Annotated in this window: 49 protein-coding genes and 1 pseudogene (2 of these 50 cut by a window edge); 20 read left to right on the top strand and 30 right to left on the bottom strand. The window is 60.1% G+C overall.

What is annotated here, in order from left to right:
• The 3 genes from nadE to ACFWXH_RS25485 form a co-directional block, all read left to right on the top strand.
• A protein-coding gene (gene nadE, locus ACFWXH_RS25475) for an NAD(+) synthase (RefSeq protein WP_379124093.1) crosses the window boundary here: on the top strand, nucleotides 1–506 show its 3' portion. 466 nt of this gene lie to the left of the window's left edge; the window shows 506 of its 972 coding nt (coding positions 467–972); its start codon lies off the left edge, out of view; its stop codon occupies nucleotides 504–506.
• Nucleotides 507–743: 237 nt separating this feature from the next.
• Nucleotides 744–1361 (top strand): glutathione S-transferase family protein, encoded by a 618-nt coding sequence (locus ACFWXH_RS25480; protein WP_379124094.1) that lies wholly within the window; start codon nucleotides 744–746, stop codon nucleotides 1359–1361.
• A gap of 640 nt (nucleotides 1362–2001) precedes the next feature.
• A complete protein-coding gene (locus ACFWXH_RS25485) occupies nucleotides 2002–3192 on the top strand; it encodes an MFS transporter (protein ID WP_379124095.1) in 1191 nt (396 codons plus the stop codon).
• A 23-nt stretch (nucleotides 3193–3215) separates the two neighbouring features.
• Here the strand turns inward: ACFWXH_RS25485 and ACFWXH_RS25490 are convergent, their stop codons facing one another.
• The 6 genes from ACFWXH_RS25490 to ACFWXH_RS25515 form a co-directional block, all read right to left on the bottom strand.
• Nucleotides 3216–5006, bottom strand: coding sequence for a beta-ketoacyl synthase N-terminal-like domain-containing protein (locus ACFWXH_RS25490; RefSeq protein ID WP_379124096.1), 1791 nt, complete (start codon nucleotides 5004–5006; stop codon nucleotides 3216–3218).
• On the bottom strand, nucleotides 4987–6030 hold the full coding sequence (locus tag ACFWXH_RS25495; protein ID WP_379124097.1) for a MupA/Atu3671 family FMN-dependent luciferase-like monooxygenase: 1044 nt from the start codon (nucleotides 6028–6030) through the stop codon (nucleotides 4987–4989). Before ACFWXH_RS25495 ends, ACFWXH_RS25490 begins: the two co-directional genes overlap by 20 nt.
• A 120-nt stretch (nucleotides 6031–6150) precedes the next feature.
• A complete protein-coding gene (locus ACFWXH_RS25500) occupies nucleotides 6151–7086 on the bottom strand; it encodes a sugar ABC transporter substrate-binding protein (RefSeq protein WP_379124098.1) in 936 nt (311 codons plus the stop codon).
• Complete coding sequence (locus tag ACFWXH_RS25505; RefSeq protein WP_379124099.1) at nucleotides 7083–8078, bottom strand: ABC transporter permease; 996 nt, start codon at nucleotides 8076–8078, stop codon at nucleotides 7083–7085. Before ACFWXH_RS25505 ends, ACFWXH_RS25500 begins: the two co-directional genes overlap by 4 nt.
• Complete coding sequence (locus ACFWXH_RS25510) at nucleotides 8078–9076, bottom strand: ABC transporter permease (RefSeq protein ID WP_379124100.1); 999 nt, start codon at nucleotides 9074–9076, stop codon at nucleotides 8078–8080. The genes ACFWXH_RS25505 and ACFWXH_RS25510 overlap by 1 nt, the downstream gene beginning before the upstream one ends.
• Complete coding sequence (locus ACFWXH_RS25515; protein ID WP_379124101.1) at nucleotides 9073–10575, bottom strand: sugar ABC transporter ATP-binding protein; 1503 nt, start codon at nucleotides 10573–10575, stop codon at nucleotides 9073–9075. The genes ACFWXH_RS25510 and ACFWXH_RS25515 overlap by 4 nt, the downstream gene beginning before the upstream one ends.
• 297 nt (nucleotides 10576–10872) lie before the next feature.
• Here ACFWXH_RS25515 and ACFWXH_RS25520 point away from each other — a divergent pair, with 297 nt between their 5' ends.
• Nucleotides 10873–11547, top strand: coding sequence for a GntR family transcriptional regulator (locus ACFWXH_RS25520; RefSeq protein WP_379124102.1), 675 nt, complete (start codon nucleotides 10873–10875; stop codon nucleotides 11545–11547).
• 34 nt (nucleotides 11548–11581) lie between these two features.
• Entirely contained in the window at nucleotides 11582–11911 is a 330-nt protein-coding gene (locus ACFWXH_RS25525; protein ID WP_379124103.1) for an L-rhamnose mutarotase, read from the top strand.
• Between the two features lie 85 nt (nucleotides 11912–11996).
• Here the strand turns inward: ACFWXH_RS25525 and ACFWXH_RS25530 are convergent, their stop codons facing one another.
• A complete protein-coding gene (locus ACFWXH_RS25530) occupies nucleotides 11997–13139 on the bottom strand; it encodes a Gfo/Idh/MocA family protein (protein WP_379124104.1) in 1143 nt (380 codons plus the stop codon).
• A gap of 18 nt (nucleotides 13140–13157) precedes the next feature.
• Complete coding sequence (locus ACFWXH_RS25535) at nucleotides 13158–14210, bottom strand: TIM barrel protein (protein ID WP_379124105.1); 1053 nt, start codon at nucleotides 14208–14210, stop codon at nucleotides 13158–13160.
• Nucleotides 14211–14546: 336 nt separating this feature from the next.
• Here ACFWXH_RS25535 and ACFWXH_RS25540 point away from each other — a divergent pair, with 336 nt between their 5' ends.
• Nucleotides 14547–16058 carry a UxaA family hydrolase gene (locus tag ACFWXH_RS25540; RefSeq protein ID WP_379124106.1) on the top strand — a complete coding sequence of 504 codons (1512 nt, stop codon included), beginning with the start codon at nucleotides 14547–14549 and terminating at the stop codon, nucleotides 16056–16058.
• Nucleotides 16059–16090: 32 nt separating this feature from the next.
• Here the strand turns inward: ACFWXH_RS25540 and ACFWXH_RS25545 are convergent, their stop codons facing one another.
• The gene (locus ACFWXH_RS25545) at nucleotides 16091–17056 is read right to left on the bottom strand and encodes an aldo/keto reductase (protein ID WP_379124417.1); all 966 of its coding nucleotides are present in this window, start codon (nucleotides 17054–17056) and stop codon (nucleotides 16091–16093) included.
• A 227-nt stretch (nucleotides 17057–17283) separates the two neighbouring features.
• Between ACFWXH_RS25545 and ACFWXH_RS25550 the strand changes: the two genes are divergently transcribed.
• The 3 genes from ACFWXH_RS25550 (at nucleotide 17284) to ACFWXH_RS25560 (ending at nucleotide 19960) form a co-directional block, all read left to right on the top strand.
• Nucleotides 17284–18030 carry an SDR family NAD(P)-dependent oxidoreductase gene (locus tag ACFWXH_RS25550; RefSeq protein WP_379124107.1) on the top strand — a complete coding sequence of 249 codons (747 nt, stop codon included), beginning with the start codon at nucleotides 17284–17286 and terminating at the stop codon, nucleotides 18028–18030.
• A gap of 175 nt (nucleotides 18031–18205) precedes the next feature.
• Nucleotides 18206–19090: a glycosyltransferase gene (locus ACFWXH_RS25555; protein ID WP_379124108.1), complete on the top strand. Its 885-nt coding sequence runs from the start codon at nucleotides 18206–18208 to the stop codon at nucleotides 19088–19090.
• A 30-nt stretch (nucleotides 19091–19120) separates the two neighbouring features.
• Complete coding sequence (locus ACFWXH_RS25560) at nucleotides 19121–19960, top strand: fumarylacetoacetate hydrolase family protein (protein WP_379124109.1); 840 nt, start codon at nucleotides 19121–19123, stop codon at nucleotides 19958–19960.
• A 34-nt stretch (nucleotides 19961–19994) separates the two neighbouring features.
• Here the strand turns inward: ACFWXH_RS25560 and ACFWXH_RS25565 are convergent, their stop codons facing one another.
• Together ACFWXH_RS25565 and ACFWXH_RS25570 are read right to left on the bottom strand one after the other, a co-directional pair.
• Nucleotides 19995–20249 (bottom strand): phosphopantetheine-binding protein, encoded by a 255-nt coding sequence (locus ACFWXH_RS25565; RefSeq protein ID WP_379124110.1) that lies wholly within the window; start codon nucleotides 20247–20249, stop codon nucleotides 19995–19997.
• Between the two features lie 18 nt (nucleotides 20250–20267).
• Entirely contained in the window at nucleotides 20268–21788 is a 1521-nt protein-coding gene (locus tag ACFWXH_RS25570; protein WP_379124111.1) for an FAD/NAD(P)-binding protein, read from the bottom strand.
• A gap of 167 nt (nucleotides 21789–21955) precedes the next feature.
• Here ACFWXH_RS25570 and ACFWXH_RS25575 point away from each other — a divergent pair, with 167 nt between their 5' ends.
• Nucleotides 21956–25993 (top strand): amino acid adenylation domain-containing protein, encoded by a 4038-nt coding sequence (locus ACFWXH_RS25575; protein ID WP_379124112.1) that lies wholly within the window; start codon nucleotides 21956–21958, stop codon nucleotides 25991–25993.
• A 66-nt stretch (nucleotides 25994–26059) separates the two neighbouring features.
• On the opposite strand, the gene ACFWXH_RS25580 is transcribed toward ACFWXH_RS25575, so the two are convergent.
• A complete protein-coding gene (locus tag ACFWXH_RS25580; protein WP_379124113.1) occupies nucleotides 26060–26617 on the bottom strand; it encodes a 4'-phosphopantetheinyl transferase family protein in 558 nt (185 codons plus the stop codon).
• Nucleotides 26618–26889: 272 nt separating this feature from the next.
• On the opposite strand from ACFWXH_RS25580, the gene fabD reads away from it, so the two are divergent.
• From fabD to ACFWXH_RS25610, 6 genes are all read left to right on the top strand, one after another.
• Complete coding sequence (fabD, locus tag ACFWXH_RS25585) at nucleotides 26890–27777, top strand: ACP S-malonyltransferase (protein ID WP_379124114.1); 888 nt, start codon at nucleotides 26890–26892, stop codon at nucleotides 27775–27777.
• A gap of 36 nt (nucleotides 27778–27813) precedes the next feature.
• On the top strand, nucleotides 27814–28638 hold the full coding sequence (locus tag ACFWXH_RS25590; protein ID WP_379124115.1) for an amidohydrolase family protein: 825 nt from the start codon (nucleotides 27814–27816) through the stop codon (nucleotides 28636–28638).
• A gap of 195 nt (nucleotides 28639–28833) precedes the next feature.
• A complete protein-coding gene (locus ACFWXH_RS25595; protein WP_379124116.1) occupies nucleotides 28834–30951 on the top strand; it encodes an AMP-binding protein in 2118 nt (705 codons plus the stop codon).
• Nucleotides 30952–30954: 3 nt separating this feature from the next.
• Nucleotides 30955–32829: a beta-ketoacyl synthase N-terminal-like domain-containing protein gene (locus tag ACFWXH_RS25600; protein ID WP_379124117.1), complete on the top strand. Its 1875-nt coding sequence runs from the start codon at nucleotides 30955–30957 to the stop codon at nucleotides 32827–32829.
• A 39-nt stretch (nucleotides 32830–32868) separates the two neighbouring features.
• Complete coding sequence (locus ACFWXH_RS25605; RefSeq protein WP_379124118.1) at nucleotides 32869–36795, top strand: SDR family NAD(P)-dependent oxidoreductase; 3927 nt, start codon at nucleotides 32869–32871, stop codon at nucleotides 36793–36795.
• A 17-nt stretch (nucleotides 36796–36812) separates the two neighbouring features.
• Nucleotides 36813–37031 carry an acyl carrier protein gene (locus ACFWXH_RS25610; protein WP_379124119.1) on the top strand — a complete coding sequence of 73 codons (219 nt, stop codon included), beginning with the start codon at nucleotides 36813–36815 and terminating at the stop codon, nucleotides 37029–37031.
• A gap of 287 nt (nucleotides 37032–37318) precedes the next feature.
• Here the strand turns inward: ACFWXH_RS25610 and ACFWXH_RS25615 are convergent, their stop codons facing one another.
• From ACFWXH_RS25615 to ACFWXH_RS25625, 3 genes and pseudogenes are all read right to left on the bottom strand, one after another.
• Entirely contained in the window at nucleotides 37319–38068 is a 750-nt protein-coding gene (locus ACFWXH_RS25615) for a HEAT repeat domain-containing protein (protein WP_379124120.1), read from the bottom strand.
• A gap of 30 nt (nucleotides 38069–38098) precedes the next feature.
• Nucleotides 38099–38509 (bottom strand): helix-turn-helix domain-containing protein, encoded by a 411-nt coding sequence (locus ACFWXH_RS25620; protein WP_379124121.1) that lies wholly within the window; start codon nucleotides 38507–38509, stop codon nucleotides 38099–38101.
• A gap of 283 nt (nucleotides 38510–38792) precedes the next feature.
• Nucleotides 38793–39050: pseudogene (locus tag ACFWXH_RS25625) on the bottom strand (SDR family NAD(P)-dependent oxidoreductase); the annotation flags it as partial.
• Nucleotides 39051–40206: 1156 nt separating this feature from the next.
• Here ACFWXH_RS25625 and ACFWXH_RS25630 point away from each other — a divergent pair.
• Nucleotides 40207–41259, top strand: a complete 1053-nt coding sequence (locus ACFWXH_RS25630) for an alpha/beta hydrolase family protein (protein ID WP_379124122.1) — start codon at nucleotides 40207–40209, stop codon at nucleotides 41257–41259.
• On the opposite strand, the gene ACFWXH_RS25635 is transcribed toward ACFWXH_RS25630, so the two are convergent.
• Together ACFWXH_RS25635 and ACFWXH_RS25640 are read right to left on the bottom strand one after the other, a co-directional pair.
• Nucleotides 41201–42289 carry a helix-turn-helix domain-containing protein gene (locus ACFWXH_RS25635; RefSeq protein WP_379124123.1) on the bottom strand — a complete coding sequence of 363 codons (1089 nt, stop codon included), beginning with the start codon at nucleotides 42287–42289 and terminating at the stop codon, nucleotides 41201–41203. The two genes, ACFWXH_RS25630 and ACFWXH_RS25635, sit on opposite strands and share 59 nt — an antisense overlap.
• A 196-nt stretch (nucleotides 42290–42485) precedes the next feature.
• Complete coding sequence (locus ACFWXH_RS25640) at nucleotides 42486–42671, bottom strand: hypothetical protein (RefSeq protein WP_379124124.1); 186 nt, start codon at nucleotides 42669–42671, stop codon at nucleotides 42486–42488.
• Here ACFWXH_RS25640 and ACFWXH_RS25645 point away from each other — a divergent pair.
• Together ACFWXH_RS25645 and ACFWXH_RS25650 are read left to right on the top strand one after the other, a co-directional pair.
• Nucleotides 42666–42956, top strand: coding sequence for a hypothetical protein (locus ACFWXH_RS25645; protein ID WP_379124125.1), 291 nt, complete (start codon nucleotides 42666–42668; stop codon nucleotides 42954–42956). The genes ACFWXH_RS25640 and ACFWXH_RS25645 overlap by 6 nt on opposite strands.
• Before the next feature lie 571 nt (nucleotides 42957–43527).
• Nucleotides 43528–43791, top strand: a complete 264-nt coding sequence (locus tag ACFWXH_RS25650) for a hypothetical protein (RefSeq protein WP_379124126.1) — start codon at nucleotides 43528–43530, stop codon at nucleotides 43789–43791.
• A 45-nt stretch (nucleotides 43792–43836) separates the two neighbouring features.
• Here the strand turns inward: ACFWXH_RS25650 and ACFWXH_RS25655 are convergent, their stop codons facing one another.
• The 10 genes from ACFWXH_RS25655 to ACFWXH_RS25700 form a co-directional block, all read right to left on the bottom strand.
• Complete coding sequence (locus ACFWXH_RS25655; protein ID WP_379124127.1) at nucleotides 43837–44304, bottom strand: GNAT family N-acetyltransferase; 468 nt, start codon at nucleotides 44302–44304, stop codon at nucleotides 43837–43839.
• 61 nt (nucleotides 44305–44365) lie between these two features.
• A complete protein-coding gene (locus ACFWXH_RS25660) occupies nucleotides 44366–45433 on the bottom strand; it encodes an ABC transporter ATP-binding protein (protein WP_379124128.1) in 1068 nt (355 codons plus the stop codon).
• A 67-nt stretch (nucleotides 45434–45500) separates the two neighbouring features.
• Nucleotides 45501–46811, bottom strand: coding sequence for a D-tagatose-bisphosphate aldolase, class II, non-catalytic subunit (locus ACFWXH_RS25665; RefSeq protein ID WP_379124129.1), 1311 nt, complete (start codon nucleotides 46809–46811; stop codon nucleotides 45501–45503).
• Nucleotides 46808–47761, bottom strand: a complete 954-nt coding sequence (locus ACFWXH_RS25670) for an SIS domain-containing protein (RefSeq protein ID WP_379124130.1) — start codon at nucleotides 47759–47761, stop codon at nucleotides 46808–46810. Before ACFWXH_RS25670 ends, ACFWXH_RS25665 begins: the two co-directional genes overlap by 4 nt.
• A gap of 14 nt (nucleotides 47762–47775) precedes the next feature.
• Entirely contained in the window at nucleotides 47776–48609 is an 834-nt protein-coding gene (locus ACFWXH_RS25675) for a carbohydrate ABC transporter permease (protein WP_379124418.1), read from the bottom strand.
• A gap of 23 nt (nucleotides 48610–48632) precedes the next feature.
• Nucleotides 48633–49553 (bottom strand): carbohydrate ABC transporter permease, encoded by a 921-nt coding sequence (locus tag ACFWXH_RS25680; RefSeq protein WP_379124131.1) that lies wholly within the window; start codon nucleotides 49551–49553, stop codon nucleotides 48633–48635.
• Entirely contained in the window at nucleotides 49550–50806 is a 1257-nt protein-coding gene (locus tag ACFWXH_RS25685) for an ABC transporter substrate-binding protein (protein WP_379124419.1), read from the bottom strand. The genes ACFWXH_RS25680 and ACFWXH_RS25685 overlap by 4 nt, the downstream gene beginning before the upstream one ends.
• A gap of 31 nt (nucleotides 50807–50837) precedes the next feature.
• Nucleotides 50838–51806, bottom strand: a complete 969-nt coding sequence (locus ACFWXH_RS25690; protein ID WP_379124132.1) for an N-acetylglucosamine kinase — start codon at nucleotides 51804–51806, stop codon at nucleotides 50838–50840.
• The gene (locus ACFWXH_RS25695) at nucleotides 51803–52600 is read right to left on the bottom strand and encodes a DeoR/GlpR family DNA-binding transcription regulator (protein WP_379124133.1); all 798 of its coding nucleotides are present in this window, start codon (nucleotides 52598–52600) and stop codon (nucleotides 51803–51805) included. The genes ACFWXH_RS25690 and ACFWXH_RS25695 overlap by 4 nt, the downstream gene beginning before the upstream one ends.
• A 193-nt stretch (nucleotides 52601–52793) precedes the next feature.
• Nucleotides 52794–54104 carry an alpha-glucosidase/alpha-galactosidase gene (locus ACFWXH_RS25700; protein ID WP_379124134.1) on the bottom strand — a complete coding sequence of 437 codons (1311 nt, stop codon included), beginning with the start codon at nucleotides 54102–54104 and terminating at the stop codon, nucleotides 52794–52796.
• 119 nt (nucleotides 54105–54223) lie between these two features.
• On the opposite strand from ACFWXH_RS25700, the gene ACFWXH_RS25705 reads away from it, so the two are divergent.
• Entirely contained in the window at nucleotides 54224–55111 is an 888-nt protein-coding gene (locus tag ACFWXH_RS25705; protein ID WP_379124420.1) for a helix-turn-helix domain-containing protein, read from the top strand.
• Between the two features lie 129 nt (nucleotides 55112–55240).
• On the opposite strand, the gene ACFWXH_RS25710 is transcribed toward ACFWXH_RS25705, so the two are convergent.
• The 3 genes in view from ACFWXH_RS25710 to ACFWXH_RS25720 are tightly spaced (at most 53 nt apart) and all read right to left on the bottom strand, a layout consistent with a single transcriptional unit that may run on beyond the window.
• Nucleotides 55241–56152, bottom strand: a complete 912-nt coding sequence (locus tag ACFWXH_RS25710) for an SMP-30/gluconolactonase/LRE family protein (protein WP_379124135.1) — start codon at nucleotides 56150–56152, stop codon at nucleotides 55241–55243.
• A gap of 11 nt (nucleotides 56153–56163) precedes the next feature.
• Nucleotides 56164–57315 (bottom strand): mandelate racemase/muconate lactonizing enzyme family protein, encoded by a 1152-nt coding sequence (locus ACFWXH_RS25715; protein ID WP_379124136.1) that lies wholly within the window; start codon nucleotides 57313–57315, stop codon nucleotides 56164–56166.
• 53 nt (nucleotides 57316–57368) lie between these two features.
• A protein-coding gene (locus ACFWXH_RS25720) for an SDR family NAD(P)-dependent oxidoreductase (protein ID WP_379124137.1) crosses the window boundary here: on the bottom strand, nucleotides 57369–57470 show its 3' end. The gene runs 657 nt beyond the window's last position; only the last 102 of its 759 coding nucleotides appear in the window; its start codon lies off the right edge, out of view; it ends in the stop codon at nucleotides 57369–57371.

Consider the following 57470-nt stretch of genomic DNA (forward strand, 5'->3'; position numbering starts at 1 on the left):
GGAAGCTGCGGCTGCCGCTCGAGACCTATCTCGGCATCGTCGCCGCCACCAACATGAAGCAGCGTACCCGCAAGCAATTGGAATACTATCATGCCGACAGGTTGAACTATGCCGTGCTCGGCACGCCGAACCGGCTGGAATACGACCAGGGCTTCTTCGTCAAGAACGGCGATGGAGCCGCCGACATCAAGCCGATCGCGCATCTCTACAAGACGCAGGTTTACAGGCTCGCCGAATATCTGGGCGTGCCAGCCGAGATATGCGCACGGCCGCCGACGACGGACACCTATTCGTTGCCGCAGACACAGGAAGAATTCTACTTTGTGCTGCCATACGACCAGATGGACCTTTGCCTCTACGCGCTGGACCATGAAGTGGCGGCCTCGGACACTGCTGACGCAGTTGGCTTGACCACCGATCAGGTCGAATTCGTCTGGAGAGACATCGCTGCCAAGCGCAAGGCAGCGCGTTACCTGCACATGCCGCCGCAATTGATTGCCGAGTAGCCGCTCTCGGCCGTCAGGCTCGCAGCGAGCGAGAATGCTTGTCGATATAGGCGCTGGCGCAAATTTCGCTCGCTAGCCGATAGTATATGCAGCGCCAATATCCTCTTTGACGCAATACTATTTCAGCAGCACGGAAATGCACGACCGGACGCGACAGCTTCTCTGTTGGCGAACGGAGAAGGTGCGACACATGCATCGTGCCATACGCCTCGCTCAAACGTTCAAATCGGATCGACAATGGACCTTCTTTATCAAACCCACTCCCCCTATGCGCGCAAGGTTCTGGTGTTCGCGCATGAAGCCGGGCTCGCCGGGCAATTGCGTGTCATTCACCATGAAACCAGCCCAACCAATCGCAACGACCAAGTCTTTGCGGTCAACCCGCTGGGCAAAGTGCCGGTTCTAGTCCTATCGGATGGCGAGACGATCTTCGATTCCGTCGTGATCTGCGACTATCTTGAAACGCTCAACAGGCAGACCTCCCTGATCCCGGCTACGGGGCCCCGGCGCTGGGCAGCCCTGCGGATGCAGGCCGTTGCTCAAGGCATGTGCGAAGCCGGCATCGCTTTGCGCTGGGAGACTTCGCGCCGTCCGGAGCATCTGCGCTATCTCGCGCTCGCGGAAGGGATGAAGACGAAGCTGGTCGAATCCTACGATTATCTCGAACAGTCCACTGAGTTCGATGAACCGCTGCATGTCGGCCACATCGCTGTCGCCAGCGCCCTCGACTGGCTGGCATTCCGCAATCTGCCTGCCTTCGAACAGGGAAGGCCGCGACTGTCGAAGTGGTTCCGCGCCTTTCTGCAGCGCCCATCGATGCGAGCCACGGTTTACGATGGCGAAACGCACGATTGAATGGCACTCGAGGGGCCCGGCTTGCCGAGGCACGAAACGGAACCAGCAACAAAAAATCGGCCAAGGCCGGGTTGATGGAATTGAAGCCGCCCCGGAGAGGATAAAGCCTGCAATTCCGCCGCTCAAAATGAAAAAGGCCCGGATGAACCGGGCCTTTGTCTTGGTTGCGGGAGGGCGCAACCGCGGGAACTTGCGGTCCGTTAACCGGCGCGTTGTGTGCGAATCTGATGTGGCTGAAATCGCCATTCAAGCGAGTTCTCTGTTGGATAGGTTCCGACATCTTTGGTCGCTTTGTAACGCGGAGGCCTAGAAATCGCGCTTGGCAGCACGGGCCCAGAACGGACAGTCCGGTTCGCAGTGACCACAGGGGAGGTCTACTATCGACTGCAATTGGAAGCGGCCAATGAATGGTAATGCATCCGATTTAAGGACTGGCTCGTTCGAAGCCTCATCTGCCCGGCTCATGCCGGATCCAGTACCTCACCGAAGTGACCCATCGTCGGATTTCGGTCACGTCAGCGGGCAGATGGGAGGGACTTGCGATGCGCGAGCGAAGCCAGCTGCCGACGATTTCGATCATCAATGTCGCCAATAGGACAAATTGCATTGCGTTTGTTATATTAGTGTAACAAGCTAGCGTATGCCCTTCAGAGTAATTTCACCAGGGGTAAGAACCCTCGCACTCTGCATCATGATCAACGCCTGCACGAGTTCGGCGCTGGCTACAGTCATGCCTGTTTTCCTGACCTTGGAGCTCCATGCCAGCTACTTCGAGGCAAGTCTTCTGCTGGTCGCAGGAACGTTAGCGTCCTCCGCAGCGACCTATGGTGTCGGCAGGATCGGCGATGCTGCGCGGCTGCGCTATCCGATCGTCATCGGATCCGCCCTTTGCGGGCTGGCCGGTGCACTGATCCTGGCGTTCATAACGAGTTATCTTGGCTTCCTGGTTATCTTTGCATCGCTGCTTGCCATCGCGGGTAGCCTGTTTTCGCAGCTTATGGCGTTAGCCATTGTCCATGCCAGATCGTCCACCGCGATCATCCGTGCGGTCGCCAGCGGCGGCTGGGTGATCGGCCCGCCGCTCGGCGGATTGATTGCTGCATGGCAATCTCCGACGGCGCTCTTTCTTACCATTGCCGGGGCTTATGCGTTGCTGTCGTTGATCATCGGAGCCATGGCGCTACGCTCGTCGCAGCTGGAAGCTACGGCGGGTGAACACAAGCTCGCACCGGAAGCGCCTGACAAAAAACCCGCTTCGATCCTCGTGATCATTTCCGCGCTTGCGTCCATTCACTTTCTGCTGGCGGTCTGCGCACTTGGCATTCCTTGGCGTATCGTCCAGGTCGGTGGCAGCGAATACCATGTCGGCTTGGCCTTCGCGATCGCAGCGGCCGTGGAGATCCCGTTGATCGTTTGCTCGAACGTGATTGTTTCGCGAGCCGGACAGGCCACGATGCTGGCGGTGTCGAGCACTATGCTGCTAGGCTTCTTCGTGGCCGTTTCCTTAATCGACAGCGTGTCAACGATCGTGTTGCTCAGCGTCATCCACGGGATCGTGGCAGGCGTCATGATGGGACTGAGCCTGATCATATTGCAGGAGCGCCTGCCTGATCGGCCCGCCCACGCAAGCGCTATTTATTCGAACACGATCAGGCTTTCCCATGTCGCTGCCCTGCTTGCTGCCGGCGGCATTGCGCAGCAGATTTCGGTCGTGGCCATCTTCCAGATCGCGGGGGCACTTGCTCTCTGCGTCAGCCTTGGGTTGGTCCTTTGGCAGCCTTTGGGGAGACCGGCCTTGCGCTTGCGGGGGTCGCGCGTAGAAACACCCTGACGGGAAATCCTGGGCACGTTTGGTTAGGCCGAGGCGTCTCGGCATTCACCCATGAGATCAGCAGGGGCGATCGCCGGCAGTGGAAAGCGGCGGCGGCGAAGCGGCACCGGTGCGAGTTCTATGCGGTTTCCTTGCGATATGAGCCGCTCCCAAGCGACGTCGGTCCCTTCAAGCCAATGGAACATCGCCCTGCGGATGTCCTCGTCCAGAATCGTTGGATCGACATCGTTTCGCGCCCGCTCAAAGTCATGTAAGGCAGTTCCCAGCCAGCCGACGAGCGCCGCCTTTGACAGACATGGAAAGGCCGCTCGCCGTGCCTTGTGGGACCGTCCCGCCGCGAGGGTAAAGCAGATATCGTCAAGCGAAGCCGAAGGGGCCTGCCGTAGCCATTGCAGCAAGTTGCCGACCGATGCGGCAAGTTCAGCCTCGTCGTCGCCTGAGAGCAGGAGAGGCAACGCATGTTCGTTTCGGTCCTCAAGTGAACGGGCAGGCTCGCCGAGCACAATATGCGCGTTGCAACCTCCCAACCCATAGGCGTGAACGCCGGCCAGGAAGGGCCTGTCCAGGGAAAGATCGCTCACAGACGTGTTGTCGCTGAGCACACGCAGGTACTCCGGGCGCAGAGCAGCATCTTCGATCAAGTGGCGATGCGAGCGCGTTGCCGGCATGATACCGTACCGCATCGCCGTGACGACCTTGATGATCTGCGACATGCCGCCGGCCGCCTCGAGGAACCCAATATTGCCCTTGACGGAACCGATCGTGACCCCGGCACTGAAGACGTCTTGGAACGCCAAAAGTTCGCTGAGGTCGCCACCGCCGCCATTACCATGCGCCTCGACATAACAGGCCGCGTGCGGATCGAGGCCGTGCCGCCGCCACGTCCTGGCGATCAACTCGGCCTGCGCGAGCGCACTCGGACGCGTGAGTCCGCCGGACGACGCACCCTGGTGATTGACGCCACTGCCGTGCACCACAGCATGGATCGTATCGCGGTCCTCGAGCGCTTGCCGCAGCGGCTTGAGGATCAGTGCCGCAGCGCCCTCGCCCAGCACCTGTCCACGCGAATCCCTGTCGAAGGGCGCGCTTTCTCCCGTAACGCTGAGTAATCCCAGCTCCTGCAGCCTGACCAGTCGGCTGGGCTCCAGCAACAGGCTCACACCGCCGACGATCGCTTGCTCGCACTCGCCGCTCCTGATGGCCTCGATGGCACGGTGGACGGCGACCAACGCGCTGGAGCAGGCCGTATCCACTACCTCGCTCGGACCCTTGAGGTCTAAGACATAGGAGATCCGGTTGGGCACCATCGTGTGCGCCGCGCCGGTGGCGAGATATAGACGGGTGATTTCGTCCCAGTCTCCCGCGCGCGCGTAGAACTGGAAATCCGGATTGTAGACCGCGATGAACACCCCCGTTGTCTTACGCCTGAAGTGCTCCAGCCGGTAGCCGGCATTTTCGATAGCCAGCCATGCCTCTTCCAACATCAGACGCTGGTGGGGATCGATTGCCTCGGCCTCACGTGGCGAGATACGGAAGAGTGCGTTGTCGAAGTCGAAAATATCGACCAGCGCGCCAACCTTCGGCACGGCGATACGGTCGTCCGAACACCAGTGCCAACGCTCCCGTGGCGGCGGCGAGAACAAATCTTGCCCCTTGATCAGCGTGCGGTGATAGGCATCGGGCCCAGTGCTACCTGGAAAGCGGCACGACATGCCGACGATCGCAATAGGGGCTGGACGCGTCGGAGCTTCCTCTCGCGCGCCAGCACTGTTTGTCGGCTCGAGCCTCATGACGCTAGGCTTCGACAGCTTCAAGGCTATGCTTCAGTTCGGCAAGGAAAGGAAGGTTCGCGCGCATGTCGGCCACCGACGGGCCGTAGTCCAGCAGGCAGGCAATCTCGCCCACGCCGGCTTCCCTCGCGGCCAACGCGAACTTACGCGTCTCGGCCACTGTGCCGAATAACGCCGCCGTGCTGAAATAGCGTTCAAAGGAATACTCCGCCATCTGGTCGACCTCTTCGGCCGAAAGCTGGCGGCCGACATCGACTGCACCGCCCTGCAAATGGCTCATCAGGCTGGTCTTGATGTAGTCGAGGAAAGGTCCCCGGACCGCCCGATGCACCGTATCGATATCCTCGTGCACGAATGTGTGCAGCATCAAGGTGACCGTGCCTGTATCGGGATCGAGACCGGCGCGCTCGCGTCCTTCCCGGTACAGTGCCGTCTTTTGCGCCAATTGCTCGAGCGAAATGCCCGCAAGCATGGTCAGCACGTTCATACCGAGCTCGCCGGCGCGCCGGAAAGTCTCCGGTTGCTTCGTCGCCGTCAGCCAAAGGTTTGGTTCTTTCTGTATAGGACGTGGATAGGTAGTGATCGGCGTCGGCTTGCCGGCGCCGTTCGGATAGCTAACCGGCTGCCCTCGCCAAAGCGCGCGAATTTCGTCGATGCGCTCGAACCAGATGTCGCGCAGGTTGGCGTAAGCCGATGGCGCGAGCACGAAGTCGTTGACGTTCCAGCCGCTGGCCAGAGCAAGATCAACGCGGCCGTTGGAGAGATTGTCTACCACCGACCAGGATTCCACGACACTTGCCGGATGATGGAGCGACGCCACGGCGCTGCCAGCCCGCAATCGGATGTTGCTGGTGATCGAAGCCAGATAGGCGGCGACAACCGCTGGATTGGGGTAGATGCCGCCCATGGTGTGAAAGTGGCGCTCCGGAATCCACACCGCCTCGAAGCCATGGCGATCGCCGTACCGCGCCATTTCAGAGATCACCGCATAGGCGCCCCCCGCCTCTTGCGGATAGGAGTTCGAAAAGAAGATCAGGCTGAACTTCATGGTCGATCCTCGTCGATCTCGCGGCAGAATCCGGCGCTCCCAGCGAGGACATAGCCAGTCATCAGTCGCCGCAAAGCGACAGCGGGCGGCCGGCCCGGGCAAACCGGGCCGGCCTTGCGATCAGAATGCCGGTTCGACAGAACCCACGTTGTCCTTGGTGACGACGGTCAGCGGGATCGGCAGCCGGTCCTTGACCTCCTTGCCGTCAATGATCTCGGCGATGGTGTTGATCGCGAGGCGGCCATCCTCGACGGGCGACTGCACGATGGTCGCGTACATCTCGCCGCTTTTGATGGATTCGAAAGCATCCTTCTGGCCGTTGATGCCGACGATCGGCGGCGTCGGCTTGGACGGATTGGCTTCCTTCCAGGCGTCGATGAAACCGCGCGCCATTGTGTCGTCATTGGCATAGACACCGTTGATCTGGTCGCCAAAGCGGGTGATCAGATCTCGACTGACAACCAGCGCCTTCTGCTGATCGAAGTCGGCATTGACGGTGTCCAGCACATTGATCTCGGATTTGGCTTCCTTGAGGCGATCGGTAAAGCCGTTCACACGGCCTATGGTCGTGCCGTTGCCTGCCTGGCCAGCGATGACGACCACGGAACCTTTGCCGTTCAGCGCCTTGCTTAGGGAATCTGCCGCCATCTTGCCCTCGTCATAGACGTCCGGGCCGGTGAACGATTTGATGAAAGGCTTGGCATCGTCGCTCATTGGCGAGTTGATAAGGATCGCAGGGATCTTCGCCTGCTGCGCCCGTGCAAGACCCGGAATATAAGCCTGCGGGTCGAGCGGCCATAGGATGATGCCATCGACCTTGCGTGCCACGCAGGTGTTGAGCTGCTCGGTACCCTTCTGAACGTCGAAGTCCTGGCTGAGGCTCAGCACCTCGACGCCCAGCTCCTTGGCGCGCGCCTCAAGCGCCTTGTTGGCCGGCGTCGCATAGGCATGCGAATCCGCTGCCGTTACGTAGCAGACGGTCTTGGCGCTCGCCAATCCGGTCGATGCCAGAAACGCCACCACGGCAATTTGGAACACGCTCTTGTTGCCAATCATATTTTTCCTCCCTCAATGACTGGTTGGTCGCGAATGAGCGCAGGGCGTGTGCCCGGAGCCCTCCCCTTGGAAATTACGGTCCGATCGAGCACGACGAGCAGGATCAGGATCAGCCCGGACACGACCTGCTGGACATATGCGGGTATGGACTGGAACTCCATCGCAATGGTCATCGACCCGATGGTCAGCACACCACCCAGCGTGCCGAGAGCTGATCCTCTGCCGCCTTCCAGACGGGTTCCACCGACGACGACGGCGGCGATGACGGCAACCGTCAGTTCCGAGCCGAAGACGGGCGAACCGGTGTTGGTGATCAGGCTTTGGAGCACGCCAGCGAGACCCGCCAGCGTGCCGGCGAAGACGAAGCCTAGAAAGACCATACGATCCGAGGCAATACCACTTTCCTTGGCGGCAGCCGGATTGGACCCCACGGCGAAGACATTGCGGCCGGGTATCGTGCGCGTCAGCCAAATATGGAGGAGCACGATCAGGGTGATGAACAAGGCACTGCGGATGGTGAAAATCTCGAGGTAGATTTCGGCCAGCGCCAGTGACAGCATGATGTCGGTACCCGTCACCGGCTGGCTGTTGGTGATCCAGTGCGCCAGCGAACGGAAGATCAGCATAGTGGCCAGCGTCAGGACCAGCGAGTTGACTTTCAAACCGACGATCAGGGCGCCGTTGATTGCACCGGCCACCACACCCACTAGAACCCCGACGAGCGCCGCGGGTAGAATGCCGATCTCGCGTTGCAGCATAACCGAGATGATACCGGCCAGCGCGAACACGGCGCCGCCCGACAGATCGATCTGGCCGGCGATCAGGAGAACCGTCAGACCAATCGCGATCAAGCCGATGGTGGCGGCCCGGTCGAGTCCCAGGCCGAGCGTCGAGGCCGAAAGATAGCCGGGCACGACCAAGGCCGAGACTAAGAGCGTCAGACCGAAGATGACGAGCACACGATAACGGGAGGCAAGGGTAAGAAAGCGCATCAGGCCACTCCTCGCTTGCGTAGTGCAGCATCCATGCCGACGGCGCCAACGATCAAGGTGCCCAAGACGAAGCCCTGGATCGGCGTACGGACGCCTTCCAGCACCATGACGTTGGTCAAAAGCTGCACGAAGACCAGGCCGGCAAGCGCTCGCGGCACCGAGCCAAATCCGCCGATGATCGAAACACCACCGACGACCACAGCTGTGATGGCGCTGAATTCATAGCCCGCGCCGATCAGTGGCCGCGCGCTCTGCAAGGTAAGGCCAAGCAGGCCGCCGCTGATGCCGGAGGCGAGCGCCGTGATGACGAAGGCGCCGGTCTTGACCGCCTTGACCGGCACGGCACTTGCCTCGGCGGCATTGTAGTTTCCGCCGGTCGCAAGCGTCCAGCGCCCCCAGAAGGATCTGGATAGAACAAAGTGGCCGATCAGCGCGATGACCAGAAAGATCACCACCACGACCGGAATCCCGAGTAGCCGCCCCTTGGCGAATTCCGCCGAGGCGGCGTTTGAACCGTACACGATGACGCCTCCGACCGCCGCTTGAACAATGCCGAGGCCGATGGTTCCGACGCCAAGCGTGGCAATAATCGGATTGATGCCGACATAGCCGACGAGAACGCCGTTGAGCAGGCCGATCAATCCCGCCAGCATCATCGCCAGGGCGAAAGCGGGCACCGGACCGATCATCGGCTGCAGCCCCAGCGAAAGAATTGCGCCGCAGGCAATCGTGGCAGGCACCGAGAGATCGGCCAAGCCGCCAACGACGAGGACGAATGTCATGCCGACCACGACGATGCCGACGATCGACATCGAGGTCAGAACATTGAGAAGATTGCCGGTGGTGAAGAAGGCCGGGCTAGCAAAGGATCCGTAGAGTCCGACCGCGAGGATGGCCAGTGCAAGTCCCGCCTTCGACAGCATGTGGACAAGCCGGCTGCCCCGCGTAAAGCGATCGTTGCGGTTCACACCGCTCATCTCCATGGCTGCGTCCGTCACGCCGCTTCCTCCCCCGTCGCAAGCGCCATGATGCGCTCCTCGCTGAGCTCGGCACGGATCAGCGGCTGCGATGCGCGACCGTCCCGCATCACCACAACGCGGTCGCACACGCCAAGGATTTCGGGCAGCTCCGACGAAATCATCACCACCGCCATGCCATTGGCAACGAGTTGACCGATGATGTGATGGATCTCGGCCTTGGCCCCGACATCTACCCCGCGCGTCGGCTCGTCGAGGATCAAAACGGCAGGCTTGGCCGCAAGCCATTTGGCGATGACCGCCTTTTGCTGGTTGCCGCCCGACAGAAGATTGATGCGCCGTTCGCCGTCCGGCGGCGAGATGGAGAACTGTTTGACGTAAGCGGCCGACAAAGAACGATCGGCATTGGCCCTAATGCGACCGAAGCTGGTTAGCCGACGCAGGATAGGCAAACTGATGTTTTCGCGCACCGACATGCCAGGCACGATGCCGTCACCCTTGCGATCTTCGGGGACATAGGCGATCCCAGCGCGCACCGCGGCCGACGGCGAGTTGATAACGACCTTGCGCCCGTTGATGCTCACATTCCCTTCAACGATGCGCGAGAGACCGAAGATGGCGCGCGCCACCTCGGAACGCCCCGCGCCGACGAGACCGGTCAGGCCGAGGATCTCACCCGCCCGCACATCGAAGCTGACATCCTGGAAACTCGCGCCGTCGCTTATGCGCTCGACGCGCAGCACCGAGGCGCCAACCTCGACGGCACTCTTTGGGAAGACATTGCTCACCTCGCGGCCGACCATCAGCCTGATCATTTCGCCGGCGGTGATGCCCTCGATGGGCCGTGTCTCGATCATGGAGCCGTCGCGCAGCACGGTGACTTCGTCGGCGATCTCCAGCACCTCCTTCAGCCGGTGGCTGATGTAGATGATGGCGATTCCGTCGTCGCGCATCTTGCGCAGGATCCGAAACAACGCCGCGGTCTCATGTTCGCTGAGCGACGACGTCGGCTCATCTAACACGATGATGCGCGGCTGGGCTGCGTAGGCCTTGGCGATCTCGACGAGCTGTTGCTGGCTAATCGACAGGTTGCCGAGCCGCTCGTGTGGATTGATCGCGGCGCCGAGCTCGTTAAGCACGGCAGCGGCTTTTCTGATCATTTCACCTTTGCGCAGATAACTCCATTTGCCCGGCATACGCCCGAGATAGACGTTCTCGGCGACGGTCAGATCGGGGACGAGATTGATCTCCTGATGCACCATGCGGATGCCGAGTGCTTGAGCGTCGGCCGGTCTACGCATGCGCACTTCGGTGCCGGCGATCTTTATGGTACCGCTGGTTGGCGCATGGGAGCCGTTGAGCACTTTCATCAGGGTGGATTTGCCGGCGCCATTCTCACCAACCACAGCGTGGACGCTTCCGAATTTGACGGCAAAATTGACGTTGGAAAGCGCCTTCACGCCCGGGAACGTCTTGCTGATGCCCCGCATATCCAGGGCGCAATCCGACACCGCAGTCATTTCCGGCTTGGTCCTCCCTGGCAAGATAACCCTGTGCGCCAAGCACAGGGACGAATTGTCGAAGTGCGGAATCAGCTCCTCAACCGACCGCGAGGGCATTCGCTCGAATGACCCTGGCACCGCCTTCGCCGCAACGTTGTTATCGCGACGGCCGGCACTATTGCACTAATATAACAGTTCTGGCAAGGACGTTTTCGGCGACTTTTTAACGATGGTTACGGTCACATCTGCAGGTGCATTCCGATTGACATTCTAATATAACGTCATCAATTGGCGTGGACGAAGAATGGAATTTTCATGGACCTCGACCCCTCGGCCCTGAATCGCGCGCTGCCATTGCGCGACCAGATATACCACATGATCCGCAATATGATCGTCGTGGGCCGACTGAAGCCGGGCGAAATCATCAACGAGATTGCCATAGCCGAGGCGCTTGGTGTTTCACGCACGCCGGTGCGCGAGGCGGTCAAACGCATCAGCGATGAAGGCCTGGTCAAGATCCTGGCGCAGACCGGTACCTATGTCGCGCCGATCAGCCAAGCCGATCTGGAAGAGGCTTACGTTATCCGCCGGGCGCTGGAAATGGAAAGTGCCAGGCGCGCCGCCGTCAAGATGACACCCCAGGCAGTCGAGCTCCTGGAAGACAACATGGCAGCGCATAAGCTCGCGATTTCCCGCGGGCGCTATGCCGTGGCGATTCAGCTCGACGACATCTTCCATCGCACCATAGCCGAGATCTGCGGGCTGCCGATGATCTGGCGTGCGGTCGACATCTCCAAGGCACAGATGGACCGCGGCCGCTACCTTGCAATCCCCAAGCCGGGCTATGGCGAACAGACCATCGAACAGCATGAAGCCATTCTCAGCGCCCTGAAGCGCCATGACGCCGAGGCCGCCGCGCAGGCGATGGAGAGCCATCTGGAGACGTCGTTCCGCAACACGCTCGAAGTTGCTGCCGAACTCCTCGACTGAGGACATGGCAGCACAAAACTAGGCGAGACCTCTCATGAAAAGAATGGGGCTTTGCATTGGCCTGAAGGCCGAGGCTATCGAAGTGTACAAACGGGTCCATGCCGACGTCTGGCGAGACGTGCTTGACGTCATCAGTCGCGCCAAGATCCGGAACTATTCCATTTTCCTGCGAGAGCCGGAGAACCTGCTTTTCGCCTATTGGGAATATCACGGCGACGATTTCGCAGCGGATGCAGCGCGCATGGGTGAGTCGCCGGCAATGCGCAAGTGGTGGGAACTGTGCGAACCGATGCAGCAGCCACTGCCGACCCGCACCCACGGAGAATGGTGGGCGGCGATGGAGGAGGTCTTCCACTTGGATTGATGCTTGACCGGCCGACGGCAGGCCGTTCACTGCGCCCGCGACACGGACCCCGAGCGGAACGTCGTTGTCGGGATCAGTCGACAGCTCATCCCTTGACTGCCTCCCAGCGTCCCGATTTCGCCGATGCCAGCACCGCATCGGTGACATAGTCCGTCTGGAGCGCATCGCGGAACGTAGGAGCAGCCGGCTGCTCGCCCGCGAGACTGCTCAGGAAGTCGGCGACCTGATGTATGAAGCTGTGTTCGTACCCGATCTGAAGGCCAGGAACCCACCAGCGGTCCATGTAGGGGTGATCTCCGTCCGTGATATGAATCGAGCGCCATCCACGAAGCTGCCCATCTTCTCCATGATCGAAATAAGCCAAGCGGTGCAGATCGTGCAGGTCCCAGGCAACAGAACCCCTCTCGCCATTGATCTCCAGTGTATAGAGTGCCTTATGGCCGCGAGCGTAGCGGGTTGCCTCGAAGGTAGCGAGCGATCCGTTTTCGAAACGTGCCAGGAAGGCGCTGGCATCGTCGATCTTAACCTCTTCGACTTTGCCGCTGTGAGCATGCTGACGTTGTTTGATGAAAGTTTCAGTCGCAGCCGTCACGCTATCGATCGCACCATTGAGCCATAGCGCGGTGTCGATGCAATGCGCTAGCAAGTCGCCGGTGACGCCGCTGCCAGCAATGTTTGCGTCGAGCCGCCATGTTCCCGTTCCACCCTGCGGCACGTCAGCGGAGATGGTCCAGTCCTGCAGGAATTTCGCGCGATAGTGGAAAATGCGACCTAGCCTGCCTACATCGAGCATCTGTTTGATCAGCGTAATTGCCGGCACCCGGCGATAATTGTACCAGACCATGTTTGGCACATTGGCTGCTTCAACTGCCGCTACCATCCTCTCGGCTTCAGACGCGCTGCGTCCGAGCGGCTTCTCGCACATGACCATCTTGCCGGCCTGGGCTGCCGCAATGGCAATCTCTGCGTGAGTGTCATTAGGGCTGGCGATATCGATAAGGTCGATATCTTTGCGCTCGAGCAGCCTACGCCAATCGCTCTCGGAACTGTCATATCCCCAGTTGCTTGCAAAATCGGCAGCCCGCTTGGCGCTGCGTGTAGCGACAGCCTTCAGCACCGGCTCGTATTCATTATCGAAGAACCGACTGACTTGACGGAAGGCATTGGAGTGAGTGCGGCCCATGAAGCCGCCCCCAACCAGGCCGATATTGAGTTTTTTCTTGGCCATGTGAATTGCCTCCGAGCCTCACTCGCGCCAGCCGTGAGCTTCACGCACCTTGATCATCGCGCCCAGGACGTCATTCCAAGTCTGCTGTCTGGTCATCACTTCGTTGGGAAACATGCAGCCGTCCCAGGCGATGTGGCGCATCTTTCTGGTCAGCCTGTCGTCCTCGTCGCGCAGCCAGTAACCGGCATGTCTGGGGATATCGAGCTTGCCATTGGCGTCGTTGACCTGGACATGGCGGCCAGTCTTCTCATGATCGCCTGAACCGAAAACGGTGCCGTCATTCTGGGCGACGTGAAAGTCGTAGGTCCAGGGGCGAAGGGCGGCGGCGACCCTCCTGTAGGCCCCGTCGAGCACCGAACGGTCTTCCCAGTCGTAACCTTCGGGGAGCAGTCGATCCTGCTCGGCGTTATGGCCGAGGGTGAAAAGCATCGAATGCGCCATATCCGCCTGATAGCCGACCACACCGGGCATGCCGACCGCTTCAAGAAGCTCAACGTTCCGGCGCCATGACTGCATACCACCCCAGCAGATCTCCCCCTCGGCAACGAGGAACTCGCCATGGTCCTGGGCGGCCCTTCCTGCCTCCCGGAAAGTCTCTGCGATGAGCCTGGTGTTACCCTGCGGGTTCTTGTTCCAATCCGCGACACTGCTGGAGGAATCGATACGAATGCCTCCGGTCGGTCTGATGCCCAGGGCGCGCATCTGCTCACCGATGGCTGCCGCCTTACGCACCTGCGAAACGAAGCGCTTGCGATCCTCTGCGGAGCCCATTGCCGATCCACCGCCGGCACCAGCCCAGATCGGCGCCACAAACGAGCCGACCTTGAGGCCATAGCCTGCAATATAGTCGACCATGCGCTTGACCTGATCTTTGTCGCTCTCAATCGAGAAGTGAGGCTCGGCGAGCCACAGGTCTATGCCGTCAAACCTCTGCCCATCGACTTCGGCCTTGGAGGTCAGCTCCAGCAACGTGTCGAGGGCGATGATGGGCTCTCCCGCTTCTCCCCCCTTGCCAACCACGCCAGGCCACGCCGCGTTGTGAAGCTTTGGAAAGTTGTTTCGTCCAACCACGTCGCATCTCCTCTGCGCCAGTCGGTTTGCGGAACTATTCCGCCTCGTATGACCTGCCAACGCTGCACCAACGATCCCGCGAAGCGGTCTGAGGACCTTTCGGTTTGGGATGCCACTATTCTGATGGGGGTGCCGTTTTCCTCCCGCCGGTCCTGCAACCAGCTTCGCAGCAGGGTATGTTATACTAGTGTATCAAGTCAACAGTCGCTTCGCCGACCCCTCGTCGGAGCTTTCGAGGGCTATACGCTTGACCATTGACATTCTATTATATTAGTATTCCGCTTTATCGATCTCTCGCCGCGGGGACTGGCGAGCGCTTTCTTCAGAGACATGGAAATGGCACGCTTCATCAGGCTCTCGCCCGCCGACAACATCGCTCTAGCAGTGGACCCAGTGGCAACCGGCGAGACAGCCGGCGACGTTTTGGCCAGGACGCGCATCCCGCGCGGCCACAAGATGGCCATACGCGACATCGCTACTGACGAGCCGATCGTGAAGTACGGCCAGACAATCGGCTTCGCTCGCGGGTCGATCACCGCCGGAGAATGGGTGCACGAGCACAACGTTTACCTGCGTGATTTCGAGCGCGACTACGGATACGGCGCCAATGCCAGGCAGACGGAGATATTGCCCGAGCACCAGCGGGCGACGTTCAAGGGTTACCGCCGGCCGAACGGTAAAGTCGGCACGCGCAACTACATCGCCACGCTGACCTCGGTAAACTGCTCGGCCAGCGTCGCGCGCTTCATCGCCGAGGAAGTCAACCGCTCCGGCATCCTGCGCGACTACCCCAATATCGACGGCATCATCTCGTTGGTCCACGGCACCGGCTGCGGCATCGACACCAAGGGGCCCGCCTACGATCTCTTGAAGCGCACACAATGGGGGTTCGCCACCAATCCCAATGTCGGCGGCGTGCTGATGGTTGGGCTTGGCTGCGAAGCCTTTCAGATTCCGCGCTGGATGCAATCCTACAACATCGAGGAGAGCACGACCTTCCGCACCATGACGATCCAGGAGACCGGCGGTACGCGCAAGACCGTCGACGCCGGGGTCCGGGCAATCATCGAGATGCTGCCGATGGTCAACGCCGCCGAGCGCACGTCGCAACCGGCCTCGGAATTGGTGCTGGCACTGCAATGCGGAGGCTCGGACGGCTATTCCGGGATCAGCGCCAATCCCGCGCTGGGCGCCGCGGTCGACCTGCTCGTTGCCCAAGGCGGAACCGCCGTGCTTTCGGAGACGCCCGAGATCTACGGTGCTGAGCATCTTCTGACCCGGCGCGCCGAAAGTCACGCTGTCGGCGAAAAGTTGATCGAACGCATCCGCTGGTGGGAGGACTACACCGCCAGGCACGACATGGAGATGAACAACAATCCCTCGCCCGGCAACAAGTTGGGCGGATTGACGACCATCCTTGAGAAGTCGCTCGGCGCATCGGCCAAGGGCGGCACCACCAATTTACGCGCCGTGCTGGAGTATGCTGAGCCGATCACTGAGCGCGGCCTCGTCTTCATGGATACGCCCGGCTACGATCCGGTCTCGGCAACCGGTCAGGTGGCGGGTGGTGCCAACATATTGTGCTTCACGACCGGACGCGGCTCGGCCTTCGGCTGCAAGCCGACCCCTTCCATCAAGCTCGCTTCGAACTCGTTCATCTTCGAACAAATGCACGAGGACATGGACATCAACTGCGGCGACATCCTGGACGGCGTGACGTTGGAGCAAAAAGGCCGGGAGATCTTCGAGGAAATCTTGCGGGTGGCCTCCGGTGGGCGGACCAAGTCGGAAGCGCTCGGGTATGGCGACAACGAGTTCGTGCCCTGGAGCCTTGGCGCTACGATGTAACGCCAAAGGCTTAGCCGTCACTGCAATCCGCTTCAGGAAATCAGCCCCTTGGTCTGAAGCACGCGCCACAATTCGTCTGGTAGGGCCTGCTCGAACCAGCTGACGTTTTGGCGCACTCGGTCTGGATGCTTGGCACCGATCAGCACCGAGGTCACCGCGGGGTGACGAAAGGGGAACTGGATGGCGGCCGCGGCCAGCGGCACATTGAACGTGGCGCACACGGCCGCCAATTCGTCCACCTTACGAGCGACCTCGGGCGGAACGTCCTGGTAGTTGAATTTGCGATTGCCGCTGTTAGCTGCGGCCAGAATGCCAGAATTGAACACGCCGCCAATGACCACCGACATGCCCTCTGCAAGCGCCCTGTCCAGCAGCGTGTCGGCGTTCTGCTCCAGCAGCGTGTGACGACCAGCAAGCAAGGTGCAATCGAGACGCACCTCGTTCATGGCGTAGAGAACCACTTCGGCCTCGTTCACGCCGAGCCCAAAGCCGCCGATGATGCCGGCCTCGCGCAAGTCGGAAAGCGCCCTAAAGCCCCCGCCTTTGGTCAAGGCAGACCAATGAAAGTCAGCAGCGTTCGCGTGGGTAAGCCGGCCGATGTCGTGGACGAACAGGATGTCGATACGTGTCCGCCCCATCCGCTGCTGGCTGTCGTCGAAGCTGCGCATGATGGCGTCGTAGGAATAGTCGAAGACTTCGCGAAACGGCAGCGCGTTGTGCCATCCGGCATCGAGTGGATTCTTGGTGGCCTCAGGCGGCAGGGACCGGCCGGGCCGCGCATGCGCCATCAACCGTCCGACCTTGGTGCTGACGATCGCGGGAGCCTGCGGCGTGCATTCGCGAAGGAAATAACCGAGCATATGCTCTGCCCGGCCAAGGCCGTACATAGGGGCGGCATCGAAATACGCGATACCGGCATCCAGTGCCGCCTGAAGCGTCGCCATCGACGTCTCGGCATCGACCGATGCATAGAGTCCGCCAAGCGAGGCGCACCCCATTCCCAGCGCCGTCACTTCAAGCCCCGTCGCGCCCACGGCGCGCCGCTCACTAACCTTCACACGATCCTCCTCAACCTGTTTGGAAAATTCCAAGGATGATACTTGCGGGCTTTATTACACTAATATAACAGTATCGATCAAGTCAGATCGGAACTGATGGCGATATTGCAACACGGCGTTCGTCTCCAGGAATTCCGCGAAAAGTCTGCACCGGAGGAAACACTCGCATGAACAAGATTGATCTCGAAGGCCAGCACGCGGTGGTGACCGGCGGTGCCCAGGGACTCGGCCTCGCGATGGCCAAGCGCTTTGTCGCCTCGGGTGCCACGGTGACGCTCTGGGATGTGGATGAAGTGCGTCTTGGAGCGGCTGCGAACGAACTGGGCAAGGCTGCCACCACCGTAGTGGTCGACATTTCAGACTGGGCTGCGGTGGATGCGGCGCGCGCCAGGACCGAGGAGATCGGCGACAAGATCTCCATCCTCGTGAACTCCGCCGGCATCGCAGGCCCGGCGGCACCGCTCGACGTTTATGACGTCGATGTCTGGAAGAAGATCATCGACATCAACGTCAACGGCACATTCTACGTCAATCGCGCCGTGGTACCCGGCATGAAGGAGCGCAATTACGGCCGTATCGTCAACATAGCATCCGTCGCCGGCAAGGAAGGCAACCCGAATGCCGCGGCCTATTCGGCTTCGAAGGCGGCCGTGATCGGTTTGACCAAGTCCCTCGGCAAGGAACTGGCGCATTATGACATCGCGGTGAACTGCATATCGCCCGCCACGGCGCAAACACGCATCCTCGAACAGCTCACGACCGAGCACATCGAATATATGCGCTCACGCATTCCACGCGGTCGGCTGCTTGAAGTCGATGAAGCTGCCGCAATGGTCGCGTGGCTTGTCTCGAAGGAAAACAGCTTCACCACTGCCTCGACATTCGATCTGTCGGGCGGTCGCACCACCTACTGACGCGCCTCTCACGACCGGCACTCAGAGACGTAGCGATCGACGAGAGTGGGCATTCCGGCATCCAGACCAGCCGCCTGCTTCAAACCGACTGCCGCAACCATGTGTCAGTCAATTCGTCCGAGCCGCCAGTCGCTTCTAGTGACTTGAGATCAAGAAATCCAAGGATGGAACTATTATGGCTAGAGAGCCCAAGTTTGCGGCAACCGTCATCATCCCGACCTACAATCGGCGCGGCATGCTTCATCAGAACCTGGAGTCGCTAAAGGCAAGCTCGATTTCGAAGAACGATTTCGAGATCATCGTCGTCGACGATGGGTCGTCGGACGATACGTTTGAATTGATCCGCGGCTTCAAAGACAGCTGCCAAATCCGCTACGTGTACCAGGAAGATCGCGGCTACCGCCTATCGCGGGCTCGCAATCAAGGCATCGATCTGGCTGAGGGCGCCGTTTGCATTTTTCTGGACTGCGGCGTCGTGGTGTCAAGCGGTTTCGTACAGGCCCATGTCGATGCGCACGCCAGGCCGAACAAGTACGTGTTCGGATATGTCTACGGCTTCTCCAATAACGACGATAACGATGAGGCGCTGAACGACGCTCTTTCGACGCTCGATCTCGCCGACGTCGACAGTATGATTGCAAAATTCAAAAAGTCGGGCCAATTTCCCGATCTGCGCGAAGGCATTTACGCGTCCGTCAACGACGACGTTTCGGCTCTCCCGGCGCCGTGGTGTATTGCGTGGGGCGCAAACCTCTCGGTGCGCCGCGAAACCCTAGGCAATCGCTTCCGCTTCGACGAGACCTACCAGACCTGGGGTGCGGAAGACATCGATTTTGCCCTCGCATTGTTCGAGAATGGAACCGAACTTGCAGCATGCAGGGCAGCGTCTGGAATCCATGTGCCTCATCCGAAATCTCACGTGGTGAACTCGACTTCGTCGCGTCCGAACAAGATTCGTCTCCACGCCAAATATAATCGGCCCGAGACAGAATTGCTGATCGACATTCAGTCGTGGGACCTCAACGCATACCTGATGCGTCAGGCTGCAAACGTAGCCTGATCCCCTCCGGCAAGTCCTGAAAGGTAAGACATGAAATTTCTCCGATACGGCTCGGCCGGTTCAGAACGCCCCGGCCTGATAGATGGAGATGGGCATATCCGCGACCTTTCCGGTGTGGTGGATGACATTGGGGGCCGTTGGCTGGCGGACCTTTCCTGGACGCGTTCGCTCGACCCGTCCCAATTACCGCTTGTCGAGGCCGGCGAGCGTCTCGGTCCATGCGTGGCCGGCACCGGCAAATTCATCTGCATCGGGCTCAATTATGCTGATCATGCGGCCGAGTCCGGCCTGGAGGTACCGCCGGAGCCGGTGATCTTCATGAAGGCCACCTCCGCCATCTGCGGTCCAAATGACGACGTTCTGATACCGCGCGGTTCAACGGCAACCGACTGGGAGGTCGAGCTCGGCGTGGTCATTGGCAAGCCGGCGAAATATATCTCGGAAGAACAGGCGCTCGAGCATGTCGCCGGCTATTGCGTTGTCAACGATGTGTCCGAGCGCGACTTCCAGACCAAGCGTTCCGGCCAATGGACGAAGGGCAAATCCTGCGACACGTTCGGCCCCATAGGCCCCTGGCTGGTGACGCGAGACGAGGTAGCCAATCCCCAGAAGCTCAAGATGTGGCTGAAGGTCAGCGGCGAGATGAAACAGAACGGCTCGACCGAAACCATGGTCTACGGCGTCGCTCATGTCATCAGCTATCTGTCGCAGTTCATGACGCTACACCCCGGCGACATTGTCTCCACGGGTACACCGCCCGGCGTCGGCCAAGGCTTCAAGCCGCCGCGTTATCTCAAGGCTGGTGATATCGTGGAACTTGGAATTGAAGGCCTGGGCACGCAACGACAGGTGTTTCGCGACGACATCTAACAAGACGAAGGGCGGCAGAAGCGGCCCTTTCTTCTTAGCCGTGCGATAGTTCGGCAACAACGAGTTCCGCCAGTTCGCCGAATGGCCGGGTGAAGATATCCTCAAGCTCAGGCCGAAAGCCCAACGCAGCCTCGATGCGTCCCGCGAGCATCGGGGCCATCAGCGAGTCGCCGCCGAGATCGAGGAAATGATCCTGGCGCCCAACGACATCGCATTTCAGGATCTTGCGAGCCTCTTCAAGGATCAGGCTTTCAGCCGCCGTCCGATCCACACTTGCCATACTGTCCATTGCTCGTAACTCCTCGTTTCAACCGCCGACCGAACCCACGCCGGCGATTTCCGGCTGCGTGCGTTCCTTCCAGATCCGGTCCCTGTATTCCGCGTCGTCGAGGATCGGTTGCGGCGGCGCCAGGATGCGCGCGACATGGGCGCCGGCATCCTGCAGGAAAAGATCGCGGCCGATCGCCGACACCAGTTGCGGTATGCCATGGCGCATGCCGCTGACCTCGCCGGGGTTGCGGCCATTGCTGAGCATGGCGCCGGCGCTGAAGAAATGAATGTTGCTGAGGAAGGGTGCCGTGCCCCGCTCCTTCTCGGTGAAGGCAAAACCCGGCGACAGATAAGGGTAACGCGACAGCTCGACATTCTCATGGCCGGGCTCAGGCTGGAAGCGGTCGCGCCACAGCGCAATCCGGTCGACGAGGTTGGCCAGCTCAGGCCGCGACGCGAGATCGACGCTGTAGCCGGTTCCGGCGATGACGAAGTCCAGCCGAAAGCCCGTGTCGCGGCCGGCCAGGTCGAGGCGGATCGCTCCGCCGTCCAAGCTCAGTGCAGGATCGCGCGCGCCCAAATGGAGATGAAAGTTTTCGAATTTCGCTACCCGGCGCACCGTGTCCGGCACCGGGCCCTGTGCACGGTGGCAAAGCATGCTCATGATGCGCCAGCGCTCCCGGTCCGGCAACTCTCGAAAGTGCTCGACGGAGCCGGGATAATAGAGCATGCGCATGAGCGAGTAGCGCTCGATGTCATCATGCCGGCAAAAGAGATGCACACTGGCCGCGCCGCTCTCAAGCGCGACCGCTGCCGCGTCGAAAGCGGCGGAAGCGGCACCGAAGATCGCGACCCGGCGACTTTTCAGCGGCGCGAAATCGATCGGCTCTTCGGCATGTGCGTAGAGATCATGGGGCAGTGCCGATCGGATGAAGGCCGGCATATTGAGGCGGCCACTGCCGGCAAATCCAGTAGCCAGAACAAGTTTTCGGCAAGTCTCTTCGACAGGATGGCCACCGGCAGAGAGACGAAGCCGCAGGCCGTCTTCCACGGTTTCGATGCCTTCGAGGCGGGTCTGAAAGCGAACGCTGACACCAACCGCCATCCGATACCATTTGAGATAGGCCGACCAGTCGAGACGCGGAATGAATGTAAGGCTTGAGAACGCGGCTTCGCCATATCGTGCTTCATACCAGGCCTGAAAACCGAGCTCGGGTATGCCGAGTTCCGGCCCGGGCAGCATCTTGGGCGAGCGCAAGGAATTCATCCGCGCCGTCGTCAGCCAGACGCCTTCTTTGCCTTCATCCGCGGCATCGATCACGCTGGTGCTGACAATTCCCGCTCGCCGCAAAGCGAAAGCGATGGCCGTCCCGGATTGACCACCGCCGACCACGACCACGTCGTGATCGACACCGGGTCTTTCCGGAACCCAGTTGTCGGGCCAGGCTCCATGCAGTCGCAGGGCGCGCGCAACCGCGTCGTCGTGCCCTGCAACCGAAGTATCGCGCTTTGGCACTGACGGCCCGGTTTGCGCTCGGATATCGGGCTCGCTCCGCATCGATCCTCCTCCCCGGCTCTGGCCCTTGCGAGCCGTGCTCATCTCCGTCCGCCAGCAAGCCGATGCAAAGTCGACTGTCCGGCTTGCTCGAATTATTACTCTAATATATTAGAACTACGCAAGGCGTCGATGGGAGAGACGTCGGCTCGCAAGGGAGGAAAAGCGGGATGCTCAACGACGTCACGCGCGAGGTTGCCGGCAATGGCGACCGGTCGTTCCTGCTCGAAGGCATTCAGCAGGCCTATTGGGTCGGTCAGAGCGGCGCGATCGAACTCAGCACCCCGGCGCGTTACTATGTCGAGGCGGACATCCCGGAAGCGCTTGCAGGCGGTTTGACCGAGGCGCTGCGGCGCATGGTCGAGCGGCATGACATGCTGCGCGCCGTCATTCGTGTTTCGGGCAATCAGGAAATTCTGCGCGATGTCGGCCCTTACGAGATCGTCATCGAGGATTTACGCACCTTGCCCGAAGCTGAACGCGCATGGCGAGTGGATACGCTTCGCTCCGAGATGAATGAGGCCGAGATACCCGTTCACGCATGGCCGCAATTCGACATTCGCGCAACGCGCTCCAATGACGGACTTCGCCTGCACATGTGTTTCGCGTTGTGGATGATGGATGGCTGGAGCTTCCGCGTCCTGCTGCAGGAACTGCTGACGCTGAGCGCAGACCCGGCCGCCATGCTACCGCCGATCGAGATGTCGTTCGCCGACTACGTCGCAGCGCAGAACGCGGCGCGGCAAGGACCGCGCCGGCGACTGGCCTGGGACTATTGGCGCCCCCGGTTAGCGGACTTTCCCGGGCCACCGGCCTTGCCGCTGACCAGGAAACTGGGCGAAGGTCACCGGCCTCGATTCCGGCACGTCAGCCGCGCCTTTGCTGCCTCCGAATGGAAGAAAATCGTCGACATCTGCACCAGAACCAGGCTGACGCCTAGCCTGCTTGGCTGCGCCGTTTATGCCGACGTCCTTTCGCGCTATGCCGGAAGCCAGCATTTCGCCATCACTTTGCTTCACTCCGGGCGTTTCCAGCACCTGCCCCGTTCAGCCCATGTTTTCGGCAATTTCGGCACAACTATCCTGCTCGAAGTGGATGCCTCGCGCGAACGCTCGTTCCTCGAACGCTCGAAAGCAATGCAGCGTCAGTTCTGGCGCGATTGCGAGCGCATCGAGGTAAACGGCCTCGATGTCACCAGAGCCATGCAGCAGCGGACCGGTAGCGGCCCCGGCGTTGGAATCCCCGTGACCTTCACCGCAGTCACACCCGTCAGCGGATCCGATGGTCAGCCACAGGCGCGTATCGACCATGCCTCGGCCCGCCTCGACGTGCCGCAGGTCTATCTCGACCACCAGATGCATGTCTTCGAGGACGGATCGGTCGTCTTCAACTGGGACTATGTGGAACAAATCTTCCCGACCGGCTTCGTCGAAGAACTGTGCGAGGCTCATCACAGCCTGATGGCACGCCTGGCCAATGACGCCAGCCTCTGGCACGAACGAGAGCCCGCGGCCATAGGCTGCCCCCCGCCGGCGTGCGCCGAAGCACCCCCGGGCGAATTCCAGCGCCTAGAGGCGGGCTTCGAGCGTCAGGCCGTCACCGATCCGGGCCGGCTCGCAGTGATCGCCGGCGAGCGGTGCATGAGCTATGGCGAGTTGCGCCGGCGGGCGCTGAGCATTGCGTGCCAGTTGCGCGACCGCGGGGCACGGCCCGGCCAATTGGTGGCGGTGTCGATGAACAAGGGCTGGGAACAGGTCGCCGCAGTACTCGGCACCCTCTATGCGGGTGCTGCTTATGTTCCGATCGATCCGGAGCTTCCGCAAGAACGCCGAAACCTGCTCTTTCGCGAAAGCGGAGCGACCATCGCATTGACCCAGCAAAACCTTGATGGGTCGCTCTGCTGGCCGAACGACCTTGAGCGGATCGCCGTGGACGCGCTCGCTGATGACGAGCCGTCAGACGTCACAGCACCAAATTGCGGCACAACCGCTGACCTCGCCTATGTGATCTTTACCTCCGGCTCCACGGGCACGCCCAAGGGTGTGATGATCGACCATCGCGGCGCGGCCAACACGATCGCCGATCTCAACGCCCGCTACACGGTCAGACCAGACGACAGGGTGCTGGCGCTGTCGTCTCTGAGCTTCGATCTTTCGGTCTACGATATATTCGGAACGCTGGCCGCGGGCGGTGCGATCGTCATGCCGGAGGCGGCGCGATCCAAGGAACCGTCGCATTGGCGCGACCTGGTGCGCGAGCACGGCGTGACGATCTGGAACTCGGTTCCGGCACTGATGCAGCTTGCCGTCGAGGGCACAGCTGGCGCGATCATGCCTTCGCTGCGCCTGGTCATGCTCAGCGGCGACTGGATCCCTCTCAACCTGCCCGAACGCATTCGCTCCGCCGCACCCAATGCGGCAATCTTCAGCCTTGGCGGCGCCACCGAAGCGTCGATATGGTCGGTGCTCTACCCAATCGGCAGGATCGATCCGGAATGGCGCTCCATCCCTTATGGCCACGCCATGGAGCATCAGTCGATCCATGTACTGGACGCACGTCTCAATCTCTGCCCGCCCTGGGTACCTGGCGATCTCTATATAGGTGGCATCGGGGTTGCGCTGGGCTACTGGCGCGATGAGGCAAAGACCGCCGCGAGCTTCATAACCCATCCGCTTACCGGCGAGCGCCTGTACAGGACCGGCGACATGGGCCGCTACCTAGGCGATGGCGAAATCGAGTTCCTCGGCCGCAAGGATTTCCAAGTCAAGATACAGGGCTACCGGGTTGAATGCGCGGAGGTGGAAGCAGCCCTTCTGACCGGCCCAGAGATAGGCGCGGCCGTGGTCTCGGCTGCAGCCGACAGCGCCGGAACGCGCCATCTGGTCGCCTATGTCGTGGCGAAGGATCCGCACAGCGAATTGGACGCCACGGCATTGCGGGAGCGGCTCCGCGCCACGCTGCCCGCCTATATGGTGCCGACGATCTTCGTTGTGCTCGACAAGCTGCCGCTCAGCGACAACGGCAAGGTCGTGCGCTCGGCGTTGCCAAAGCCCGACTTCGGCTCGCGCGAGAGTGTCGAGCGCGCCTACGCGCCACCGTGTCCGGGTCTCGAACAAGCCGTTGCTGAACTCTGGCGAGAGGTGCTCGCCATTGCCGACATCGGACGCGAAGACAATTTCTTCGCGCTCGGCGGCTCGTCCTTCGCCGGCATGCGGCTGATGGCGAAGCTCGAGGAGCGGTTCTCGCAACGCGTTTCGTTCCCGACGCTCATCGCGCACCCGACAGTGGCGGGCCTGGCAGAGGTGTTGCGCGACGGCGGTAGCGAGCATGAAGGCCGCCTGGCCATCCCCATCCGCGCCGGCAACGACGGCGCTGCCCTGTTCTGCATCCATCCCATCGGCGGCAATGTCATGTGCTACGCCGCGCTCGCTCAGGCCCTACCGTCCGGCCGCGCCGTCTACGGCCTTCGCGCTCCAGGGCTTACCTCCGCAACGGAAACCGCACTTACCTCGATCGACGCGATGGCGGAACGCTATATCGACGAAATTCGCGCCTTGCAGTCTGAAGGTCCCTACAACCTACTAGGATGGTCGCTCGGCGGCCTGGTCGTGCAAGAGATCGCGAGGCGACTTGCAGCAGAGGGTGAGACGCTTGGTTTGGTCGCGATGATCGATAGTGCCATCCCGCAGCCTCGCCCTGTCGGTTTCGACAAAGAAGCGGCACAACCTTTCCGGCGTTTCGTCGACGATCTGGCGGCATCCGCGAACCTCAATCTCGACCTTTGGCGAGAGGAGCTGAATAACCTCTCGGGCGAAGAGCATATGGCCTGGCTGGCGCAGGAATTGACGCGGCTCGGAATGCCAGCCGGAAATGCAGCGCTCAAGGCGGTGCACGGCGTGTTCGAGGCCGGTAACAAGGCCCTTGACCAACATAGGCCCCGTTCCACGGATGCGGCTATGTTGTTGTTCGCCGCGCGCCAACGCGACGACCTTGTCGAAATGCAGGAGGAGTGGCGAAACTTGCTTTCCGGTATCGAAATCGTCGAGATGGATGCCGACCACTATACCATCATGCGCCCCCCTGCGATCGACGCGATCGCCATGCGAATTGCCGAGATCATGTCGACGTCCGAAACTGCAGGAGATGCCGGGACGGTGGGGACGGCTGCGGGGACAGTGCAGGGTTCCGGCCACTCGACACGGCCCTGAGCCATGGAGCGGGAGCGGCCACTTCGGGTTCGAGACATGCCAGCATACCGGACGGCACGGCTGCGATCAATTTTGATCGATGAAGCAGGATTGTCTGATGTTCAAACTCATCGGCTCGCCTGCCGAGGCCGCAGCGATTCCGACGATATGTTCCTCGGTCGGCCGCAGACTCCACAATCTCCAGCGCGACGGGACATCATCAATTGGGGTGGCAAAAGAGATGGTCGGCTGCGGCGACGCCATATCCAGGCAGATCTCTCGCACCGGCAGCGACAGACCCATGCCGCGCGCCTTCACGTAGGCCTCCTTGAGCGTCCAATGTGCGAAGAAGAATTCCGGCTGTGCAGCGCGCGGCAACCGGGTAAAGCGCACCAGCTCTGGCGGTGCGAGCACGACATGCGCCAACTCGTCGAGGCCGCCATCACGATCGCGCCGCTCAACATCGACGCCGATCTCCTCGATGGCGCCGACTATGCAGGTGACCAGGCCATTTGTGTGCGAAAGGTTGAAATGAAGGCCGGTAATTCCGAGGTCGGGATCGATGAAAGGTCGGTCGTGCCGGTTGGCAAGAAAGCGCCAATGCTGCGGCGCGATGTTCCGGTAGCGCGACAGCGTGGTGCGCACGAGACCGCGTCCAGCAAGGTATTGCAGCCTCGCATCCTGCGACTTGAACGCGTCATGACGCCGCCGTTCGGGCCCGTTCAACAACCGCAGGCAGCCGGCCTGTTCGCCGAGCGTGAATTCGTCGAGCCGCGCGTACCAGAGATCGATGCGAGTGGGATCCACGGTTTCCTTCAACTGCGTCCTCTCCGGCAATTTGAAAAAAAGGCCCGCTCATGCCCGAAAGAGCTGTGCCCTATCGCGAGCCGATAACGAAACAAATACAGAGGAAGCCTATGCGCGTGTTCATGTTTCCCGGACAGGGATCACAGTTCAAGGGGATGGGCAAGGATCTGTTCGACTCGAGCGCGATGTTCGGTCCCCTTGAAAGCCGGCTAGACAGCATCGTCGGATTCTCCATCCGCCAGATGTGCCTGGAGGGGGAAGAGGAGACCCTCAGGCTTACCGAGGTCACCCAACCTTGCCTCTTTGTCGTCAATGCCCTCCACAACGAAAGGCTCGCTGCCGCGGGCGCGGTGCCACATTGGCTGGCTGGCCATAGCCTCGGCGAATACAACGCGCTGCAGGCGGCCGGCGCGTTCAACCTGCTCAACGGACTGCGCATGGTCGTACGGCGTGGCAAGTTGATGGCCGGAATGCCCCAGGGCGGCATGGCGGCGATAATCGGCCTTGCCGTGGAAACGATCCGCGAGATACTCGCCCGGCGCTGTCTCGACCAACTTGATATCGCCAACCTCAACACGCGCGAGCAGATCGTGATTGCCGGTCAAACGGGTGATCTTGAAAAGGCCGAAGCGGCGATGACAGAAGCCGGCTGTGCGGCTTTCATTCGCCTGCCAGTGGGCGCGGCCTTTCACTCGCGCATCATGGAACCGGTTGCCGAGACGTTCGAGGATTTCCTGCGCGACTTCTCGTTCCGGCCGCTGCGCAAACCCGTCATCTCCAATGTCACCGCGCGTCCATATCCGGACGGCGGCGATCCTGAAACCACGATCCGCCAGTTGCTGGTCCAGCAGCTGAAATCTCCGGTCTTGTGGGAACCTTCGATCGGCTACCTGAAGGCCAGGGGCGCGACGGAGTTTGTGGAAGCAGGGCCCGGCTCGGTTTTGACCCGCTTGACCGCCAAGATCCCCGCTCTCGAACAAAGCAGCCACGCGGCATGACGCCGCCCTAGCTCGACACTTCCAAGGAAACATCCCATGATCATCGACGCCCATCATCATCTGTGGCAGCCCGCCCGTGGCGATTATCACTGGATGCAGGGCGCGCCCGACATCTTGCTTCGCGATTATATGCCTCACCACCTGGAACCGCTGCTCGAGCGTTTCGGTGTCGCGCGGACGATCGTCGTCCAGGCGGCTGCCACGCGCGCGGAGACCGATTTCCTGCTTGAGCTTGCGGCGCGTACGGATTTCATTGCCGGTGTCGTTGGCTGGCTGGACATGGAGGCCGACGATTTCGCCGACCAGCTTCGTCTCTATGGCGGCAAGCCCAAATTCGTCGGCATCCGGCCGATGCTGCAGGACATCAATGACGATGCGTGGATCCTCAGGCCGACCGTGCTTCGAAATCTTGGCAGGATCGCCGACAGCGGGGTGGCATTCGATTTCCTGACCTTCCCTCGCCACCTGGCACATGTCGCCACCGCACTGAAGAACGTCCCGACATTGCGCGCGGTGATCGACCATGTTTCGAAACCACCGATCGCCAGCGGCGCGATCGAACCATGGCGAGAGGCTATCGCGCGCGTCGCCGCGTTCGATGGCGTCCACTGCAAGATATCGGGCATGATCACCGAGGCCGACGCCGCGGCGTGGCGGGCCACCGATATCGAACCTTACGTGCATCATGCCGTGGCTTGTTTCGGAGCTGATCGGCTGATGTTCGGAAGCGATTGGCCGGTTTGCCGGGTCGTGGGAGAATATGGCGACGTCCTCGCCGCCACTATGCTCAGCCTGCCCGCGGAACTGCGTGGGGATCGCCGGATTTTCTCGACAAACGCGGCACGTTTCTATCGGGTTTGATCCAGAAATCGGTCCAGAACTGACTGCCGAAAATTTCCGTCGGTCATCGTTGCGAATACTATTATATTAGTGTAATTCACCCGAAGCATAAAGTTCCACGCGGCCGGGTATCCGGAGCAAGGGATGCTCAGCGCTGCGTGATTTCCGGATGTCGGGGGAGGCCGCTTTCGAGCGAGGCGGCTTGAGAGGATCGCAATGCAAAACGAGATCTCTGGAAACCTCGTTCAGATCGCGCGGGAAAGAGCCCGCCTTTTGAACGACAAGATTGCCTACGCCAATCTTAGAGACGGCAAGGAAGAGCAGCGGCAGATCAGCTACCGGCAGTTGGACGATTCATGCCGGCGCATCGGCGCCGCGCTGCAGCAAAGGGGCGCTGTGGGAGAGCGCATCCTGTTGCTGTTCCCGCAGGGCGCTGAATTCGTTCTCGGTTTCTTCGGCACGCTTTATGGCGGCGCCATCGCCGTCCCGGCGCACACCCCGAAACCGAACAAGCGGAGCTGGGCCACGTTCGAAGCGATTGTCGACGACTGCAGGCCACGCTTCATCGTCACTTGTCGCGCTATCCGCGACAACATCGCGGCTTGGTCAAAACCCTATCCGACGATCAGTGCCCTGGAACTTCTGTGCGTCGAGGACCTCGAACAGGAAAACAGCCCGGACGACTGGAACGAAGCGGCGGACGCAAGGACAGACATCGCGTTCCTGCAGTACACCTCCGGCTCGACCAGCACGCCGAAAGGCGTGGTGGTGAGCCACGCCAACCTGATCCACAATGCCCGTCTCACCGCCAACCATATGGGCCATGACGAAGGGACCGTGATCGTCAGCTGGTTGCCGCTGTTCCACGATCTTGGACTGATCGGCATCGTGATCCAGACGCTCTATGTCGGCGCGACGTGCTACATGATGAGCCCGGCCGCGTTCAGCGGCAATCCGGCGCTCTGGCTGCAGGCGATCAGCCGCTACCGGGCGACCTCGAGCATGTCGTCCGACTTCGGCTACCGTCTGTGCGTCAAGTCGATAAGGGCGGAACAGCTCGAGGGTGTCGATCTCAGCTCATGGCGCAACGCACTCAATGCCGCCGAGCCGATCCATGCTTCGACACTCGCAAGCTTCCAGGAAAAGTTCGCACCATTCGGTTTCAGCGAGGACGCCTTCTTTCCGGCTTACGGACTGGCCGAGGCAACCCTGCTCAGCACGACATCGCGCGTCGGCGAAAAACCGATCGTCGCCAAGGTCGACAAGGCCGCGCTGGCGCGCGGCGTCTTCACTCCGTCGCTGAATGCCGACGCCGTGGAGCTGGTCAGCTCCGGCCGCCCCGCGGACGACATGGAAGTAGCCATTATCGATCCAGACACGCGGTCGCGCTGTGCCGATGGGGCGCTGGGCGAAGTGTGGGTGCGCGGCGCAAGCATTGCCAGCGGCTACTGGCACGCGCCTGAAGCCAGCCGCCAGACGTTTGCGCAGAGCCCGGCTGGGGCGACGGAGCCGCACTTCCTGCGCACGGGCGACCTCGGCTTCCTTTGGAACGGGGAGCTGTTCATTGCCGGACGGCTCAAGGACCTGATTATATCGCGCGGCCGCAACATCTATCCGCAGGATATCGAGCTCACCGTGAAGGACAGTCATGCCGCATTCCGCACCGTCAACGGCGCGGCTTTCTCGGTTGAACGCGATGACGCGGAAGCGATCGTCGTCGTCCATGAGATCGAGCGCACGGCGCGCAACGCGATCGACCTTGTCGAGCTGGAAAAGACGGTGCGCGGCGCGGTCTGGCTCGAACATGACATCAGCCTCGCCGATGTTGTTTTCATCCCGCCCGCCTCACTGCCCAAGACGACCAGCGGCAAGGTGCAACGGCGGCTGACCAAAGCGCTGTATCTCTCGGGAGAGCTGCCATTGCTCAGACCCCGCGGGCATGAAAAGGAACCGACGGCAACAGGGGCGTGCGAGGCGCCTGCACCCGAGCGCCGAGCAATGGACACCGAGGAGTTGCAGCAGTTCATCCTCGCAGAGACCCTGGCGCTTGTGGGCACGAGGGCCGCGGCGGAAGCCACCGACAGCTTCGGTGCGATTGGCATCGATTCCGTACTCGCAGCGCAGCTCGCAGTCAGGTTGAACGATGTGCTTGGCCTAGCGTTGGAGCCTATGGTCTTTTGGCAACACCAGACGCCTCAACTGTTGGCGCGGCACCTCGCGCCGGGGCCGATAGTCACAACGCACGAACAGTCACCCAAAGCCCGTTCCAGGGACGAGTTGGTGCGGGCGTTGAAAGCGGCGCTTGGCGAACCGGCACTGGAAAAGCAGGAGTAATCCATGGCCGAGGCAGTCCGGATTGCCGCCGCCCACGAGGGCTTGAGCCGCGTCGAACAGCACTGGCAAGAGCCAATTGCCATCATCGGCATGCATGGCCGCCTGCCCGGCTCGCGGACGTTGGCCGACTATTGGGACAATCTCGCGGCAGGCCGCGATTGTGTCGGGCCACTTTCGGCCAGCCCGACTCTCGACCGGGCAGCCCAGCGGCACCCCGGTATCGCCGAGGGAGGTTTCATCGAGGACATGGATGCCTTCGATGCCGCATTCTTCGGCATCTCCTCGGATGAGGCCCGTCTGATGGACCCATTGCAGCGGCTGGCGCTGGAATCGGCCTGGCATTGCATCGAGGATGCGGGCTATTGCGCGGCGGACCTCGCACGCGGACAGACGGGGGTGTTTCTCGCAACCGGAAAGTCCGACTACGAGGAATTGCTCTATCGTAACGACATAGCGCCCGACAAGGAGTTGGCGACGGGCGTTGCAGGCGCGGTCATCGCCAACAGAATATCATTTTCATTGGGGATGACTGGACCGAGTCTGGCCATCGATTCCGCCTGTTCCGGCTCGTTGGCGGCGGTGCATGTGGCTGCGCAGGCGATCCGTGCCGGCGATTGCACGAGCGCGTTGGTTGGCGCGGCAAACCTTATCCTTAGCCCGACCCTGTCGCGCTCGCTTGACGCGGAAGGGGCGCTGAGCCCGGACTGCCGAACGAAAAGCTTCGACGCGGCCGGCAATGGCTATGCGCGCGGGGAAGGCGTGATCACACTCCTGCTGAAGAAGCATGTGCAGGCGTTGGCGGATGGAGACAACATACACGGCCTGCTGATCGGCTCGGCAATCAGTCACGGGGGCCGCGCCAACTGGCTGACGGCACCGAACCCGATGGCGCAAAAGCAAGTCATCGCCATGGCATGGCGACGAGCCGGTATCGACCCGCGCACGCTGACGTACATCGAGGCGCATGGCACCGGCACACCGCTCGGCGACCCGATGGAGTTCAATTCAATCCGCCTGGCCTATGAAGAACTTGCTGGTCAAAGCGAAAATACGTCGCATCGCTGCGGCATCGGCTCGGCAAAGACCAACATCGGCCATCTGGAAGCCGCATCTGGCCTCGCCGGTGTCGTCAAGGTGCTGCTAGCCATGAAGCATGCCTGCCTGCCGGGAAATCCCCATCTGCGCACGGTCAACCCGATGTGCAAGACGCACGACACGCCCTTCCATTTCGTGGAAGCGACCGAGCCTTGGCCACGGCTGCGCGACAGTGGAGGGACACCGCTGCCGTTCCGCGCCGGGGTAAGTGCCTTCGGCTTCGGCGGCGCCTATGGCCACGTCGTGATCGAGGAACATTTCCACCGGCAAAACCCTGAAGCAAACGATGTGGCGGCGGCGGTGATTCCGATCCTGCCGATGTCTGCACGGGATGGTGAAGCACTAAAGCGCGTAGCCGGCCGGCTGCTGCAGCATGTGCAGCATGAACTCAACAGCGCCACCGGCGATGCGCAGCAAGACCTGCAGGACTTTCTCTACACCTTCCAGGTTGGCCGGACTCCATTGCCGGTGCGCGCCGCCATCCTGGTCCGAGATTGGCACGGCCTTGCCGGCTCGCTCGCCAACTTCGTGGCGGGACGTGAGGACGCGGACGTCATCGCCGAGCCGGGAACGTTGAGCCCAGCCACCCGGAACGAGATGGAGGAGCTGTCATTCCGCTTCGCGCACGAATGGGTGAGCCTCGCGGAAGTCGACTTCGCCAGCTTTTACTCTCCAGGACAGCGGCGCCGGGTTTCGGCTCCGGGCTACCCTTTCTCGCGCACGCGCTTCTGGTTCACCGATCCCAAAAGTTCCGAGATGCGTTTGCAGGCGACAGGATCTTGATTGGTTGCGGCAGCCGCGAGTGATGTTGAAGGCACGAACATGAATTCCCGAACGATCCCCCTGGCTACCTCAGACATGGTGCGCGACATCTTGCAGGGGACGCTTGCGCTTGCAGCTGAACTCCTGGCGACGCAACCAGCCGCAATCGGTGCGGATGAGCCGCTGGGCTATCTCGGCTTCGACTCGGCATCGTTGAAACTCTTTGCCGCTCGCCTGTCGCAGCGCTATGGCGCTCAGATCGACACGATCCAGTTGTTCACCTATCCGACGCTTAGGCTGCTTTGCGGATACATTGCTGAGCAGACAATCGACAAGGTTGCTTCGCACAAACCCGCGCCTGCCGTTCCCGAGCAGTCCAATCCGGGTGCTGTCTCGGACCGCGACATTGCGATCATCGGTATGGCGTGCCGGTTGCCGGGCGCCGATTCCAAGGAAACCTTCTGGGAAAATCAAGTGGCTCGCCGCAACCTGATCCGGGAAATCCCGCAGCGGCGCTGGAACTGGAGAGAAGTGTTTGGCGACCCCTTGCGCCAACCGGGCCGCACCGACGTCAAATGGGGTGGCTTCATCGAGGGGGAGGACCAGTTCGCACCGGATTTCTTCGGCATTTCGGTCTATGAGGCCGAATTCATGGATCCGCAGCATCGCCTGTTCCTGAAAGCGGCGTGGGAGGCGATCTGGGATGCCGGATATGATCCGAAGGGATTTGCAGGGCGCTCCGTCGGTGTCTTCGCCGGCGTGCAGTTCCAAGATTACCAGAAACTGCTCGACGCCGATGGCTTGCAGAGCGCGCAGGCCTGCACCGGCAACGCTCACGCTATGCTCGCCAACCGTGTATCGTTCATGCTTGATATCCACGGGCCGAGCGAGGCGATCGATACAGCCTGCTCCAGCAGCCTTGTCGCCATCCACAACGCGGTGCGGGCGATACGTCTCGGCGAATGCGACCTGGCCATAGCGGGCGGCGTCAACCTGCTTTTGACGCCAGATCTCTTCATCATGGGTCGACAGCTCGGCGTGCTCTCGCCCTCCGGTCAGTGCCGCACTTTCGATGCGGGCGCGGACGGATATGTTCGCGGTGAAGGCGTCGGCGCCCTGCTTCTGAAGCCGCTCGCCGATGCGATCCGGGATCACGACCACATCCACGCCGTCATCAAGGGAACAGCCGTCAACCACGGCGGCAAGGCCGCCTCTTTGACAGCGCCCAACAGCCGTGCACAGGCCGATCTGATTACGCGCGCGCTGAAGGACGCCGGCCTCACACCAAACGACATCGCCTACGTCGAAATGCATGGCACCGGCACCGAGCTCGGCGACCCGATCGAAGTGGAAGGTGTTAAGAGCGCGTTCCGAACGCTGCGAGCCGCGCACGACCTGTTGCCTTCGCCCTGCGCGATCGGTTCAGTGAAGACCAACATCGGGCATCTCGAGCCAGCGGCTGGTGTCGCCGGCATTATCAACGCGGTGTTGGCGATCACACACCGCACCCTGCCCGGCATGTCGAATTTCCGCGATCGCAATCCGCGTATCCAGCTCAACGACAAACTTGCGATCCAGGCCGAGACCGGCCCTTGGCCCGAAGGGTCGACCGACAAGCCGCTCGGCGCGCTGGTGAACTCCTTCGGTTTCGGAGGCGCCAACGCTTCTGCGGTGCTCAGGGAGCATCGCCCCGAAGAACGCCCGCTTCCCGTTGTTGAAGTCGTCTACGTTCCGGTGAGTGCTGATACGCCCCAGCAGCTCCAAGCTTATGCCGAGGCCCTTGCCCGAATGATTGCGGCGCTTCCTTCACAAGACGGCGCGCTGCTTCTGCGGGATATCGCTTTTACCCTACAAAGCCGCAACGACGCGCGCGCCGAGCGGGTGGTCGTGCACGCGGCCTCCTTGCCAGAGCTGATCGAAGGGCTCACGGCGATCGCCACCGACGGTGCACCGACCGCCACTGCAAACATGGGCGGCACGGCATCTTGTGCCTCGGCTTGCCCGAACCATGTGATTCAATGGCTCGACAGCGGTGCGACGCATTGGCCGCCTATCTCGGGCGCGAAGCGTCGCTCGCTGCCCGTTCCGCCCTGGCCGGACAGGAGTTGCTGGTTCAAGGCGAGAACGGCCGACGCACAAGTCGACGGACCATCCGCTCAGATGATCTATCTGGAACCATTCTGGCAGCCGGTGGGAGCCGGAGCCACACGCAAGCTGGATGACAAGTGCATCTGGATCGTCGGGCGCAGCGACGAACAGGCGGAACGGTTCGAGGCACTGTTGCGGTCAAAGTTGCCGACGAAAACAACGCTGTTCACATCTGTCCTGGAACCGAGCAATACGATTGGGCCTTCCCTTGCGACATGGAACCTCGCGGGCGATCAGCCCGACATCGTGGTTATCCTGCCGTCGGAGGACGAAAGCGCCGGCGGACAGAATGAAACGGCCGTTCTCTTCGCGCTGGCAAAGACGCTGATGGAACAAGCGTTCAATAGCGAGGTCGACCTGTTCTTCCTGACGCGCGAGGATTTCGGTGTTTCGCCCGCGCTCGACGCATTGCCGGCGCTGGCAAAATCGGCCTTTCTGGAAAACGAGCGCTTGCGGCTGCACACGCTGTTTCTTGGGACGCGCGCCGAGGAAGACTGGGATGCGCTGGCGGCTCGCGAGATCGCGCTGTGTCCATCCGAGACACCAGCTACGATCCGGTTCGAAGGTGGCCGCGCGGTCCGCGGCCTACGCGAAATCAGGCTTGAGCAATCGGGCGAGAGCTCCTGGTTCCAGGATGGCAGCGTCTATCTGTTCGCCGGCGGCGCCGGCGAGCTCGGTTACCGGCTGCTCGAAAGCCTGGTTGCCGACACCGACGCGACATTCCTTCTTTGCGGGCGCTCGCCGCTTGACGGTCAAGTAGCGGAACGTCTCGAGCGATTGAAACAGATGGCGAAGTCCGGAGATCGTGTCGACTACATCCAGTGCGATATTGCCGACAGCGGGCAGACGCAGACTATGGTCGATGCGATCATGAAACGTCATGGCCGTCTCAACGGCGTGGTCAACATGGTTACCGCCCACAATGACGCCTACCTGTTTCGCAAAAGCTGGGAGGATTTCGCCGCCGTCAGCGCCTGTAAGGTGGCGGGCACGGTCAATCTCGACCAGGCGACGGCGCATATCGAGCTCGACTTCTTCGTCTTCTTCTCGTCGCTGGCCTCACTGGGACTCGCCGGCGGCAGCGACTACGCCTATGGCTGCGCTTTCCAGAACACCTTTGCCAATTGGCGCGAGAGGGCGGTCGTGGATGGGAAAAGGCACGGAGCCAGCTACGCCATCAACTGGTCGCGCTGGCAGTGGGACAAGTACGTCACCGCAAGTTTCGACGACTGGTTCGCATCACTGGGCTACGTTTTCCTCGACATCGATACCGGCCTCGATGCCTGGCGCGCGATGATGCGCGGCGGGCGCGCCGAGATTTTCGCTCTTAATGGCTGGCGTGAACGGATTTTTTTTATCCATCTCGACGTCGGAGCGGGATTGCTGCGTTCGAGCCTGACGGCGGGCGATATCGTAAAGCCAGTCCAGCCTGCACGCCCAGTCCTCGAACGTGCCGATGCGCCGGCTTCGGCCGCGGAGCCAGCGATGCTCGCTGCTTTGACGCGACAGGTGACTGAGACGGCGACGCGGCCCGGCGGGGCGGAAAGCCTCCCTGCCGACAGCCTTGAGGATGCCTTGGCGGCAATCGTCTGCGACCTGCTCAAGCTCGAAACGCTCGATCCGCACATTCCCTTCTCCAGCGTCGGACTGGATTCTGTCATGGCGATCCGATTGATCGTTCTTGTTGAACAAAGGCTCTCTCGGCGCCTGACGCCGAAGGACCTGCTGCAATATCCGTCGATGAGCGCGCTCGCCGGCTACATGCTTGCGACCCAACAGGAGGCGCAAATCCAGACCTCAAACCCGCTGGCGAACCGGACGCGATCGCGACCTATCTAGCGTCAAACCTGAAGCGGATGCTGCGTGCCGACGACATTTCAATCCATGCGAAATTCGGGCAGCTTGGCGTGGATTCCATAATCGCCGTCAGGTTGGCCTCCGAATTCGATAAACGCTTTGCTGTCGGCATCTCGCCACGCTGGTTCATCGACTTCCCGTCCATAGACCTCATGGCGCATGAGATCGAGAAACGCCGATCTGCTCGCCTGGGTTTGCTGCAATCGACGCTGGACTGAAGCGCTTCGTGAGCGAGGCGGTCGGAAGGAGACGGCCCAATTGTGGTCATTAAAACCGCCTGGCGTCCCTGTCGATGGCGTGGCGTTCTCTTGCAATGTGAGCGACCGGGCAGAATACTGTGCGGAACGAGCCGCAGGGGCCGTATCCGGTCCGATCTTGGCTGCGATGACCGCCTCCGGCCAGTGCGGTTTGGAGAGCATTCGGCGAAAGCTGCCGTTCCTTACTCAATCTCATTGCGAACGTAGAAGCGCTGCGCCAAATAGCTGTAGCCTTCAACCCATTCGCCTCAACCCTTCGTCGACCTTGTGCGGCCCAGGGCAACCTCACGGCGGGCGCTTTTCAGTGAAGCGGTGAATCCAAAATCGGGATCTTTCAGCAACCTCTGCGTCGCATCAACGTGCTGCCGGACCCTCGCGCTTCCGCGTTCTGCCGCGACAGCAAGGACAGGCCCGATCACGTCCTTTCCCAACGCAACGAGGGCCCGGCTCAAGCTGCGTTGCGTCTCCGCGTCCCCATCGCCAAGGCTTGCCGCCAGTTTTCCGGCCAGCCAGACGCGCTCGCTTTCGGGCACCAGCGCTACGGCCGAATACCATGCCGTGCGGACAACGCTCTGATCTTCGTCATCGAGCCGAGCCGCCACGGCTGGCCACGCGGTTGCGTCCTTGAACTTGGACAGCGTGTGGAGGGCCTGGCGCCTGGCCTGTGATTCGGGGCGGGCCAGTTCCTCGACCACGCGCGGCACGACCACGTTCGCCGGAAGCCGGATCAATGCCCAAGTCAGCATTTCACGGACCTGGAAATCCGGCTCTACGGCACATTGGAGCAGCAATATCTCCAGGTCCCGCAACGATGGGGTCATCCCGGCGCGCAGGGCCGCGTTAAGACGCAGGGATGGGTCGGGATTGTCGAAAGCGGCTTCGAGAGAGTTCATCGGCCTATCGGTTGAGAAGTTCGGAAGGACATTTCGTTGGTCACTGACGGCCGGACCGAGGTTACCCAGCTGGGCTCTGAAACGCAGCCCAATGCCGATCCTCAACCTGCCCCGGCCCTTTTGCGCAGATCAGGGTCAAGCCTCCAGGCATACACTGACGAGCTTGAGCAACATCGCGGCGTCGGCCGGCGATGCGATAAGGATGACCTTGACGCTGCGATGCTCGCGATCATGCGCAATATCAATCGAGATGGGAGCGCCCGAGGGTTCTTTGCCTTTGGCGGCTCCGAGCAGAACTGCCGATAGGCGTTGCACAAACGGCGGATCGACATTTGGAATGTCGACAATGGTGGTGGCTCTAGCATCGCGCTCGTCATTCGGACCAGCCGAACCAGCAAAGCTGTCCAAGTCGGACCGCATCACGCGATACTGCTTGCCAACCTTGGTCGCCCGCAGCCGCCCCTCCCGGATAAACCGCAGAATGGTCTTCGGATGCAATTGCAGAAGATGAGCGGCCGCTTCCACCGTCAAGAATTCGGCTGTCATTTGATGTCATTTATTCTCTATTATTCCCTATGGAAGATATTCAAGGAACAATAAGGAGTCAATGTGATTCACTAAAAAGCGGCCGTCTCATTCACGGGAAAGGGGGGGTCTACTTTTTGACTCGGTCGTCGGATTTATGACGTCGAAAGTCCCTGGCCAGCTCGGCGCCATCCAATTGCCGTCGATGTAGAATCCATTTCGCGAGCCATGCGTTCTCCTTCCGGCACCTGCGTGGTTGCGGCCTGTCGACTGGAAATGGCAAAGACCGGCCGTCGGCCGGCACTCAGTGGTAGTAGATACCGCCGTCGACGTTGAGCGCCTGGCCGGTGACGAAGGCAGAGAGGTCGGAGGCAAAGAACAGCACGGGGCCAATTATGTCTTCCGGCGCACCGAGCCGCTTCAGCGCTGCAACCTCTTCCCAGTGCCGGATCGCGGCTTCGCTGCCCAGATTGTTCTTGCCTATCTCCGTCAGGATGATGCCGGGGCAGATGGCGTTGACGGTGACCCCGTCCATGCCGACCTCCTGCGCCAGAACGCGTGTGAGCGTAGAGCCCGAACCATCGACTTGGGGTAATCACCATAAAAGAGGTACACCCCACGTTCGTATTCGACAACGCTTTGAAACACAGAGAGCGTTCTAAGGTCCTTCAGTACACCTTTGGCCGTCGCGTGCCCCGGCTTCACTTCTAAGATCGCCAGATTTTTTCCCATGTATCCCGGCACGTGAACGAGGAGGTCGGGCGTGGTTAGGTCGGCGCCCAGCCTCTTAATGATCGGATGGCCGCGCTTGTCTATTTCGCCGTTGAGCACGTAGTCAGTGTCCTTCGGCCAAACCAACCGCATCTGATGGTAGAGTTCGTAGCAATAGACCCGCTCTCGATAGATCGGGGCACCGCCATCAATTGGCAGGTTGTCTGACGCTTGAATTAAACCCAGCCTTTGCTGGCGACAGTTTGATTACCGTGGAGATCAGCCGCAATTTCGCCGGGGACGCCGTTGCGGATCCTCACTTCTATGCGTTTGAGGACGATAAGGCTGTCGCTGCCTGAGATAACTCGACAAATGTTGCAGCAGTTATCGGGTCTGGCCGATGCCAAGAGTCGGCACCCTGGATGACCGGGCAACATTTGCCGAGTATCTCGGAGGGCAGAGCCGCGACGGGTAAGGGGTGCCGTCCGGCTTCGCCGGCCATGTGGAAAATCATGCCGTCGGTAGCGGCGAGCAATAGAGTACCGCGCAACGCGCCAACATCAACGCTTTTCACACCGACCGGTGGCGTGAACGTCTGCTTCGAGGTGCTCGCCCGGACTCCGTAGATTTCTGAAATGAGAAGGCGCAAAGCTGCCAATCCTTGCTGGCGACAAAGTCGCAAGTCGCCTGGCCGCGATATTGGCAGGCATGGCCGCCGAATCCCAAGTTGCGAAAGACTGTCTCCGCCACACTCTTGGATGTAGACCAAATCCATAGTCTGAATGCGCTCGAATTCGAGAGCAAACACCGGCTTTCTGGTCGGAGTTTTGATTGTAGCGGGCGTCCGCACCACCTAATAAATACCTTACAGTCCCTCAACATGCCATCCACATTTCCGCAAGCGCCACGGGCGCGCCATTCGTTTACGAAGGACTAAATCATGATCTAGGTCTCAACCTCCGAGCTGGTCTGTCACGAAGGGACAATAGTAATTTGGAGAACTCTTCATGCTCAGATTTCTTCTGCTCGTTGCAATGCTTGGCATCTTCCCGCTCTCATCAGCGCTTGCGCAGGCAGCAGTTGGTTATCGAGAACTTGATATTGCCGACCCTGTCGGTGAACGACCTCTTCGCGCAACGCTGTGGTATCCGGCAATCGCGCGGGGTAAGCCGGAGACCGTCGGTGAGGACGAAATCTTTTATGGGGTCAAAGCTTATCGCGCCGCTCCGACAGCTGATGAAACAAAGCGGCCCTTGATCCTTCTCTCACATGGCTTCAATGGCAGTTGGCGCAATCTCAGCTGGTTGGCAGTCCGGCTTGCCGAGCACGGGTACGTTGTTGCCGTTCCGAACCACCCCGGCACGTCCGTGATGGACATGAATTCCGCTGAGATGGGGAAACTGTGGGAACGCCCGCATGACATCAGCCGCCTGATCGATGCTTTGTTGGTCGATACGTCATCGCTCGGACCTATCGATTCTGATCGCATCTTTGCAATCGGCCATTCACTCGGAGCTTGGACGATGGTAGCGCTCGCGGGCGGGCGCTTTGATGCAAGGCGCTTTGCTACCGAATGCCATAGCCGTTTCGATCCATTTACCTGCGGGTTGGCGCAGCGCTTGGGTATTTCAACCAGCGTCGAAGCCGAAACGCCACTCTCTGCCGATATGAGCGACCCTCGCATCGGTGCGTTTGTCACGCTTGATGTCGCAATGGCGCGCGGCTTCTCTCCCGATAGTCTGGCGCGTATCAGCAAACCATTTCTGATTGTCAACGCAGGGACGGAAAGCGGCGGATTACCGGCGGAGCTGGAGTCTGGGTACCTCGCGCAACACCCCCCGAGTGACAGAATCCAAAGTGCCCAAATCCCAGATGCGATGCATTTTAGCTTCACGCAACGCTGCAAACCTAATGCCGAAAAGCTACTCTCTAAGAACCCCGACGATGTCATTTTGTGTCGCGACGGTGGAACGGTCGGGCGTGCAGCTATTCACGATCAAATTATCGAGCGGATACTGCAGTTTCTGGCGAAGGCGAGTTCGTTGAAGACGTTTGGTTGAGTGGGTTTCGTTCGCGAAATGCGCTCGGAGTCACGCCAGTTACGCGCAAAAATTCACGATTGAAGTTAGACTTGGTATGAAATCCAACTTCATAGATGATGCTGGTTATCGAAAGATCAGTATTGAGCAAAAGTGACTTCGCCTCGTTGATCCGGTAGTCGTTGACGACCTGAGATACGTTTTTCCCGTGCACTCGATTAATCGCCGCCGAAATCTGCCGAGCTGGGATGAGGGCTCGGCGAGCTAATCTATTCAACGTCAAATCTGGGTCGCGGAAGAGCTTTTGCTTGCTCATGAGGCGATCGATGACTTCCAACGTTTCGGCATGATCAACCTCTCCGAGTTCAGAACGGGCAGATTCTGCTGGAGCTTGATCAGCGCTCTCCATGGCGTCTGCAGGCGCCTCGCTAAGGCCAACCCTGACCATGGCATAAGCTATGACCGGCAGCACGAGCATATTGCCGACGGCCACGATAAGGGCCGAATGGGCACCACGGTAAAATCCGAAATCGCCTGCCAGAAATGCATCGACGATGCCGTTCAAGATCAACGTTGAGCCAACGAAGGCGGCGGCGTTGCGCGCTGCGGGTGCATCGGCCAGACGGGCTGCACCGAACGTATCTTCGCCGCCAAAACTCGTTCGTAGAAGTGCAATTCCGTAACCAAAGAAGATCAGCGCCAGAATGAGGTCGATGGGCGCACGCAATTGCATCCATGCCGCGGAGAGGACAACAACGAGAACAATTAGGATGGCGTGCAACCATCGCAGGATTGGGATATTTCGGTCAGAAAGCCGGGCAAAGGTCAGCCACGCCGTGGTCGGCAACAAGACCGCAGCGATGGGCTGGATAAAGCGAAAGCCCTGAAAGTCAAACGTCCAGCGAAGCCCCACAACGGTGGAGAGCAATGCGCATGCTCCCACAAAAAGGGTCGCTGAACGGAGGGGCGCCTCACCTTGCCATAGCAGCCGGACAAACAAAATGACGAGCAACAGTGCCGTAACAAAAGGCAATGGCACGCTTGGCATCATGTGTCGGCTCCCGCGGCTTGCGGCGCGAAGCACCGCATTCAAGGGCCTGCAGCGGCTATATCATTGCCATTCATCCAATGGAATCGGGTTGCAAAGAGTTCTTCTCAATCCACGAGCACTTCCGCAGCAGGCGGCTGACTAAGGAATCCGACAGGGCTGGCGCTCAAACCATAGGCACCGGATTGCAGGATTACGATCAAGTCGCCAACGTCGGAGCGGCCATCTCCATTTTGTCGACAAGGAGGTCCAGTGGCGTGCAAAGCGGGCCGACCACGGTGGCGGTCTCCCGCTTGGCGCCATTGACCCGATTGCCGCAGAGCGCGGGAAAATTGCGCCGCATGAGTTGTCCGAGATTCCCAGAAGCGGCGAGATGGTGATGCATCCCACCATCGACAATATGATGCTCCCCAGCTCGGAGACGCAATACTGGTGCTGTCACAATATGAGGGCGCACTCAGGACATTTCGAGCAAGACACTATGGTTGGAGCGGATCCGACCACGGATGGATTATCAAAAAAGGCAAAACTAAGTGAAGGCACAAAGGCATGGTCTCCGATCAGGTTTATCAATGGCTGCGCTCTTGAACGGCTTATGCTGCAGGAGATTGCCGCCATCCTAGGCATTGCCGACTGTCGCCAATCGGTCTTTCACCCGCAGGAGACGTGAAACTGTTGCCAAAACAATGTCTGCTTTCAGGAAGGCGCGATGACGGCTTCTATGACCGGCATGGGCGCGCAAGGCAGTCAGCGGCCGGCCCGGCAGAGTGGAGCCGCTGCCTTCGTCGCCTCGGCTCTTGGGCCTAAGCTTGACATCGACCCCAACGCATCAAGTAGTCCACGGCCGCTTCGAGCTGCTTGTCCTCGCCATGGTAGAAAAGATAAGGGTCGTTCTCGACCTGGAGCGGCGAGACGGAAGCTCTTCGAACGGCTTACAGCCAAAAGTCAGAGGCTGAGGGTATGCTCAACAGCTACCGGCACCCACTCACCCACCATGGTTCCTGTGGCAGTACCATGCCATACCCGCCAGTAAGCCTCGGGCATGATCAGCGAGCGAAATGCGTTCTCCAAATGTGATGCAGCGACTGAGGGAACGCTTGGCGTCAGGGAAACAACCCGGCAAAGCCCGGTCTCTCAGGATCGAGATGCTTCGCGTCATTTCGACGTAATGTTTCGCAACGATTATGTGCACTTGACTGCCAGGGGGTAGCTAAACGCCGATCACGTACAGCCGAGGACCGATGAGCAAGCCATGGTTTCCGGTGAAGAAATACGGCTACGGGGCCGGCCTGCCCTACAGATGGCGGGGTTGGATGATCATCATTGGATATGTCGCCGCCATCACTTTTGTCGCTGTCCGCTGGTCGAGCTATAGCGAAGAGCATCCTTGGCGCTACTTTGCAGCAGTAGCGATGCTGACCGCCATCGCCGTATTCATAAGCTGGCCAAAAAGCGAGCAGCCCTGGCGCTGGAGAAATGGTGGGAACGACGGCGACCACGACTGACCATGTCGTCCTCGCGGCCCCCGTTGTCCCCCAACCTCGATCCGTTCACCCAAGCATCCCGCGATAGATGCCCGGTTCAGAATCCGGAATTGGTATTGCCCCGACCGTATGCTCATAGAAGGCCACCGGTCCGACATCGCCGATGATGGCGTAGCCGTATCCCATATCCTTCATATCGAGCAATGTTGCGAGCAGCAATGCGTGTCCGATGCCTGTGCCACGCTCAGCTTCATCCACGCCGGTTGGACCGAAGAAACCGCGCGCGGTGGTGTCGTAACAGGCAAAGCCAATCAATCCATCCTCTCTGGCAGCCAGGAAACAGGCTGGCGGCTGGCGGGACATCGCGATCGTGGTTTCACTCGACCAGAGCGACTGGAATTTCCGCCGCACCCAATCGGTTACCAATTCCAATTCCGGCGCTAACACGCGCCGTATCGTGACACCGGCGTTCATCATTCGTTCGTTCAGCGCCGGATCGGGATACAGCTGAGAAAGATTGACGAGGTAGTCCATGCAAATGTCTCCGGCAACTTAGTGATTGCTGTTCGCGAGCTCTCACCCGGGATTGCCGCAACTAGCAGTGCAACCTCGCGCCAGTCTCAGCATCGAACAGATGCAGCTTGCTGTAGTCAGGCTGGAGAGCAAGCATGTCGCCCGGTCGTACATTGATCCGATCCCGCGTCGTGCATACCACTTCGTCATCGCCAAGGCGCGCAAAGATCTGTGTCTCCGATCCAGTCGGCTCAACGATCACGACTTCGGCCTGAATCCCGGTCTCGACAAGCATCAGATGCTCTGGGCGAATACCGAGTACCACCTCGACGTCGGGGGACACTTTCATGCCGGCGGGCAGTTGCAGACGGGCACCTCCACTGCCGGTGAATTCCGGCTTCTCCGATGTGCCTAGCCTGCCCCGAAGGAAGTTCATGCCCGGCGAGCCGATGAAACCCGCGACAAAAAGATTGGCTGGTCGATCGTAAAGTTCCAGCGGCGAGCCAATCTGCTCCACGACGCCGTCATGCATGACCACGATGCGGTCTGCCATGGTCATCGCTTCGATCTGGTCGTGAGTAACGTAGACCGTGGTCGTCTTCAGCCTCTGGTGAAGTTGCTTGATCTCCGCTCGCATCTGCACGCGCAGTTTTGCGTCGAGGTTGGACAGCGGCTCATCGAACAGGAAGACCTGCGGCTGCCGCACAATGGCGCGCCCCATGGCCACACGTTGGCGCTGGCCGCCAGACAGATGGCGCGGGTATCTGTCCAGCAGATTTTCTAACCCCAGGATCTGCGCCGCTTCCCGGACCCGTCGCAGGACCTGCTCCTTTGGCGCTTTGGCAAGCTGGAGAGAAAAGCCCATATTCGCTTCAACGGTCATATGGGGATAGAGCGCGTATGACTGGAACACCATGGCGATGTCGCGATTTTTGGGAGCGACGTCGTTCACAACCCGCCCGCCGATTGCAATGTCACCGCTGCTCACCCCTTCAAGGCCGGCGATCATGCGCAACAACGTCGATTTTCCGCAACCGGAAGGGCCAACAAGGATGACAAATTCGCCATCCTTGATGTCGATATCCACCCCGTGCAAAACCTCGACCTGCCCATAATTCTTGCGGACATCCGCAATGTTCACCGATGCCATGACAAACTCCAATTGGAACTGTTTCTAGTCGGGTTCTGTGTTTTCGGGTTTGTGTGACGTGGAGACATCAGCCGCCATCCCGCTTACTTCGGATCGCCGCATTGTAGGGCGCCAAAGCGTCCTCGATGGCGGCAAGGCACAGTTCACGAGGCCGCGGCGGAATCTTTTGCGCGACCACGCGAGAATGAAGCCGACCTAGGTATTGGCTGATAAGCGGCAGCGGTATGCCGTGGTTGAGCTTGGCGAACAGCCGATTGACTGCGGCTTCGGCACGCTCGTCCGGCCAGTAATAACGGATACGATCGCTGTAGCTGAAATGTCGTTGCAATCGCCGTTCCGAGTCATCACCTGGATAATGCGACACCCAGTGGCTCGGGTTTTCCAGCATGATATCCTCCATCGTCGTCGCGAGGGAGTCCTCTGAGGTATTGCCAAGCACAGCTGCAATTGTGTCGAGGCCATAGAGTGCCTCTCGCAGGGCAAAGGTGAGTCCCGGCCCTACCTTGAGGATGGCGAAACCGTCATCGACCAGCGCAGAAAGCGCCGCCGCTGGTTGGTAGTCGGTCGAATGAGCTTCGAACACCACGTCCGGCATGCCTTGCAGTGCGGCGCTGAGTTGGCACGCATGCTCGCGGCGATAAACGGCGATACCCGTATTGTCGAATTCGACTCCAGGCTGAACAACGACCCCAATCACGCGTTCGAGGGCAATGTCGATGCCGGCCTTGACGAAGGCAGCCTTGTGAACGGACAGCGTCTGCAGTGCCGCCTCTGGCCGGGTCACCTCGATGGAAGAGAGCGCGTGGGTTGCACCGCCCGGAGGCGGCACTTCTGTTCCCACGATGTAAAGTGGTCGCCTGACGCCAGCGCGCTCCGCTGCCTTTTCCGCGACCACCGCCAACCGAGCTGCTCGAATGGCGGTTAGATCATCAGCCAGTGCGGTGGGTTCGCCGGCGCAGCCCATCGAGGTGTCGAGGTGGATTTTCTCGAATCCTGCAGCCACATAGGCGGCAACCATGTCTTCCGCCTTCTCCAAGGCTTGCTCTGCCGGCAGCGCCCTCCAGGGATTGGGTCCAAGATGGTCGCCACCGAAGATGATATTGCCAGTGGCAAAGCCAATGGTGTCAGCGATCTTTTCGACGAACTCGCGGAAGCGAGCGGGTGACATTCCTGTGTAGCCGCCATCGTGATTGACCTGATTGCAGGTCGCCTCAATAAGAACCGGTGTGTTTTCGGCAAGGCCGTTTCTCAGCGCGGCTTCGATGACCAGAGGATGTGCCGAACAGATCGAGGTGATCCCGCCAGGTCGCGGCGAAATGCGAGCACCCATCAGCCGAGCCAGTACATTCTCTCGATTTTGTGCCATGAACGAATTCATGCCAGCTTCACGACCTTGGTCAGATGGCGAGGCGCAACTGTATCGATCTGCCTGGCCTGCGCCGCGCGCTCGCCAAGTATCTGCAGGGCAGGCAAGAGGTTGAGGCCCACAAGTGCCGGAGCGCAATCGATGTCGAATTCAGCATCGCCCGGGCCGCCGAAACCGATGACCACGGCACCCTTTTCCTGTAGCTCCGCAACCAGCTTCGCCTCGGCTGACTTCTGGTCGGCGTTATAAAGCATGATAGCTACGGTGCTGCTGTCGACGAGGCTGATAGGCCCATGCCGGTATTCCAGCGGATGAAAGGCCTGCGTGAAGCTCTGGCTCATTTCCATGAGTTTCAGCGCGCCTTCCAGCGCCACGCCGTAGAGAGCGCCGCCGCCAAGAAATACGAAATGCGAACGACCTGCGATCAGACGCGGAACGACCTTATCGACAGCCTCGGCCAGATGACGTGCCGAGCCAACCAACGGATGGGGAACGTCCTGCCCAATGATTTCGAGACAAAGAAGCAGCATGAGGCTGGCCGATACGGTCATGACGATTCCCTCGCCGGGATGGGTAGTGGCCTTCACCAACCGGTCGCAATTCTTCGCGAGAGCGCTGTCGGGTTCCACCGTCACGGCAGTCACGAACGCACCGGCCGCACGGCTCGCCTTGCTGGCCGCAACCGTCTCGGTCGTCTCGCCGCTGCGCGAAAGGGCAATCACATGTGTGCGCTCCCAGCGCGGCCAGAAGGCGTTCGGTTTATTGAGCCATTCCCCACCGGGAACGGCGATCGCCGGACGGCCGAAAATATTGGCTTGCGCGGCGAGCGAGAGTGCCAGGTTGTAGGATGTGCCGCACCCAAGAAAGACCGTCAGCTCAGCCTCATCCGGCGCCGATATCGAGCCGATCGCCTTTTCCCAATAGGGAAACTGCTCGAATATGACACGTTCCGTGATGTTCATGAAAATCTCCGGTTTCATTTGACTGAGCCAGCCAGGAGGCCGCTCACGAGGTAGCGATTGAGGAAAATGACGACGAGTGCAGGGATGACGATGGCGATGGAACCACTTGCGGTGATCAACCCGTAGTCGATGAAATTCTTGGTGATGAATTCCGGAATCAGAACCGTTAGCGGTTTGGTCGCCTCCGGCGAAAAGATCAGCGGCACGAGATACTGTCCCCACGCACCGAGGAAGGTAAGGATGGCTGCGGCCGTCAGACCAGGACCAGCCAGCGGCAGAACGATCTTGAAGAAGATATAGAGTCGCCCCGCTCCATCGAGTTGTGCCGCCTCCTCCAGCGCGATTGGCAGCGCCTCGAAAACACTGCGCAGAAGCCACAGAGACAGCGGCAGGAAGGCCGACACGTAGATCAGCGCTACCCCGACATAGGTATCCACCAGATGCAGACGGATCATGATCTGGTAAAGCGGGATCAGAACAGCATAGGCGGGAATGGCGAGCGTGGCGACGACAGCTGCGAACAAAGCCCGCCTGCCGGGAAATTCAAGCCGCGTAAAGGCATAAGCCCCGAGCGCTGCGATCGCCACGCACAGAACCGTTGCAGCGACAGCGGTCACGACGCTGTTGATCAGCGCTGCGCGAAACTGCGCCCACACCTCGACCCCGCCAATGCGGGCAACGTTAATGCCTAGCAGACGGGAGAAATGGTCCAGAGTGAGGTGTTGAGGAATGAAATGGATCGGCCGCGCCGAAAAATCCTCCGAGGGCGTAAATGCGCTGGCCAACGTCCAGTAGACTGGCCCCAATGACCAGATCAACAGGGCTGCGACGCCCGCCCAAACCATAATCCGATAGCCGAATGTCTGTTTCATCAGTCGAACCGAGTGTTGCGGTACACGCGCAGCACGTAGACGAGCGAAACCAGCAGCGAGACAAGCGTGATCACGAGCGAAAGTGCCATGCCGTATGAAAACCGGAGATTCTGGAAGGTTTCGAGATAGATCTGAACCAGGACAGGCCGTGTCTCCAGACTGGAGCCCGCCAGCACCCACGCCTCGTCGAACAGGTTGAAAGCATTGACCGTCGCATTGGTCATGGAAACGGCGATCGCACTTCGCACCAGGGGCAGAGTAATGCGCAGGAACATCTGTGTGCGCGTGGCGCCGTCAATTCGTGCGGCCTCGTAAAGGTGCGCTGGGATGCCTTGCATAGCCGCAAGCACGATCACCACCGTCAGCGGCATCATGCGCCAGACATGGACAACAGTGACAGCCAGGATCGCGCTTGTGCGGTCGTTGAACCAAACGTGGTTCTCAAAAGGAAAACCGAACGCCGACAGGATCCCGTTGAGGAGGCCAGCGCCTGGCTGAAATATCCACAGCCAGATGACGGCGTTGACAACACCCGGCAGCGCCCACGGCAATATTACCGCAGCCAGCAGCCATTGCCGTCCGACCCGCACCTGGTTGATGAGAGCGGCGGCGAGCACGCCGAAAACCGTTTCCGCCATCACCGCCAGAAAAACGTAGAGAAGCGTGTTGATCCATGCCGTTCCAAGCTGGCCATCGGAAAACATGCGGGCATAGTTTTCCAATCCGATGAACGGCGTTCCAGCTTGCATCGGGTTGACCCGATGGAAGCTGTCCCACACAGTTCTGCCCATCGGCGCGAAGACCAGTGTCGCCATGGTGATCAGGATGGGCGCCACAAGCAAAAGCCCTAACATGGCGTCGCCGCTCCCGCCGACGCCATGTTTTTGCCGCGCTTTGTTGAGCGAGACGGCCAATGTCATTGAGCCTTGGCCTGCATGGTGGCTTCGGCAATGCTCTGTACAGCCTGTTCAACGGTCATCTGGCCTTTCGCGGCACTGTTGATGGCCGTGTTCACCGCGCTTGAAAATTGCGGATACCAGGTCGGCGTTCCTTGCGGGAACAGCGCCTCGATTGTCTTGGATTGCGCCACAAGGGCACCGCCGCTACGCAGCTTTCCACCGTCGTTCAGTTCCGAAAGAACGGATGTCCGTGTGGGCAAGATGCCATTGGCGACGTAGTTCTGCGTCTGGAACTTCTTGCCGGTGAACCATTTTATGAATTCGACTGCAGCTTCCTTGTTCTGAGACACTTTTGGAATGCCGAGCGCTTCCGGCAAGCCAAAGCTGCGTGTTTTTCCACTGGAGGTGGCCACCGTGATCGCTTCGATCTGGCCGGCCACCTTGGACTGAGGACCGTTTATCTGACCGAGCCGGCCGGGCTCTCCGGAAATCATGATGCTGGTCAGGCCCTGAGCGAACTGCCCATCGTTGATCTGACTGTCCTTCAGATTGGTGGAGGCGGGATCGACAAGTCCCTCCTTCAAAAGCATCAGCTCGAACTCCAGAGCCTTGTAGCCGGCCGAATCCGGCTTGGTGAAAAGCGGTTCGAAGTTCGCGTCAAACAAATCCCCACCAAACGCTTTCGTCAGGAGATACCAGCTTGTGGAAGCACCTTCGGTTGGCGATAGCGGCAGGCCGATCGGATAGTTGACGATGCCTTTTTGTTTGATCTTCTTCGCTGCGGCCACAAGTCCGTCGAGCGTTGTTGGCATTTCGGCGACGCCGGCATCGTTGAAATGCTTCTTGTTCACCAGCATCACGCGGAAATCATTGCTGTAGGGGATGCCTAGCAGCTTGCCGTCAACTGTGAAGATGCTGGAAACGCCCACATCCTTCAAAGTTTCCGCGTCGATTGAGTCGTTCAAGGGCAGATACCAGTCGGCCGCACTGAATTGTCCCGTCCATGACCAGTCGATCTCCGTGACATCGGCTGGCGTGGTGCCGGCGATGAGCGCTGTCACGAGCTTGGGCCGGATATCGTCCCACGCCAGCGTCTGCATGTTGACGTGAATGCCGGTCTCGGCCTCGAAATCAGCGGCGATGTTCGAGGCTTGAGGAGACGGCATGAGTACTGTGATGGTCTGCCCGGCAAATGTCTTCTTGTCTTGACTTTGCGCCGGTCCGGCGATGGCGAGGGCCGTCGAAGCGGCCATCAGCAGAATAAATTTACGCATGTTCCCTTTTTCCTTTTTCTTGAGGCTTGCATTACCTGTTTTGCACCGCCGCGCTGCTTGCATCGCCGGCGATGTGCCCGATCCAGCCATCATCGATAGGCCAGTCGAGAAGCTGGGCGGCAGCCAACAGGGCGCCACCGATTGGCGGAAGTATCGGCTCGCTCAGCGGGCGACCAATTTTGTGCTGCAGCGCATTGAGCAACCTGCGGCTGCCGAACGTGCCACCGGCATACGTCCAGGCAGACGGCACTTTGTCGTGATCGACAACAGCGCCAATAGCGGAGACATGCTTTGCCAACTCCTCTGCTGCCTGCTCGATGAGACAAGCAGCGCCGGCGTCGCCGGCCTCCGCCGCGCGGTCAACCAGAACAGCCAAGGCGGCGATCCCGGCACGCGGATTGATGAGGTCCGTCACCCAGCCTGCGAGCGCGTTAATCGGATCGGCCCTGTCGATGCGCAAATGCGCGAATACAAGGTCGGTCAGTGCGGTAGCCCCCGCGCGTCCATCAATGCTTTGACTGATGAGGCTGAGTGCTGCCCGGCCGATCCAATAGCTGCTGCCTTCGTCGCCGATGGTGTCACCCCAGCCACCAACGCGGTGAGAAACGCCTACCGCGTTGCGCGCCCATGCCATCGAACCAGTTCCGGAAAGAACAAGGATGCCGGCCCCTCCGACAAATGCGCCGAGGTGAGCGGCTTCGACATCGTTGAGCATGCGCGTCGGCACATCGCCAAACAATTGTTTGACCGCCTCGCGCTGCATTCGAGAGAGGCTTTCCACCTCGCCATAGGCGGGCAATGCAGCGGCAATCGCACCCAGCCGCGGCTCATTCACAAATGGAACAAGCTGAGCATCGAGCTCCTGGCGCCAGTTTGGATTATCCATTGGGTTGACGCCGCCACCTCGCACAAGCCGCAGGAGGCGACCAGACTTGTCGGCCAGCGCAACCAGAACCTTGCTGCCACCACCATCAATACCAAGGATCAGATCGCCGCTCATGGTTTTGCTTCGGCATCCGCAACAACGGTCGCGTTAACGCCAAGCTCCGCAAGCTGAACCCGCCACTGTGCGGACAGACCAGCATCCGTAATCACCTGAGCCGCGGTTAGGGGGGCAACCTTGTACGTTGCAATGGTTCCGAATTTCGAGGAATCGGTGAGGAGAAAGCGATGCGTTGAACGCCCCAGCATGCATCTATTGAGGCTCGCCTCTGCGCTGTCGACACTATAGATCGCGGCGTCGGGGCTGATGGCGCTAGCGCCAAGGAAAAGCTGATCGAACCAGATGGTCTCCAACATCGCCTCGGCTTGGGGACCGACAATAGAAGCATTTTCGCTGCGCAGCTGCCCGCCGAGCAGCACGACATCCAAATTAGGGACGTTGAGGAATTCCTGCGCAACCGTCAGTCCATTGGTGAAAATACGCAGCGGCATCGGATTGACGCGGATGAGCCTGGCGAGCTGGAACACCGTCGTGCCGGCATCGAGAAAGATAGCGGTGCGCGGCGAAAGCAATTCGTAGGCCGCCGTCGCAATGGCACGCTTGGCGATGAGATTGCGCTTCGCTCGCTCCTGAAACGCCAGCTCGATTGAAGAACCTTCAGCGATCCGGGCCCCACCATGCACCCGGTCGATCGCCCCGTCCCGTTCAAGGACCTGCAGATCCCTCCTTACCGTCGCCAGCGACGCGCCAATGGCGTCAGCCAAAGCCTGGATGGTGGAAAAGCCATTTGAGTAGAGGTGGCTGCGAATGGCGTCGAGACGCTCCGATTTCCCTCCCCCGTTCTGGCTCATCGCCTTCCTCCTCCTGCGCGACCACATCCAATTCGATCAAATTTCCACCAAATACGATCACTGTCAATCAATATTCTGATCTATTTTGACCTAGTTTGCACATAAGCACGCGCAAAAAAATCGCGCTTTCCGACCGGGAAAACGCGATTCTCCAAGCTTCAGCGAATCTGGCCCCAAATGGGCAAAAAAATGCCTAGTGATAGCTGGGCAAGAGACTGCCGTGGGCTTCGATCAAATCATCGACCAGTTTCCAGATTTGGTCGGGCGACAGTTCCGCCGAAGTGTGTGGATCGAGAAGCGCGGCCTGATAGATGCGTTCGCGCTTCCCCGTCAGGGCCGCCTCCACGGTCAGTTCCTGTACCGAAATGCTCAGGCGCATCGTCGCGGCGAGTTGAGTTGGTATCCGGCCAACACGAATGGGCTGCACGCCATTGCGGTCGACATGGCAAGGCACCTCGACGACACAGGAAGCTGGCAGGTTTTCTATCAGCCCGTTATTCGGCACGTTGCCGTATATGAGAGTTGGCTGCCCGGTCACCATCGCATGGATGATGCCGGCGGCATACTCGTTGCTGCGACATATTTGGACAGGCTTACCGCCTTCGAGGTTCTCCTTCAATTCCCGCCACCCGGCAATCTGCGCCTCGCAACGGCGAATATACTCATCGAGCGGAATGTTGAGGCTCTCGAGCAGATCGTTTCTGCCATCCTTGATGTACCAGGACGTATATTCCGAAAAATGCTCGCTGGACTCGGTGACGAAATGGCCAAGCCGCCTAAGAACATCGAAGCGCACACGGTCTTCGTGCGGCACTTGCCCCTCCTGTGCCAGGGCCTTGAGGCGCGGATACAGATCTTCCAGACTTCCATCGACGTGCCGTTTTTCATATTTGAGGAAGAAGGCGACATGATTGATGCCTGCCGACACATAGTTGATGTCCGCGATATTTTCCCCAAGGCAGTCGGCGAGATGGGCTGCGGTATGCTGGACGCTGTGGCACAGGCCAACCGTTTTGATGTGAGGCGCAATTTCCTTGATCGCCCAGCAATTGATCGCCATTGGATTGACGTATTGCATCAGCAAAGCGCCGGGACATAGATCTTCCATGTCGCGACAGATCTCGGCCAACACGGGGATCGTGCGCAGTCCGCGAAAGATGCCGCCTATGCCGAGTGTATCGGCAATGGTTTGCCGCAACCCATAACGCTTTGGAATTTCGAAATCGGTGACCGTAGCCGGCCTATAGCCGCCAACCTGCATCATCAGGATGACGAAGTCGGAACCTTTGAGAGCCGTGCGGCGGTCGAGCGTGGCGTCGATCTGGACCGCGTCCAGCCCCAGAGACTGGCAGATACGCCGAGTAACGATCTCCGAGGTTTTGAGCCGCTCCGGATCGATGTCGAACAGACTGATGGCATACTCGCCCGGATTGGAGAGGACATCCCCGAGAATGTTCTGGGCGAAAACCGTGCTACCGGCACCCACAAGGCAAATTTTTGTCATTCCGCGCTCCAATTGAGGAATTCGTTGGCAGGTGGAATGGAGATTATCCTTTCAAATGGGATTTTCCTCCTGCTAATAGCTAAAAAATTCCTGAATCCGCGCAGGCTGGACCTACTATGCTGCAATATCGAAACTCTCGGCGCGAGCAAACCTTCAGCAACCGTGAGGACGAGTTTCTGATCGAGCGTCACATCGCCGACACGATGAGCACGGCGCACTGGCACGATCATGTTGAGATGAACCTCCTGATGGAAGGCAGGATGACCTACCTTTTCAATGGACGGCAGGAGCAAGTCGAGGCTGGGAAGCTCGTGCTGTTTTGGGCGGCGATCCCGCACAGGACGATCGATGTCACGCAAAACGCACCGCTGGTCTGCGTCTACCTGCCTCTGGCGGATTTTCTGAGCCTGCCTATCGATCGCAGCTTCAGGCAGGATATCATGCAAGGCAGATTCCTCACCAACCCGAGAGCAAGTTCCGTCGACGTAACGCTGGCGTCGCAATGGATGCAGGAATGGGAAGCGGGCAACGCAACCCGACGCCGGCTGGTGATCGACGAGGTACGGTTGCGCGTCAGACGTCTCGTGCTCGATACTCTGGAGACACCTGACATCGAATCCCAAGCGATGATCGCCGCAGTCGATCGGGCGGCAGTACGGCGGGCGGAAGCGCTGATGGAATTGATCGGTGCTTACCATCCTGGGCCTCTCTCATTGACGGAACTCGCCCGCCTCTCGGGCATTCACCCGAGCACCGCCAATAGAACCTTTCGCGAAGTGCTGGGTGTCTCGGTGAACGAGTATCTGGTGCGCTACCGACTGGCTCAGGCCATGCAGCGGCTCGCTGACACCAACGATCCGATCCTTCAAATCGCCTATGAATGCGGTTTCGGCTCAAGCAGCCGTTTCTATGATCTTTTCAAGCACCGAACCGGAATGACACCCAAGGTCTTTCGCAACAGAACCAGAGCGCGGGCGCCTTCGTTATCGGTGGCTCCCGAATATTAAAAGCGCATAGGCAACTGAGGGATCAAAGTGGGAGGCCCTGCCGGCGCAGTTCGCAAACGTTTGAACACTCGATTCCAAGCTCCACAGCGCCCTTGCCCGTCGCGGCGCAACATCGGTGCACCGAAGCGACTATGATCGAGATCCAGCGCCGAAAGCGTTTACCGGGCAAATGTAGACCGAGCTCGTAGCGGTTATCATGAGGATGTTCAGTTCGCTGCCGCCAAACGTCAGATTCGCGGCCCGCTCGGGCAGGTTGATGCGGCCAATCATGGTTCCATCAGGAAGATAGCAACGGACGCCTTCTTCTGCGGCCATCCAAAGTCGGCCCTCGCAGTCAACGCGTAAGCCATCGAAGCGCCCGCCAGAATCGGCGAGGACCTCGCCGCCTGAAAGAGCCCAGTCCGTGCCAACACTGAAGCGACGGACATGATCCGGACCGCCCGGACGTTCCGTGCTGCCGGTGTCGACGATATAGAGAAGAGTCTCATCCGGCGAGAAGGCGAGTCCGTTTGGCATCACGAAATCGGTTGTCATCTGTCGGACAATACCGGTCGCGGGATCGAACCGGTAAACATGACAGCCGTCGACATCCGCTCCCGCGCCGCGGTTTCGTGTCCGGCCGTAGGTCGGATCAGAAAACCAGATTGCGCCATCCGATGCCACGACGACATCGTTTGGCGAATTGAAACGCCTGCCCTCGATCCGGTCGACAAGCGGGGTAATCGCACCGTCGAGCTCGGTTCGCACGAGCCGGTGCGTGGTCTGCTCACAGGTAATCAGCCGCCCTTGCCGGTCGACTGTGCTGCCATTGGGACCATTCGCAGGCTGGCGAAATATTGACACCCCCCCTGTCATCACGTCCCAGGCGAGCATACGATCGCCTGGGATATCCGACCAAACCAGAAGGCCTAGCTCAGCAAGCCAAGCCGGACCTTCCGTCCATTCGCTCCCTCTCCAAATGCGTTCGATGTGGGCGTCGGGTATGATGCAAGCGGCAAAGTGCGGATCAATGATATCGAACGCTGGCCCTGCAAGCGGCATTCGAACGATCCCTACCAATTCGTCACCGACCCGTCGCGCCGTTTCAGATGTGGTGGCTCCCAGAATCTGAAACTCTCGCGCGCTATCAAATCCTCATTCACTTCTATGCCGAGCCCAGGCGTGTCCGTTACGGGATAGCACGCATTTTCAATTCGCGGCTGCACCGGGAAGATCTGATCGCTGTCAGTGCCGAGTTGCTCGGCGGTTGAACTTCGGGTTTCCAGCCATGCAAAATTCGGAACGGCGGCAGCAAAGTGCACCGTGGCAGCGGTACAGATCGGGCCAAGCGGGTTGTGGGGCATCATGTCGACATAGTGCGCCTCGCTCCACCCTGCCACTTTCAACGCCTCGGTCAATCCGCCGACATTGCAGACATCGATACGGTTGAATTGATGGATATCGCGTTCGATATAAGGCAGGAATTGCCACTTGCTGGAGAACTCCTCACCGATCGCGAACGGAACGTCGGTGAGTCTGCGTAGCGCTTCGTAAGCCGATGGCGTTTCATCGCGAATGGGTTCTTCCAGAAAATCGAGCGTACCGGATGGCATTTTCTGGCAAAAGCTCGCCGCCTCCGCCACCGAAAGACGGTGATGAAAGTCGATGCCCAGCACAACGTCATCCCCCAGCGCCTCGCGGGCTTTGACGCACCATTTTGCGGTGGCGGCAATGTGCTCGCGCGGTTCATAGAGCGTATCGCCTTGATGTTCGGACGGGGAAAGGCGCAGCGCAGTCCAGCCAGCGTCCATCAGGACTCTTGCCTGCTCGATCATTGCATCGCCCGGGTTGGCCGATGTCGTTGCGAAAGTTGGAATCCTGTCGCGCTGCTTGCCGCCCAAAAGTTGATAGACCGGTACGCCGAGGGCCTTGCCCTTGATGTCATGCAAAGCAATGTCGATCGCCGAGATCGCCGCCTGCAGCACGCGGCCCCCTTCAAAATACTGGCTCCGATACATCTCCTGCCAAAGAGCGCCGATCTGCAGCGGATCTCTGCCGATGAGGAATTCCCGATAGTGCTCGATCGCACCGATCACAGCCTTCTCGCGGCCAGAGAGCCCGCTCTCTCCCCATCCGAAGAGACCCTGGTCTGTCTCCACTTTGACAATGAGCTGATTGCGAGGTTCGACCCAGACCGGGTAGGGACGAATGGCGGTAATCTTCATGCTTTTTGTTCCTTTCTTGGAACTGGCTGCCGCAGAGCGGGCGCTGTGTGTGACTATTCAGGAATGGGATAGAGCAGGGAAGACATCCCGTTATCGGCAACGAGAGTGGCACCGGTGACACCAACCGCCGCGTCCGAAAGCAGGAAGGCGACAAA

The organism is Mesorhizobium sp. NPDC059054 (assembly GCF_042739215.1).
Classification (GTDB): domain Bacteria; phylum Pseudomonadota; class Alphaproteobacteria; order Rhizobiales; family Rhizobiaceae; genus Mesorhizobium.

What these genes read in the sequence shown, in the direction of transcription:
- ACFWXH_RS25695 (WP_379124133.1), bottom strand. Translation starts at nt 52,600, where the DNA reads ATGAGCCAGAACGGGGGAGGGAAATCGGAGCGTCTCGACGCCATTCGC.
- ACFWXH_RS25590 (WP_379124115.1), top strand. Translation starts at nt 27,814, where the DNA reads ATGATCATCGACGCCCATCATCATCTGTGGCAGCCCGCCCGTGGCGAT.
- ACFWXH_RS25635 (WP_379124123.1), bottom strand. Translation starts at nt 42,289, where the DNA reads ATGATGCCAAGCGTGCCATTGCCTTTTGTTACGGCACTGTTGCTCGTC.
- ACFWXH_RS25540 (WP_379124106.1), top strand. Translation starts at nt 14,547, where the DNA reads ATGGCACGCTTCATCAGGCTCTCGCCCGCCGACAACATCGCTCTAGCA.
- ACFWXH_RS25555 (WP_379124108.1), top strand. Translation starts at nt 18,206, where the DNA reads ATGGCTAGAGAGCCCAAGTTTGCGGCAACCGTCATCATCCCGACCTAC.
- ACFWXH_RS25700 (WP_379124134.1), bottom strand. Translation starts at nt 54,104, where the DNA reads ATGACAAAAATTTGCCTTGTGGGTGCCGGTAGCACGGTTTTCGCCCAG.
- ACFWXH_RS25645 (WP_379124125.1), top strand. Translation starts at nt 42,666, where the DNA reads ATGCATCCCACCATCGACAATATGATGCTCCCCAGCTCGGAGACGCAA.
- ACFWXH_RS25665 (WP_379124129.1), bottom strand. Translation starts at nt 46,811, where the DNA reads ATGAATTCGTTCATGGCACAAAATCGAGAGAATGTACTGGCTCGGCTG.
- ACFWXH_RS25710 (WP_379124135.1), bottom strand. Translation starts at nt 56,152, where the DNA reads ATGCCGCTTGCAGGGCCAGCGTTCGATATCATTGATCCGCACTTTGCC.
- ACFWXH_RS25515 (WP_379124101.1), bottom strand. Translation starts at nt 10,575, where the DNA reads ATGACTGCGGTGTCGGATTGCGCCCTGGATATGCGGGGCATCAGCAAG.
- ACFWXH_RS25485 (WP_379124095.1), top strand. Translation starts at nt 2,002, where the DNA reads ATGCCCTTCAGAGTAATTTCACCAGGGGTAAGAACCCTCGCACTCTGC.
- ACFWXH_RS25595 (WP_379124116.1), top strand. Translation starts at nt 28,834, where the DNA reads ATGCAAAACGAGATCTCTGGAAACCTCGTTCAGATCGCGCGGGAAAGA.
- ACFWXH_RS25575 (WP_379124112.1), top strand. Translation starts at nt 21,956, where the DNA reads ATGCTCAACGACGTCACGCGCGAGGTTGCCGGCAATGGCGACCGGTCG.
- ACFWXH_RS25620 (WP_379124121.1), bottom strand. Translation starts at nt 38,509, where the DNA reads ATGACAGCCGAATTCTTGACGGTGGAAGCGGCCGCTCATCTTCTGCAA.
- ACFWXH_RS25650 (WP_379124126.1), top strand. Translation starts at nt 43,528, where the DNA reads ATGAGCAAGCCATGGTTTCCGGTGAAGAAATACGGCTACGGGGCCGGC.
- ACFWXH_RS25685 (WP_379124419.1), bottom strand. Translation starts at nt 50,806, where the DNA reads ATGCGTAAATTTATTCTGCTGATGGCCGCTTCGACGGCCCTCGCCATC.
- ACFWXH_RS25600 (WP_379124117.1), top strand. Translation starts at nt 30,955, where the DNA reads ATGGCCGAGGCAGTCCGGATTGCCGCCGCCCACGAGGGCTTGAGCCGC.
- ACFWXH_RS25525 (WP_379124103.1), top strand. Translation starts at nt 11,582, where the DNA reads ATGAAAAGAATGGGGCTTTGCATTGGCCTGAAGGCCGAGGCTATCGAA.
- ACFWXH_RS25505 (WP_379124099.1), bottom strand. Translation starts at nt 8,078, where the DNA reads ATGCGCTTTCTTACCCTTGCCTCCCGTTATCGTGTGCTCGTCATCTTC.
- ACFWXH_RS25550 (WP_379124107.1), top strand. Translation starts at nt 17,284, where the DNA reads ATGAACAAGATTGATCTCGAAGGCCAGCACGCGGTGGTGACCGGCGGT.
- ACFWXH_RS25680 (WP_379124131.1), bottom strand. Translation starts at nt 49,553, where the DNA reads ATGACATTGGCCGTCTCGCTCAACAAAGCGCGGCAAAAACATGGCGTC.
- ACFWXH_RS25500 (WP_379124098.1), bottom strand. Translation starts at nt 7,086, where the DNA reads ATGATTGGCAACAAGAGCGTGTTCCAAATTGCCGTGGTGGCGTTTCTG.
- ACFWXH_RS25655 (WP_379124127.1), bottom strand. Translation starts at nt 44,304, where the DNA reads ATGGACTACCTCGTCAATCTTTCTCAGCTGTATCCCGATCCGGCGCTG.
- fabD (WP_379124114.1), top strand. Translation starts at nt 26,890, where the DNA reads ATGCGCGTGTTCATGTTTCCCGGACAGGGATCACAGTTCAAGGGGATG.
- ACFWXH_RS25480 (WP_379124094.1), top strand. Translation starts at nt 744, where the DNA reads ATGGACCTTCTTTATCAAACCCACTCCCCCTATGCGCGCAAGGTTCTG.
- ACFWXH_RS25715 (WP_379124136.1), bottom strand. Translation starts at nt 57,315, where the DNA reads ATGAAGATTACCGCCATTCGTCCCTACCCGGTCTGGGTCGAACCTCGC.
- ACFWXH_RS25560 (WP_379124109.1), top strand. Translation starts at nt 19,121, where the DNA reads ATGAAATTTCTCCGATACGGCTCGGCCGGTTCAGAACGCCCCGGCCTG.
- ACFWXH_RS25610 (WP_379124119.1), top strand. Translation starts at nt 36,813, where the DNA reads ATGCTGCGTGCCGACGACATTTCAATCCATGCGAAATTCGGGCAGCTT.
- ACFWXH_RS25605 (WP_379124118.1), top strand. Translation starts at nt 32,869, where the DNA reads ATGAATTCCCGAACGATCCCCCTGGCTACCTCAGACATGGTGCGCGAC.
- ACFWXH_RS25530 (WP_379124104.1), bottom strand. Translation starts at nt 13,139, where the DNA reads ATGGCCAAGAAAAAACTCAATATCGGCCTGGTTGGGGGCGGCTTCATG.
- ACFWXH_RS25660 (WP_379124128.1), bottom strand. Translation starts at nt 45,433, where the DNA reads ATGGCATCGGTGAACATTGCGGATGTCCGCAAGAATTATGGGCAGGTC.
- ACFWXH_RS25670 (WP_379124130.1), bottom strand. Translation starts at nt 47,761, where the DNA reads ATGAACATCACGGAACGTGTCATATTCGAGCAGTTTCCCTATTGGGAA.
- ACFWXH_RS25640 (WP_379124124.1), bottom strand. Translation starts at nt 42,671, where the DNA reads ATGCATCACCATCTCGCCGCTTCTGGGAATCTCGGACAACTCATGCGG.
- ACFWXH_RS25495 (WP_379124097.1), bottom strand. Translation starts at nt 6,030, where the DNA reads ATGAAGTTCAGCCTGATCTTCTTTTCGAACTCCTATCCGCAAGAGGCG.
- ACFWXH_RS25570 (WP_379124111.1), bottom strand. Translation starts at nt 21,788, where the DNA reads ATGCGGAGCGAGCCCGATATCCGAGCGCAAACCGGGCCGTCAGTGCCA.
- ACFWXH_RS25545 (WP_379124417.1), bottom strand. Translation starts at nt 17,056, where the DNA reads ATGGGGTGCGCCTCGCTTGGCGGACTCTATGCATCGGTCGATGCCGAG.
- ACFWXH_RS25520 (WP_379124102.1), top strand. Translation starts at nt 10,873, where the DNA reads ATGGACCTCGACCCCTCGGCCCTGAATCGCGCGCTGCCATTGCGCGAC.
- ACFWXH_RS25630 (WP_379124122.1), top strand. Translation starts at nt 40,207, where the DNA reads ATGCTCAGATTTCTTCTGCTCGTTGCAATGCTTGGCATCTTCCCGCTC.
- ACFWXH_RS25690 (WP_379124132.1), bottom strand. Translation starts at nt 51,806, where the DNA reads ATGAGCGGCGATCTGATCCTTGGTATTGATGGTGGTGGCAGCAAGGTT.
- ACFWXH_RS25565 (WP_379124110.1), bottom strand. Translation starts at nt 20,249, where the DNA reads ATGGACAGTATGGCAAGTGTGGATCGGACGGCGGCTGAAAGCCTGATC.